Annotated in this window: 29 protein-coding genes (1 of these 29 running past the window's edge); 23 read left to right on the top strand and 6 right to left on the bottom strand. The window is 69.5% G+C overall.

The genetic code is table 11. The features are described 5' to 3' along the window. From CFN78_RS23190 to CFN78_RS23165, 6 genes are all read left to right on the top strand, one after another. Window positions 1-14,941, top strand: the 3' portion of a protein-coding gene (locus CFN78_RS23190; protein WP_094865005.1) for a hypothetical protein. The gene continues 36,743 nt to the left of window position 1, outside the view; the window shows 14,941 of its 51,684 coding nt (coding positions 36,744-51,684); its start codon lies beyond the left edge, outside the window; it ends in the stop codon at window positions 14,939-14,941. A gap of 40 nt (window positions 14,942-14,981) precedes the next feature. After that, window positions 14,982-15,596, top strand: coding sequence for a type VII secretion system-associated protein (locus CFN78_RS23185; RefSeq protein ID WP_165777679.1), 615 nt, complete (start codon window positions 14,982-14,984; stop codon window positions 15,594-15,596). A gap of 135 nt (window positions 15,597-15,731) precedes the next feature. Then, window positions 15,732-17,075, top strand: coding sequence for a YrhB domain-containing protein (locus CFN78_RS23180; RefSeq protein WP_240519641.1), 1,344 nt, complete (start codon window positions 15,732-15,734; stop codon window positions 17,073-17,075). Window positions 17,076-17,091: 16 nt separating this feature from the next. Next, complete coding sequence (locus CFN78_RS23175) at window positions 17,092-17,739, top strand: type VII secretion system-associated protein (RefSeq protein WP_110495027.1); 648 nt, start codon at window positions 17,092-17,094, stop codon at window positions 17,737-17,739. Window positions 17,740-17,781: 42 nt separating this feature from the next. Next, window positions 17,782-18,429, top strand: a complete 648-nt coding sequence (locus tag CFN78_RS23170; RefSeq protein WP_110495026.1) for a type VII secretion system-associated protein — start codon at window positions 17,782-17,784, stop codon at window positions 18,427-18,429. A gap of 220 nt (window positions 18,430-18,649) precedes the next feature. After that, entirely contained in the window at window positions 18,650-20,137 is a 1,488-nt protein-coding gene (locus CFN78_RS23165) for a class I adenylate-forming enzyme family protein (protein WP_094865001.1), read from the top strand. A 15-nt stretch (window positions 20,138-20,152) separates the two neighbouring features. On the opposite strand, the gene CFN78_RS23160 is transcribed toward CFN78_RS23165, so the two are convergent. Next, window positions 20,153-20,455 (bottom strand): Smr/MutS family protein, encoded by a 303-nt coding sequence (locus CFN78_RS23160; protein ID WP_240519640.1) that lies wholly within the window; start codon window positions 20,453-20,455, stop codon window positions 20,153-20,155. Window positions 20,456-20,646: 191 nt separating this feature from the next. Continuing rightward, window positions 20,647-20,844 (bottom strand): hypothetical protein, encoded by a 198-nt coding sequence (locus CFN78_RS23155; protein ID WP_094865000.1) that lies wholly within the window; start codon window positions 20,842-20,844, stop codon window positions 20,647-20,649. A gap of 617 nt (window positions 20,845-21,461) precedes the next feature. On the opposite strand from CFN78_RS23155, the gene CFN78_RS23150 reads away from it, so the two are divergent. From CFN78_RS23150 to CFN78_RS23140, 3 genes are all read left to right on the top strand, one after another. Further along, complete coding sequence (locus tag CFN78_RS23150; RefSeq protein ID WP_094864999.1) at window positions 21,462-22,688, top strand: cytochrome P450; 1,227 nt, start codon at window positions 21,462-21,464, stop codon at window positions 22,686-22,688. Between the two features lie 241 nt (window positions 22,689-22,929). Further along, a complete protein-coding gene (locus CFN78_RS23145) occupies window positions 22,930-23,175 on the top strand; it encodes a hypothetical protein (RefSeq protein WP_094864998.1) in 246 nt (81 codons plus the stop codon). A gap of 61 nt (window positions 23,176-23,236) precedes the next feature. Next, window positions 23,237-23,461 (top strand): hypothetical protein, encoded by a 225-nt coding sequence (locus CFN78_RS23140; RefSeq protein WP_094864997.1) that lies wholly within the window; start codon window positions 23,237-23,239, stop codon window positions 23,459-23,461. Between the two features lie 245 nt (window positions 23,462-23,706). Here the strand turns inward: CFN78_RS23140 and CFN78_RS23135 are convergent, their stop codons facing one another. Continuing rightward, the gene (locus CFN78_RS23135) at window positions 23,707-24,312 is read right to left on the bottom strand and encodes an AfsR/SARP family transcriptional regulator (RefSeq protein WP_165777678.1); all 606 of its coding nucleotides are present in this window, start codon (window positions 24,310-24,312) and stop codon (window positions 23,707-23,709) included. A gap of 627 nt (window positions 24,313-24,939) precedes the next feature. Here CFN78_RS23135 and CFN78_RS23125 point away from each other — a divergent pair. The 10 genes from CFN78_RS23125 (at window position 24,940) to CFN78_RS23080 (ending at window position 49,733) form a co-directional block, all read left to right on the top strand. Continuing rightward, complete coding sequence (locus tag CFN78_RS23125) at window positions 24,940-25,428, top strand: acyl-CoA thioesterase (protein WP_205660624.1); 489 nt, start codon at window positions 24,940-24,942, stop codon at window positions 25,426-25,428. Continuing rightward, complete coding sequence (locus CFN78_RS23120; protein WP_094864994.1) at window positions 25,425-27,221, top strand: fatty acyl-AMP ligase; 1,797 nt, start codon at window positions 25,425-25,427, stop codon at window positions 27,219-27,221. The genes CFN78_RS23125 and CFN78_RS23120 overlap by 4 nt, the downstream gene beginning before the upstream one ends. Further along, on the top strand, window positions 27,218-30,766 hold the full coding sequence (locus CFN78_RS23115; RefSeq protein ID WP_094864993.1) for an FAD-dependent oxidoreductase: 3,549 nt from the start codon (window positions 27,218-27,220) through the stop codon (window positions 30,764-30,766). Before CFN78_RS23120 ends, CFN78_RS23115 begins: the two co-directional genes overlap by 4 nt. Beyond that, the gene (locus CFN78_RS23110) at window positions 30,763-32,307 is read left to right on the top strand and encodes a PfaD family polyunsaturated fatty acid/polyketide biosynthesis protein (RefSeq protein ID WP_094864992.1); all 1,545 of its coding nucleotides are present in this window, start codon (window positions 30,763-30,765) and stop codon (window positions 32,305-32,307) included. The genes CFN78_RS23115 and CFN78_RS23110 overlap by 4 nt, the downstream gene beginning before the upstream one ends. Before the next feature lie 10 nt (window positions 32,308-32,317). Beyond that, on the top strand, window positions 32,318-38,338 hold the full coding sequence (locus CFN78_RS23105) for a type I polyketide synthase (protein ID WP_094864991.1): 6,021 nt from the start codon (window positions 32,318-32,320) through the stop codon (window positions 38,336-38,338). Between the two features lie 9 nt (window positions 38,339-38,347). Then, complete coding sequence (locus CFN78_RS23100; RefSeq protein WP_094864990.1) at window positions 38,348-45,937, top strand: beta-ketoacyl synthase N-terminal-like domain-containing protein; 7,590 nt, start codon at window positions 38,348-38,350, stop codon at window positions 45,935-45,937. Window positions 45,938-45,941: 4 nt separating this feature from the next. Then, on the top strand, window positions 45,942-47,399 hold the full coding sequence (locus tag CFN78_RS23095) for a flavin-containing monooxygenase (protein ID WP_094864989.1): 1,458 nt from the start codon (window positions 45,942-45,944) through the stop codon (window positions 47,397-47,399). 419 nt (window positions 47,400-47,818) lie between these two features. Further along, complete coding sequence (locus tag CFN78_RS23090) at window positions 47,819-48,319, top strand: TetR/AcrR family transcriptional regulator (RefSeq protein WP_165777677.1); 501 nt, start codon at window positions 47,819-47,821, stop codon at window positions 48,317-48,319. Between the two features lie 13 nt (window positions 48,320-48,332). After that, a complete protein-coding gene (locus tag CFN78_RS23085; RefSeq protein WP_094864987.1) occupies window positions 48,333-48,683 on the top strand; it encodes a hypothetical protein in 351 nt (116 codons plus the stop codon). A gap of 24 nt (window positions 48,684-48,707) precedes the next feature. Then, window positions 48,708-49,733: an alpha/beta hydrolase family protein gene (locus tag CFN78_RS23080; protein ID WP_094864986.1), complete on the top strand. Its 1,026-nt coding sequence runs from the start codon at window positions 48,708-48,710 to the stop codon at window positions 49,731-49,733. 692 nt (window positions 49,734-50,425) lie between these two features. On the opposite strand, the gene CFN78_RS23075 is transcribed toward CFN78_RS23080, so the two are convergent. Then, on the bottom strand, window positions 50,426-51,349 hold the full coding sequence (locus tag CFN78_RS23075) for an alpha/beta hydrolase family protein (protein WP_094864985.1): 924 nt from the start codon (window positions 51,347-51,349) through the stop codon (window positions 50,426-50,428). Window positions 51,350-51,600: 251 nt separating this feature from the next. Here CFN78_RS23075 and CFN78_RS23070 point away from each other — a divergent pair, with 251 nt between their 5' ends. Then, window positions 51,601-52,191 carry a TetR/AcrR family transcriptional regulator gene (locus CFN78_RS23070; protein ID WP_094864984.1) on the top strand — a complete coding sequence of 197 codons (591 nt, stop codon included), beginning with the start codon at window positions 51,601-51,603 and terminating at the stop codon, window positions 52,189-52,191. 56 nt (window positions 52,192-52,247) lie between these two features. On the opposite strand, the gene CFN78_RS23065 is transcribed toward CFN78_RS23070, so the two are convergent. Next, window positions 52,248-53,168: an aminoglycoside phosphotransferase/kinase family protein gene (locus tag CFN78_RS23065; protein ID WP_094864983.1), complete on the bottom strand. Its 921-nt coding sequence runs from the start codon at window positions 53,166-53,168 to the stop codon at window positions 52,248-52,250. Between the two features lie 241 nt (window positions 53,169-53,409). Between CFN78_RS23065 and CFN78_RS23060 the strand changes: the two genes are divergently transcribed. After that, the gene (locus tag CFN78_RS23060) at window positions 53,410-54,534 is read left to right on the top strand and encodes a CapA family protein (protein ID WP_094865057.1); all 1,125 of its coding nucleotides are present in this window, start codon (window positions 53,410-53,412) and stop codon (window positions 54,532-54,534) included. Between the two features lie 278 nt (window positions 54,535-54,812). Continuing rightward, complete coding sequence (locus CFN78_RS23055; RefSeq protein ID WP_094864982.1) at window positions 54,813-55,499, top strand: hypothetical protein; 687 nt, start codon at window positions 54,813-54,815, stop codon at window positions 55,497-55,499. Between the two features lie 72 nt (window positions 55,500-55,571). On the opposite strand, the gene CFN78_RS23050 is transcribed toward CFN78_RS23055, so the two are convergent. Continuing rightward, complete coding sequence (locus tag CFN78_RS23050; RefSeq protein ID WP_094864981.1) at window positions 55,572-56,174, bottom strand: response regulator transcription factor; 603 nt, start codon at window positions 56,172-56,174, stop codon at window positions 55,572-55,574. A gap of 428 nt (window positions 56,175-56,602) precedes the next feature. On the opposite strand from CFN78_RS23050, the gene CFN78_RS23045 reads away from it, so the two are divergent. Then, the gene (locus tag CFN78_RS23045) at window positions 56,603-57,487 is read left to right on the top strand and encodes an ABC transporter ATP-binding protein (protein WP_094865056.1); all 885 of its coding nucleotides are present in this window, start codon (window positions 56,603-56,605) and stop codon (window positions 57,485-57,487) included. The last annotated feature ends 184 nt before the right edge of the window (window positions 57,488-57,671 follow it).

Here is a 57,671-nt window from a genome sequence, read left to right as displayed (position 1 = left end):
CGTGGTCGCCGCCCAGACCGTGCTCGAGGCATGGGGGCTCGCCGAGCCAGGAATCGCCGCCGAGGCGGCGAGGACGTGGCAGCGGGACGTTGAGCAGCGGGGTGCCATAGATGACCCTGTGAGCTTCGGGAACATCCGACGAGTCCGCGTCGCACGGGAGCAGATGGACGTACTGGCGGGCATGACGGAACTGGTCGCCGCCCGAGCCGCGGACGAAGCCCGGGGGCTTCGTCCCACGGGCGCGGCACAGCGTATGGCGGACGAACTCCGTGCCGAGTTCTCGCGCCTGTTCGTGGAGCAGGACCGGCTGGCGGAGCTTGAGGCCTTCAGGAACCGGTACCTCGACGAGTTCGCCAGGGCACGCGACCAGTTGGGCATGTGGCGAGCCGAGGCTGACTGGATGCTGGCCCATCCTGAACTGGGCCGGACCAGGACGGCGCAGCTGGTTCGCCGTAGGTTGGTGGACTTGATCGCGTTCCGGCTGCACCTGTGGCACCCGGCGCGTGTGCGTGGCGAGCAGCGGGCCACATGGCTCGGTGCGCACCTCGTCACGGCCTTCCGGACGGTCGATCAGAGCGTCGGCCCGGTACTGGAACACCTGGAACACGACCTTCGGGAACTGACCGCAGGCGGAAACGAGATTCCGCCGGACCTGGAACAGAAGCTGCGGAGCAAACTGACCGAGTATCGCAAGCATCCGGACAGCGACCAGCTCCCGCAGGGTTTCGACGCCGACAAGTACGCGAAGGCCCTGAACTGGTTCGCCGATGGTGCGAAGGAGTTGGGCGATGCTCTGCGGAGCGACCAGATCGGGTCGGTGGCTGGCCTGGCGATCGCCCTGGGGCAGGCGAAGGCGAGCGCTCTGCACGGTGGCGGCCGGCTCGAGACGATAGCCGGCGACGTGAAATCTGCTCTCGCCGCGAAGGCCGAGGCCAGCTACACCGCGGTCCGGGACTGGCAGCGACGCGGGCACTGGTACCTCGCCGTCCCGTTCCTCGAATCGACGGCGCTGTCGCCCCGGGCACGGCAACGGCTGGACCAGCTCGCGATTGTCGTGGGCCACGTGTCGATCGACCAGCTGCAGCAGCGGGCCATGCGGGAGTTCGCGGCGAAGATGCGTACCGAGTTCGAGGCGCTGCAGCGACGGTTCGATCAGCCGGAGTACGTCGTCGCGGCCCGATGGGCAGCCATGCGACAGCTCACGGGACCGGCCGGCGACCATGCCGCGGACCCTCCCGGCGATGACGGCGACCACGCGATGTCCATCGACGACGGTGACGGCGCCGTATCCTTCGACGAGGACAGCGACGACGCCATGTCCGTCGACGAGGGCAGTGACGAGGCGGACGGCGACAGCGACGACGCTGGTGCTCCACTCGTGAACCCGGAGCGCAGGCGCCGGGACGCGGAACTGATGCTGGGCGAGCTGCTGGAACTGACCGACACCGCACCGGAAACCGCGCAGGCCGCGGCCAACGAGCGCTTGCATGGCTACCAGAGGCTGGTCATGACACTGGCCGGCAAACTGGCGTCGCAGCCGGAACCCGAGTTCCTCGCCGACACCTACGGCGAGGAGGAGGCCTGGCGAGAGACCGCCGAGGCGCGCCGGGAATTCCAGCGCACGGCCAACTCCGACGGCATCGCGCGTGTGCACACCGACGTGCCGTTCCAGGACGCGCTCGACCGTTTGCTGTCCGGGCGATGGGGTGGCCTGAGCGGTGAGATCTCCAGCATCCGTGACGACATAGAGAACGAACTGAACGCTCTGCGGCCCAAGATGCCTCCGGAACACACGCCGGACGAACTGGCGCGGGCGGAACGTGAAGCGATCCGCAGGATGGGACCGCTTCCGGAGTCCACGCCGGGCGCAGGCCCGGCACCACTGGTGCAGCGGTCCTTGTGGCGGCGGATGCGCAGACTGTTCACCGACGCCTACCTGGTCCAGTTCGCCGCACAGGCGGATGGCCAGCGCGCGCGGCAGACAATCGACGCGCTTGGCCCCAACGCGTGGCCGAGCCTGAACGACGGCGCCCGGATCAACCGTGCCACCGAGGCCGTCGCAGACACCGAGCGACTGATCGCCGACATGCTCCCGCGGTTCGACCGGCTGCGCCAGTACCGAGAACTCGACACGAGGCTCGCCACCTTCTACCGCACTCACGGAGACTTGATCGCGCAAAGTCGGGCGAAGCTGGAAGCGCGCGACCCGCGCACAGCACGCGAGACGCGTGAACTCGCCGCGGTCATGCTCGGTCTGCCCGCGCCGCACCCTGGGCTCCCCGAAGGCCAGACGCTCTCCGCTGCCGACCGCGCCCGCATACACCGGGATCTGGTGTCGGTGCTGGCCGCCGGGATCATCGACGAAGCCGATCCGTCCGGTCTGGTTCCGGGGACGCTCCACCCGGGCGCCATGCTCAATCCCTGGGCGGACTCGACCCGGATCCGCACCGAGGCGGACCTGCTGTTCCACTGGACCCCGCACGGGCAGTTGCCGATCCTGCCGGAAACCGGCTTCGGCGCGGCCGAGGATGACGCATATGCCCGATACGTGAACGTCACCGACCCGGAGCGGGTCGTACCCGCGGTACGGCGCTTCCATGAGCACTGGGAGCCGCAGTTCCGTGTGGCCCGCCGAGGCCTTCCGGAAGCACTGGTGCACCAGCAGGGCAGGACCGCGGCACTCAGTAGGGCAAACGCAAACGCTCAGCGGGATCAGGCATGGGTGAACCGGGGGGCGCTCGATCAACTCCTCGGCGAAGAGAATCGTGACGCGGCCGCCGACGCTCTCGGTATAGCGCTTGGTCCACCCGGGCACTACAAGAACGTGGACGATCTTGTTCAGTTGATCGGTGCGGCATGGCGGCTCCGGCTGGCTCGCACGCCATGGACCGGCCAGCCGCGGAATCTGCCGTTGGGCCAGTACCTGCAGCGAATGTGGCAGGACTTGACGAGTTCGCCGGAGCCGATCGAGGTGCAGGCAGGCAAGGCGCACGCGGAACTGGAGGACCACCTGGCGCGAATGGGAGAGGACCCCGGCCTGCTTGACGCCGTCCGCGACGCTCTCGCCTGGCGGCAGCACTACTGGCGGCGCTCTGGAACGGCCAACCGTGCAGCCGCGGAAGAGATCCTGGGTGTGTCGTTCGGGCCGGACGAGCTGGGGCCGCGTTCGGCGGATCTCGTCGAACTGATCGGCATCACCTGGAGGCTCTGGTCAGCCCGTGCACCATGGACGGGGGAACCGCACGACCTCTTGCTGAGCCGGAACCTGCGTGGGCTGTGGCAGGCGGTGACGAACTCCCCACACGCGACGGAGGCGCAGGCGGGCCAGGCGCTGCGGGGTCTCCAGGGCCATATCGCATCGAACATGGGGGATCCCGATCTGGCGCGTGCTATCCAGGATGCGTGGCTCGAGGCGCGGCCCACCGTCGAGCCGACTCAGCGCGACGGTCTGGTGGATCTCGCGCAGCTGATCGGAGCGGCATGGCGTTACCAGATATCTCAGGGTGACCAGGAGGAGACGCGAGCGTGGGCGAGGCGGCTGCGTCAGGACTGGAACGATGCGGTGCGCCCACGCGAGCGAAGCGAATTGCGAGTCGCGCGGTCGTACGAGCGGGTGGAGACGCGGCTTTCCGCCGAAAACAGGCTCGACTCGGTCCGCGCCGACGTGCCCTGGCTTCCGCTGGAGTACCGGGCGAGCCGTTTCCTGGGTGTGCAGGAGCCTTCTTCGCAGCAGAGGGAGCCTGGGAGCGCGGACGCGGACACGAGCTGGCGCACGAGCGGGCTCGCGCGCAGGCTGTACGACGAGGCTCGTGCGTTGACCGCGTACAAGCTCAGATACGACCCGGTCGGTGCGGACCACGAGGGTGAGATGCTGAGAGAGGGCATCCAGCGGTCTTTCGGGGAGGACCAGACCGTGCCCGGCCTGCGGGACCTGCTCGACTGGCACAGTCAAGAGCGCAATGTGGACCGGATCGGCGACGGCGACCCTGCCCTCGACCGCGGAGAGATCCCGCCCGTGTATTCCGGGCGCGAGGCACCCGTCGACGGGACGGGCTCCGCGACCGAGCTGTGGCGGGGTGAGCCAGATGCGAGCAAGGTGCTCTCACACGCCGCGCTGCTGGCGGGGCTTCGACCGTCGGAGGCCGAGGAATTCCGGCTGCGGGTACTCCAGTGGCTGGTGCCGACGCTCGGGCTCTCTCCGCAAGCGTTGTCGGAACGGCTGTCCGGAGCGCAGGTGCTGCTTGACGCGCTCGCGTATCAAGCCTACGTGGATCGGGATCTTGCTGAGCCGTACGCGAACGTAGACCGATTCGCCCGGACGGCAAGGACCGCCGAGCTGGATCTCAGGTTGTCCGCCGTTGCCGGGGACCGGATCGGTGAGCGGCACGATCGGGCACAGGCAGCGCTGAAGCGCCAGTTCACGACCGCCGCCTACCGCGCCACTCCCCGCTCCGAGCTGACCAGTGCCGAGATGCTCGCCGCACGGGGTAGAGAGGCGACTCAGGAACTGGACGCGCTGGTGCGCCCAGACGTGGCCGCGCGACTGCGAGCCCTTGCCGACCAGCTACTGGCCGAAGGGCTCGGCAACACCTCGCGGCGTCGTCTGGGTACGAATGTTCCGCACGCGAGGGACGTGGTGGCGCATGCCCTGATGAATTCCGGAATGCGGCAGCGGGAGATCGATTCGAGTAGTCGGCAAATTCCCGAGAGAGCTGCTCGCGCGGTCGTCCAGCGGATCGCCGACCTGGTCCAGGGGCGGGCGGAATCGCCCGGGACCGGGGTCGGCACGGTAGAAACGGGCGAGCCGTCCGCCCGGTCCGGTCGCGGGGGAATGGCCCTCTCGTCCTACGCGGGGGGCGAGTGGCGGTCGTCGCGGTTCCACCAGGGACCGACGCCGTGGGTGGTGTCCGGCGCCGGGTTCCAGACCGAACAGGGTGCGCGCGACTTCCTGGGGGTGCACTTCCCGGACCTGGCGAACCATTCGATGGACTCCGCCGACCGCCACGCGTTCTGGATGAGTTGCCCGGAGGCGGTGCTGGCGACGTTCAACACCGTCGAGTTCGGTGTGCCGTTCGACCTGGGGCCGGACGATGTGGGCCGGGAGATGATTGATCTCGAGCGGGCGTTCGGCTCCCGGTTCCGTTCGATCGCCGGCTTCGACTCGGTCGCCGAGCTGATGCTGGATCCGTCGACCCTGTCGCACGGAGTTGTGGCGTTCCAGGCGCGCGAATCGGAGGGTTTCGGGCACCACTACGTCAACGTGAAGCGCCTTCCCAATGGCAGCGTCGTCTTCCTCGACATGCACCCGCAGGAGCGCAGTGTCGCGAGCCTGCCCGCGGATCCGCTGTGGGTCGAGCTGCTGCTGGTCCCGCCGGGCACGGAGCCGTTGTCCTTCCCGGACGGCGCGGAGGCCGAGGCGGAGGTGAACGCCGCGGCAGAGCGGGCGGAGAGCGTCTACTCGGTCGAGGACGAGGACTCGACCGAGGATGCGCCACGGTCGACCGTGCGGCCACCGCGCAGCGGCCACGTCGTGCCGCCGCCGGCGGGCATGAGTGACGGTTTCGGCGGTGCGGTGCCGGTAGGCAATGGGCACACGACGGCGGTGCAGGCGGAAACCGGCGGGACCGAAGCCATCGAACTCACGGAGTTGCCGGCCAGGGAAACCCCTGCGCCGCAAGAGACCGCGATCGACGGGCACGCCGACCTGCCGGACTCCCTGCTGCGCAACGCCGGCATGGGGCTGGCCCTGCAACAGGGTGTCGCGGCGAACGCCGACGTACTCGACACGGCGCTGACGGAGCTGCTGCCGAACGGCGAGCGCACCGGTGTGGACGAGTTCGCCGCCGCCATGCGGAACCGCACCGGAACCTTCCTCGGCAGCGGGAAGACCGCCGACATCGAGATCGACGGAAAGCGCTACGAACTGCACGGCCGGGCGTTCTACGACTGGGACGCGGCCGAGTTCGCCACCGGACCCGCCGCCAGGTACCCCACCGACCTCGCGGGGGCACAGGGCAGCGGCACGATCGCCACGGCGGTACAGGCGAACCAGGGAAACAAGGGCCAGGCGCTGATCCCGATCCCGGCCGCTCCCGGATTCACCATCATCACCAGCGGCCAGGCCTCGACCGACGCGAGCAACGCGGTCAGCGCCAGCACCAGCACCACGGCCGGCAGCAAGCAGTACGCGACCGTTCCGCTGCCGATGCGGGCCGCCTCGGTGCCCGTCCGTTTCGAACTGAGCCTGCGCGACGCGCGGCAGCGGCCGGTCGGCGAACCGGTGGTGGTGGGGCGTTCCACCGATCCGCGACGGCCGATCGTCGACCTGCTGATCCCCACCGGGCTCGGCGCCGAGCAGACCGGTGACCTCGCGCCGCGCACCGGCCGGCGCTTCCTCGAATCCGTCGAGGTCGGCGGACGATCTCCGGGCACCTACCGCGGCAAACCGCTCGCGCCGAGCCGGGACGGTGAGCATCGGCTGCTCGACAAGGTCGCCGCTGCCCTGCCGTCGTCACTGGTCAAGCTCGGCCGGGAGGGTCGCAAGGAGCTGCGGAAGTTCCTCGACGGCCCGACGTTCACCAAGCAGTACCTCACGATGGCCGTGACGGCCGAGGACGCCGCACGGGGCCGCGGGTGGGTCCGGTCGGAGAGCCTGATCGCGGGCAAGAACCCGTTCAGCTCCTGGATCAACACGCCGAGCGCGGTCGAGATGCGGCTGGTCGAGCGCACCGACCCGCGCCCGCTGCGCACCGTCGACGAGGTGACTTTCGGCGAGACCGACACGTTCACCACCGGCCGTTCCGATGCCGGTGACGCGAGCCGGGGGGCGAGCGCCAAGGTCGTCGGCGGCCCCGGGATCGACGTGGCCGGGATCGGCATCGTGGCCGGGCCGGTGGTCAGTGGCGGTGCGGAGCGCGGGCGGAAACAGGAGCTCAGCCAGAGCGGGGACGTCGAGCAGACGACGACGCGGCGGGGGACCGCGCAGCGGGTCGAGCGCCGGTTCGACCTGGAGGTACGGGTTCCGGGCAAACCGGCGATGGTCTTCGCCGACGAGGTGCGCGCCGTCGAGTGGCAGGAGGTGAAGCCACCCCGCGGGAACGAGACGCAACCGGCTACCGAGCCGGAGACCGCGCCGGTGCGACGGCTGTACGGCCCGGAGGCCCTGGAGTCCGGCCGGGCACTCGCCGGTGCCACGCTCGAGGTGTCGAAGGTCGCCGATCAGGTCCTCGACATGATCGAGAACTCGGTCAGCAAGGTGCCAGGGCACAAGCGCTGGTACCTCAGCAGCGACCGGTTCCTCGACCAGTTCGACGACAAGGCGGCGGGGCGCAGGATCGGCCGGAAGATCCGGGACGGGCTGCGGCGCCGGGACGCACTGCGCGAGCTGCTGACCGACCGGGAACTGGGTCTGCTCGCCGACCGGGCGCTGTCCGACGACGGGCTGCGTATCCCCTTGATGCCCAAGAACGGCTGGGGGCACGACTACCACGTCTCGTTCACCCTCAAGGCGACATTGTCCGAACTGCAGGACACCGGTGAGGTGACCGAGCTCGCCGCCGCGGAGACCGGCTCGGCATCGGACGCCGCGGGCACGCGGCACACCACGACCAAGGTCGCCTCCGCGGGCACCGGAGCCGGGGTGCGGATCACCGCGTCGCTGGCCGAGCGGGCCGCGATCTTCGTCGGCACCATCCACAGCGCGTTCACCTGGACCAAGACCGGTCTCTCCGGAACCACCGTGCGCCGCAAGGATGTACGCGAGACCGGCGGCGCCCTCGACGAGAACGGCGGGCTCGCGGCCGAACCCAGGCACGGCTTCACGGCCACCGTGGACTGGACACTCACCGGCCAGACCTACCGGCGGCACAACGCACTGGTGCGTGGCTTCAGTTTCGGCAAGCGCGGCCTGCACACGCCGGAGACGAAGCCGGTCGGCATCGTCGATCCGAACACCGGGGACACCGCGGACGAGGCGGTCATCCGAGTGGCCTCCGACATCCAGGTGCCGGCCGCGTACGTCACCCCGAACCGGCCCGAACCGATCGCCGTCGACCGCACGGAGGGACGCGAGGTGCCCGGCCTGACGCTGCGGCCGGACCCGGACGCCCCGGCCGCAGCCGACCCGTTGCGCCGTGGCCTGTCCCGGGAATTCGACGGCATGCGGATCGTGAGCTTCGACGGGCTCGGTCACGTCCGGGCCGCGTTGCGTTCCGTGCTGACCCGCGCGTCCGGAGATCCGGTCTTCTCCTTCCCGGAGTCCGACAACAGCACCCTCATCGACAACGTGCTCGCACCGGACGCGGTACGGACTGATCGCCGTTTGTTCAGCCGTACCACCGGTTTCCGCGGTCTCACCTGGCCGAGGCGGCGGCTCAAGCAGTACGCGGCCGCCGAGGTCTCGTTCCAGCCGCGTGATGTCGAGGTGCTGCCCGGCCGTCGTTGGCACCGGCCGAGGGCCACCGACACCACCGAGTCGACCACCGGTAGCGGGAAGGAGAACAAGTGGGAGACCGCCCCGGCCGCCGACATGACCAGCTTCGCGTTCTACAAGGATGTGACGCCGGACGGGGAGAGCAGCTCGGACAACACCGTCAAGCCCGGGGCGCTCGCCGTGTTCGAGGTCGACCCGATGATGCTGGAGGCCAGCACGTCGAAGGACACCTCGGCCGAGGTGACGACCGGAACGTCGATCGGCAAGCCGCCCGAGCCGTTGCACCTCGTACGGTTCGGCGTGCGGGCCACCGTCGCGGCCGAGGTGCGCTCTCGCAGGTGGCGTAACTTCTGGGGCTTCGTCCGGCCGGGTGAGCCCGGAGCCGCGAACGAGCAGTTCGACATCCCGGAGGCGGTCACCGCCTGGGTCACCACCGCACAGCTCGATGCCATTCGGGCCAAGCAGGCCGAGGAGGACGCCCGGGAGCGCCACCTGCCCGAGGCGGTGACCGAAAACCCGGCGCCCGAACAGCAGGCGCGCGAACAGCAGGCGCCCGAACAGCAGGCCGCCGAACAGCAGGACGAGAGCCGTATCGTCCCCGCTCCCGACTTCCTGCGCCCCGGCGAACCGCTGTCGCTCGGCATCGGCGCGGTCGACGGTGTGGTCGACCTCAGGGCCGTGCTGCCGGCACTGCGTCAGGACCTCGCCCGCGCGCTCGGCGCCAAGCGTGCCCGCCGGCTCATCCCGACCTCGCCGCTGCGCACCGGGCACGACAACTACGCGGCCATCTCGTCCTGGCTCGCCGATGCGCAGAGCTGGCTGGAGGATTCCGCACGCAGCGGCACGCCGCGTCCGTTGCGGCTGGAGGACCGGCGCAGCGGTGAGACCTACGAAGTGGTGATCGGCAACGAACTGCTCGCCACCCCGGAGTTCACCGGTCTCACCCACGCCGCGCTGCGCAAGACCGCGGCGATCACCTCACTCGGGACGAAGGCCCGTTCCTGGATGCGGACCGTGTTGCGCCTCGAACCGGTCGTGGTGCCCGCGATCCACGCGGGTGGGCCATCACCGGACGAGAACGCGTCCCGCGCCGAGCCGTACGGGCTGGTCGGTGGCGGTGTGGTCGGTGAGGTCGTCGTCGGGCGCAAGCGGCGGACGAAGAAGGAGACGCGGCGGTCGGTCCGCGAACGTGCCGCCGAGGTATCCGGTGCGCTGGCGCGGTACCGCGCCTCGGTCGGGTTCACCGTCGCGATCGAACGGCACGGCGAGCGGATCGCGGAGGCCGGGATGGAGCAGCCGGTCGACATCCTGCACCTGCCGGAGGATTCGGTCGCCGAAGGACTGGCCACTGTGCCCGCTACGGCGGCTCCGCCCCAGTCACGAAGCGAAGCCGAGACGTCCGAGGAGGCACTCGCCGGATGGCGGGAGGCCGCACCGTTGCCCGACGGCTGGGTCAGCCACCTGAAGTTCGACGTGGACGACATGGTCGACGCGGGGGCGCAGACATACCAGGAGAGCACCGGAGCCACGGTCGTACCGGCCGAGGTCAGGCGAGCCCTGCGGACCGCGCTCACCGGCCGGCGGTTCTCGACGATGCTCACCCGCTACGGCACCACCGGCGTGATCCTGGACCTTCCGGTCGGCTCCGGGATCACCCTCGAACTGCACGCACGCACGCCGGGAGTGCCCACCCTCACCGGCGTGTCGGCTCGGACCACGGTGTCCGGCGATGGCAACGACGGCGCGGTGGAGAAGTCGGTGGGGGAGGTGTCGATCAACGAGGTGGCTGCCATGGCGGCCCCGGCCGCCGGTCTCGGCGGCAGCCAGCCCGCGGGCAGCGAGCAGGTCGGTGACCGGCAGATGTTCGGCGGCGGCCTCGGCGCGGCGCTGCCGCTGATCCCCACCGGGGCGGTCGCGTCCGAGGCCGAGCACGAGGTGGAACACCACGAGAGCGGGCAGCCCGAGCAGTCCCTCGCGTCGGACGGCCTGACCGGGTTCTGGCTGACCGGCGTCGAGTTGCGATTCGTCGCCCGGCCGACCTCCAGGGTCACGCGCAAGCGCACCGCCGTGGTCGACCTGGCCATCGACAACGGACTCGTGCTGGCGAACGGCTCCCGCCAGGACGCGATCCCCGCGCCACTCGCCGAGGCCGCACGCTCGTTCGCCGCGGCGGACGACGCCTGGTCGGCCGTCGTGCCCCGGCTGGCCGGAGCGCGTGCGGCGGTCGAACGCGGGCAGGATCGGGCCGCCGAGGCGTTGACCGCGATCGAAGCCGAACACGAGAGCGCGGCCGCCGCGTGGTGGGACGCCTGGCACACCTACCGGGCCCGGCTGGAGGCGACCACCGGCAACTTCGACCTCAACGAACCGGCCACCAGCCATTCCCTGCCACCGCTGCTTGCCGAGCCAGAAGGCGAATGGGCGACTTCGCTGATGGACCGGCTCGGCGAGGCGGTGGAACTGGCCGTGCCTGCCGATTCGACGACGCTGCCGCCCGCCGATCGCCTGCGGCTGGACCGTTTCGTCAGGGGCCTGTCCGATACCGAGAGCGACAGCTCGGCCGAGGTGACCGTGCGGGCCACCGGCGACCTGACCGGCGACGGCCCCAGGCAGGCGGTCACCCTGGTGCAGGCCGAGCTCGCGCGGTCCGGCAGGCGGCACAGCCGGTCGGTGTCGCCGCGGTCCGGCGTCGAGATGCGGCACGTCGAGGGCGAGTCCGCCGTGCAGGTGGAGGTGTCGGCCTCGGCCGGCACGCGGCCATCCGAGTCCACAGAGGACGGTCTCCCGCTGGTGCGTCGGCACGGGCTCGTGCACATCTCCCGCGACCACGAGGACGCGGACGTGCTCGCGCGTCTCGGGTTGCTCGATGACGCGCTGGAAACGTACGTGAGCTTCTCGGAAGCGGAGCAGGTCTCCTCCGAGCCGCGCCCAGTGCCGCATCACTCGCCGGACGCGACTGTTCTCCTGGTGGACGACGCGGACACCGACCGCGTGCGCGACACGATCGGCTCCACACTGCTGCGCGGGCTGGTGGGCCGCGACCCACAGGCGCCGGTGGTCCTGGTCGGGCTGGCGGCCGACGAGTCCACCGCCGGGCTGGTGTCCGACCTGCTCCGGAACGCGGGCCACCCACGCACGATCGTCTACGCCGATGGCGAGTCCGGCGTGCTCGCCGACGAGGGAATGTACTGGCTGGGCGCCGGTACCTCGTTCGCGACCTTGCCCGCTCCCGCTTCCGCCCCGGCAGCGCTGCCCGACCAGGATGACGCCGGGGCCGGCCACACGATCGCCCTGGACGACCCTGGCGTGTGGTATCCGCCTGCCGGGAACGCAGCAGGCGGCCTGGCACTGGTTTCGGACAGCTCGCAGGCCGACGGCTGGGCCCGGCGGAACTACCTCGCGCACTCCCGGCAGGCGACGTCGTCCAACGAGGAACCGGTGTACCTGTACCTCGAAGCCGGCGAGGACGGATTCCTCACCGGTGACGGCCGGAACGTGGGGGCGCGTGAGGTGGCCGAGAGGATTTGGCGCGACGCACCCGAGCTGGCTGCTGACCCGTGGACCCCGATTCGTCTCGTCGTGCTGGTAGGCGAGGTGGCCGTGGACGAGGCGCGGCGCCGGTCCGGCGAGCTCGCCGAGGCGTTGCGCGAGGGCGGTCCGTACCGCGCGACGCACGCGGCCGTGCTCACCGCCGGAAACCAGAACCCGCCGAGCGAAGCCGATTTTCACCTCGTGTCCGAGCCCGGGAGCCAGAACCTGGAGGCGCGGCCGCTGACCACCACCGAGCACCCGCCCGCGGACTCGTCGATCGCCAGGTCCTCCGCCGATCCGGAAACAATCGAGTCGTCGGCGCCGGCAGGACAAGGCGCACGGTCCGGGGGTACCGGCAGGCCAGGCAACGGCAGCGCCGCACCGGCAGCGAACCCGGCACCCGCCGCGCCCGCACCCGCCGTGTTCGTGCCCGCGCACCAGGTCACCGCTCGGGACATCTCGTGGTTGCCCTTGACGGACGCACAGGGCCGGCAGAACGTGCTGAACCTGCGTGTCAGCGACCAGTACGCGACCCAGGTAGCCGAACAGATCGCCGACTACAGCGACCTCAGCGTGCGGTCGTACGCGCTTCGGTACACCGACGCCAACGGAGTACCCCGTCGCCGCGAGGTCCAGGGCGACTGGGCAACTGACAGCAGAATCGTGCGGTTCACCGGCACCGCCGCCAACGATGCGTTCACGGTCCCGGTGAACGGAAATCGCATCACCGCGATGACCCCGGAGGAGATGGCCGAGCGGTTCGCCGCGAGCGACGAACTCCGGCAGATGGCTGCCGGGCCGGTCCGCCCCACCCTGCTCATGGTCACCGATGACCCCACTGCCGACAAGGACGACCAGTCGCTCAACGAGCGGTTCCTGACGCGGCTGTTCGAGATCACCGGCTGGTGGAACTCCCACCACCACGCCGGGCCGATCGTCGACGGCAACTACGGCTACCTCCACGTGAAATGGGAATTCGCGCCCGGTCCCAAGCCGTCTCTCGCCACGGTCCGGCATGACATGTTGTCCGGGGCCATCCTGTTCACCAACAGGATTCCGGCCATTGTCGACGGGTGGAACCCCCTGGTCGTCGGCCTGCGCGGCACCGGTAGCGCCGCCCTGATCGAGCTGTCCAACGGCGTACCGGTCGAAATGGGCGGTGCCCTCGTCGGCGGACTGGTACTCAGTGATCCCGGCCTGCGCGCACTGCTCAGCGAGGACCCGAACCGGCCGGTCGTACTTGACACGGACGCAACCGAAGTATTGGTCAACTACGGCGGCCTGGGCTTCGACTTCGCCGGTGCGTTGCGGGCACAGCAGCTCTTCAACGACGTATACCTCCGCACCGCGGACGGCGCGCTGACACTCGTTTCGGTTCCACGAGCCGGGGACCTGGCCACGACGATGATCACCGGCCCCGCCGGCGAGCCGATCGGCCCGTTCGTGCGCTACCCCGGCGACCAGGCGACGCTGACCAAGATCCGAACCTGGGCCACCGGCGGCGCGATCGACCTGCCGAACGTCAACTCGACCGACGGCCGGTTGGTCCCGATCCCGTGGCGGCGCAGGCCGGGGATCGTCTTCGCCCGGCGCAGTGCCACCGGATACCAGGTCACGCGAGCCGACGGCAAGGAGCTCGACCTGTCGGCGAGCGAGCTCAGCCGGTATCTGCGCGACGACCCGGACCTCCGCACGATCCTGGGCGACAAGGGCTCGGACAGTGGTGTGGAGAACGACGAGCCGCCGGTGCTGTTGTGGACCATCGGGGGCCCGATCGTCGGCCTCGACACCTTCGCCGAGGGGTTCGCCGCGGCCGGCTATTCACGGACCTTCTACGGCCCGTTGGGCCTGCTGTCCGTCGTCCCGAACGGGCTCCCCCTGTTGAACGGGCACGGTTTCGGCCGGGTCGGTCCGATCGTGCCGGGACCGCAACGCCTGGTCAGCTATGTCAGAGCGAACGAGAAGCTCGGTATACGCGGTCAATTCTTCCCCGCGCACGCTTTCGACCGTGGCAACATGGCTTTGGCCGCGCTACGGGAGCATCCGCTGACCGATCGGATCTACTACTCCGGCGAGCGCTCGTCGAACGGCGATCCGGTGACGGGCTTCGGTCCCGTAACCGCGTACCTCGCCCCCACCAGGGCGAACCGTCACCGCAAGTGGATCGCGGACGGACACGGCACTGCGGACCAGGGCTTCCACCACCGGATGACCACCAACCGCCCGCATCACCTCGGGGACAAGATCTACCTGACCGGCTCTTCGAGTTCTGCCGCGATCTCCGGCAGTCAGGCCTTCAGGCGCGCCTCGCTCGGCGGCGATGTCGAGGTCTTCCTGGTGTCCTGCGAGGCCGATGGTTTCGCAAGGGCGGCGGGGGCCAGCTCGGCGTACCGGCTTCTGGAAGGCTGGGACCAGAGGCGTCCGTTGGGCAAGCTCGTCGCCGCCACCGACAACGTTTACGTCGTGCAGAGCAGATACCACTTCGTCGACCGGAACGGGCACTTCCGGGAAGTGCGCGCGCCGGGCGAGCCGACGCCCGAACCGATTCCGTTGACGGACCTCGCCACCAACCAAATCCGGCCGGTGTGGTTCGACGGTACCGACGAGGCGGATATCCGTAGAGCTGCCCGGCAGTCCGCGCGGGCGGCCGCGTGGCGCCTGCGTCGCGGGGCGGCCGCACCGACGGTGGAGATCACCGGTTACGACACCGGCCAGGCAGGCGCTGATAGCCGGGCGCTGCGCGCGAGTGCCGTCTTCGACGACGAGTACGCCAACGAACTTGTCCGGTTGGCCGACCTGGACCTGCCGGGGCCTGCGAGCGTGACGACCTGGGTGGCCGGCAGAGCCGACCCGCTGTCGCACGGGCATGCGACCGTGCGGATTCACCTGGCCGTGTACGAGCTGGGGATGACGGCGCTGCAAGCATCTGACCTAGACGCGATCGACCAGGCGTTCGCCGCGCTCGCGGTCACCCCCTGACCCGAGCGCGCGGAACCAGTGAGGGGCCATCATGGTGGCGATGACTGACGCGACCGGCAGTACGGACAGCTCGCAGGAGTGGTTCCTGCTGATGGACCCGGGGTGGCGCCCCGCGTCGGCGGACGAGGCTCCGCCGATCGAGGCGGTCGTCGGGCTCTGGCCGGTCGAGGAGGGCAGGCCGGGGAAGTTCCGGGCCAACCCGGAGTACGTTCCCGCTGACCAGAACTCGCCGACGGATCCGCTGGACGCCGTGCTGCACCTGGTGCTGCGCGGCAGCGCCGAGGCCGAGCACATTCAGTTGGTGCTACGGGACTCGATGTTCGACATCGCGGAGAACGGCGACGGCTACCCCCTGATGATGAGCTCGCCGGACGACATCTCCTGCGTCGTCGTGGCGACCGGAGAATCGCATCGGCGGCGAATCAGCTCGCCGCAGTGGCGGCGGATCGACCTGGACGAACTGGTCATGCTGCTGGCCGACGGCGTGGACGTGTTGTTCAACCCGGCCGGCTCCGCCTCGGTTCGGCTCACCGGCGACTTCATGCGCGAGACACTGCTGATGAGCGAGGATGAGGCGGCCGAGCTCTACGCGAACCACCAGGACACGAGTGGACTACGGGTGACCAGGTGGGAGGGCGAAAGAGGCGAGGGCTGACGGCCGTCACGGGCCGTTCGCCCCGGCGCGACACCCCATCGGGCGTGCGGACGGTCAGAACTGATGCACGGTCGGGCAGCATCCGCCCGCGGGCGTACTCCGCCGGCGGATACTCGCCGACATGAGGAGCGAGGGGTGAATGTGTTCGCCGAGCGGGCCCGTGCCTGGCTGACCGGGACGTACGGCGATCTCGTCGTGCTCGCCGATCGCAAGCCGATCCGGGTCTCCGCACACGCGGAGTACTTCGGCTGCCGGCACGCCGACGCTCGCGAGCCGATGCTGGCGTCCACGATCTGCGTGCCGAAGGACGGCCGCGATCCTTTCCCGGTGGCCAACGCCGAACCGCTGGACGAAGCCACCAACCTCGACTTCAGCCCCGGTGAGCCGGGGCCGTGGCGGTGGCGCACCAACGCTCGCAACTGTGTCGTCGCCATGGACGCGGTGGTCGATGGCCGCCCCGCCTCCGCTGCCCGGTGGCAGCCCGCGGACGAGGCGCCCGGTTGGTGGGACCGGTTGTTGTCCGGCCACTTCAGCACCGCCGAAGTCTCCTCGTGCTCGTCCTGGGCACAGGTCAGGCAGGCTGTCGCCGACGGTGGCCCGGGTACCCGCGGTGTGGTGTGGTTGCGCCGCGCACTCGATGGCCGGGAGCTGACCGGCCACCTGCTCTACGCCTGGCACGACGAGGAGACCGGGCAGGCCCTCGTCTTCGACCCACAGCTCGGTGCCGAGGCCACGACGAACGACCGTGAGGTGGACAGCCTGCTGCTCGCGCGGTTCCACCGGCCGACGGACACCTCGGGCGCGGAGCAGGGAAAGCCCTGGGAAGCGGCGGCGGAGGACTTTCCGGCCGCCGTGGCGAAAGCTCGTGGCTGGCTGGACCTCGTCCACGGTGGCCGGACGGTGCTGGTCGCACCGGAACCGGACGACGAGACCCGGCGCGGCTGGCTGTTCGCCTGCACCACGAAGCGGTACCTGGAGACCGGTGACTGGCGCGAGCAGATGCTCGACGCCGCGCTGCTGGTGCCCAAGGCCGTCGGCGAAATCCCGTTCGGGCTACCGAACCGCGACCCGTGGACGTGGCTCCAGGACTGGGACCACGGCGTTGTCGGCCTGCCCTCGCCGCCGGAGACAGAGCCCGGCCCACCTGCCTGGTTCGCCGCGCTGACCGACCGGATCGGCACACCGGAGGGTGCGCGCGCACATCCGCACTGGACCGGCGTGCTGGCCGAGCTCAACGACCTGGCCGTCGACTCCATGGCGCTGATCTGGTTGCGGCGCAGGGATCTTCGGGAACGGGAAACGGTCGGCCGCCTGTTGTGGGCGACCAAGACCGAAACGGGGGTACGGGTTTTCGACCCGACCGCGGCGGAGGGCGCGCCCCCGGTCGACGACGACCCGTTCGAACTGCGAGTGTTCCGGGTGAAGACACCCTCCGGTTCGGCCGCTCGCGTCAACCCGGTCATGACACCGAACCGGTAGGAGAGGAGGAGCTTCGATGGAACAAGGAGCCGGAGCTTTGGACACGACCGAGGGCCCGCTGGAGGACTGGTTCCTGCTGATGGACCCGGAATGGCGTCCCTCCTCGGCGGACGAGGAACCGCCCGCGGAGTCGGTCGTCGGACTGTGGCCGGTGACCGAGGGCGCGATCGGGAAGTTCCGGCCCAACCCGGACTACGTGCCCTTCGACGCCAACTCGCCGTCCGACCCGCTCGACGCCGTCCTGCGGCTGGCCCGGCTCGGCCGCGCCGAGACCTGGCACCTGCAGCTCATGTTGCGGGACACCCTCTGCGACGTCGCCATGCGCGACGAGGACAACGCGCTGGTGGCGAGTTCACCGGACGAGGTGCCCTGCGCCGTCGTCGCCACCGCGCACCAGCACCGGGCCCGTATCAAGGCCCCCGGGTGGCGGCGTGTCGACCTGATCGGCCTTGCCGAACTGCTCTCCGACGGTGTGGACGTGCTCTTCAACCCCGGGGCCGCCACATCCGTCCGGCTGACAGGGGATTTCGTCCGGGAGACCACCCTGCTCGAGGACGGTGACTTCGGCGCACCCGACGACATCGAGGGCATCGAGGAACTGCGGATCCTGCGCTGGGAGCCGGGTGTGCCGGCGACCCCGGACCTCGGTGGCCGGGCCGAATAGGCCGGCACAGCGATCAGGTAATCGGTGGAGGGACCAGAGACCATGGCTGACCGGGGCGACAACCGCCTGCTGTTCGTCGATCCGGCGGCGGCACCGCCGGCGAAGGGTGAGCAGCCGCCCACCGAATCCATTGTCGGCGAATGGCCGGTGGAAGACGGGAAGGCCGGGCGGTTCCGCGCGAATCCCGGCTACGTTCCCGCCGGGGCCGACTCGCCCTCGGACCCGATCGACGCGATACTGCGGTTGCTGGCCCGCGAAGAGGCGGAGCCGGACCAGGTCCGGCTGCTGATCCGGGACTGCACCTTTCAGATCGCGATGAACGGTGACGGCCGTCCGCTGATCGTGCGGTCGCAGGACGGCATTTTGTGCGCGGTGGTCGCCACCGCCGAGACGCAGCGTCGCCGGATCGCGTCTCCGGAATGGATACACGGCGACGTCGAGGAACTGGTCGACCTGCTTTCCGACGACGTGGACGTGCTGTTCAACCCGGGCGGCCCGGCCGCTGCCCGGCTCGCCGGGTCGTTCGTCCGTTCGGCTCGGACACTCGAGGACGGGGACGTGGACGCGGCCTACGCGGGTTTCCTCGAACGGGGGGTCGAGGTGCCACCGGGTGAGAACGACAGTACCGAGGCCGTGTTCGCGAGCGCCCTCGTGGTGGAAAGCCCGTCGCCGCGCGATATTTCCGGGTAGCCCGCCGAATGGTGCCGTCCGCATTCTCGGCCCATTCGGAACTCGTCATTCGGGCTCATTCCCGGCCGTTACGTCACGGTTCACCCGATTTGCCGGTGACATCCAGTCCGTTCTCACTCGGCAATCTGTCTCTTCGTCCCGATCTCGGCCGCCGGGCAGTTTCGGCTGGCATTCTACGCCGGACACGATTGTTGGCTTCTGGATTGGAGTCGTGGCGGGAATGCCCGAGAACCTGACGCAGTACTTCGCCGAGCTCGTCCGTGCCGAAGGCTGGAGCGACCGGGCGGCGTTCCTGACCGAGGATCGCGTCTGGACGTTCGCGGAGGTGTTCGACGGTGCCGCGCGGGTCGCGAACGGGTACCGGGCCGCGGGACTGTCCCGTGGTGATCGGGTACTGCTCGCCCTGCCCGACAGCATGGAGATGATCTGGTGCCTGCTGGGTGCGTGGCAGGCCGGAATCGTCGCCGTACCGGTCAATGTCCAGATGAGCCAGCAGGACCTGACCCGCGACGTGGAGACGGCAGAGCCGACGCTCATCGTCGTCGACCCGGAGACCGCGTGCTGGCTCGACACCGCCGGACTGGCCCCGACCGCCGGGGTGGAACCCCTGGCCGCTGCGGAACCGGACAGCAAGTTCGCCGACGGCGGGGACGCGCCGGCGCTGGCCGTGTTCACCTCCGGCACCACCGGTGTGCCGAAGCTGTGCTTCTTCCTTCACCGCAACTTCCTCGATCAGCGCGTCGGCACCGGCGCGGCCGGACCGGACACCGTCGGGCTCTCCGTGTCGCGGATGTACTTCTTCGGCGGCCTGAGCGCCTCGGTGCTCACCACGCTCTCGACCGGGCAGACCGCCGTGCTCTCGCGCCCGCGTGCCACGCCGGCCGCCGCGATCGAGCTGATGCGCCGCCACCAGGTCACCAACCTGTTCGCGCAGCCCAGTTTCCTGGCCCGGCTACTGCTCGAACCCGGCCACGCCGAGGTGCTCGGACGGCTCCGGCTGGTGACCTGTGCGGGCGAGGTGCTCTCGGCGCGGATGCGTGAGCACCTGGTACCGATCATCGGTGACCGGCTGATCAACGGCTACGGCGCGACCGAGATCGGCGGAATCGCCGTCGGGCAGCCCGCCGCCTACGAGGTCGCCTCGGCGGTCGGGCCGGCCTTCGACGGGCGACCAGTGCGGATCGTCGACGCCGAAGGGGATGCCCTGCCCACCGGCCAGCGGGGTGAACTGCGCATCCGGGTCCCCTTCGCGACTCGCGGAGTGGCCAGGGGCAGTCTCGGCCCCGACCAACTGACCGACACCTGGTGGCGAACCGGGGACCTCGCGTCGATCGACGAGAACGATGTGGTGCACGTCCACGGACGACTCGACGATGTCGAGGTGATCGGTGGGCAGAACGTGGTGCCCGGCGAAGTCGAACGGCTGCTGGAGAGTCACCCGCGCGTGCTCGAGGCCGCGGTCAGCGCGGTGCGGCGTCCGGCGGGGGACACCAGCCTGCGCGCGTACACGGTGGTCACACCCGGAAGCGGTGGCGACACGGACGACGGAAACGGTGCCCTGGGCGCGGAACTGGTCGATCTCGCCCGCGCACACCTGTCCTGGTACAAGGTCCCGCAGGATGTCGTGTGGCTGGATGCCCTGCCCCGCAACGGAAACGGCAAAATTCTGCGAAGGAAGCTGCGCTCGGACGGCGATCAGTTCGTGTAGGGCGAGGTTGTTCGCCTACTTCAGGTGCACCAGCACCATTCCCTCGTTGCCGGGGGCCACCTCCACACGCCGGTACAGCTTCTTGAGGTGGGGCTGGTTCAGCATGGCGAGGACGCGGCTCCTGAGTTTCCCGGAACCCTTGCCTGGAATGATCTCGACGAGTGGCACTTTCTCGCCCGCAGCACGAAAGATCGTGTTGCGTATGGCCTTGTCGATGTCCCTGTCGCTGCGGAAGAGCGGGTGAAGATCCACCGTCAGCTTATCCGGCATCGCATTCTCCCGGTGCGCGTCGATCCTGGTCTCGCCATGTTCGAGCACAGTGCGAGCTGTAGGACGAAGGCTATCGCGGATCTGAGGTGAACCCATCCGCTGCGGACCGGTCGGCCGATGTTTCTGAACCCGATGGTGCCGAGCGGCGCTTTCCCGGGACCGACAAGGTGGAAAAGAACATGCGGCCGGAGTCCCGCGAGTAGATCTCGCGGGACTCCGGCCGCATGGGACCGCGTGACTCAGACGGACGGGGTCAGGGCCCAGGCGTCCTGGGGTGTGCCGTAAGTGATCACGTTTCCGCCCTTGGAAGCCCGGAAGTTTCCGGTCGTCACCAGGAACTTGGCCGCACCGTCGTGACCGAAAACGTTGATCTGCTCCACGTTCCCGCTGCCACCGAAACTACCGGCGTTGAGGCACTTGCCACTCGGCACGATCACCGTCGACAGTCCTCCTCGCGCGGGGAACTCGACGGAAGAATCGTAGGAACCGTCAGAGCAGACCCGAAAATCGGCGCCGGCAGCGGAAGCGGGCACAGCCGTGGCGATCGCGGCCCCGGAGGCCACGGCCCCCACCGCGAGTACCGCACACGCCGAACGCTTGACACCATTCACAATACGCATAGTCTTCTCCCTTTGATTGCGACCGGTTGCCCGATCAACCTGTAGCGAGAGCGACGTTATGGCAGCCATCGCCGGAAGAAAAGTTTCAACGAAATGGCGGCACTGTCCGACAATGAATACTGCTCGAATGTACCGTGCATGACGATTTGGTCCGAATCGCGAGGTTCGTCGATGCCAGTCGATATGCAGGTGCGGCTCGGGTAACAGGCCAGATGCTCACCGGTGCCAGGTCCTCCCGGTGAGTCCGGCGCGTACGGGGAGCGTCGATAGCCGACCGGGCACGATCCGGCCGGCCGTCTGGCCAGACGCGCACCGGTACCGGACACTGTGCTCGCGGCGCGGCACCGGTCCTCAGCGGCGGGCGTTCGCCGATCCGCGGCCGGAGTCGATCCGTTGCGCGGGCAGGAGCATCCGGACGAGGAGGCACATTGTCGTTGGAGAGCAAGGCCATTCCGCTGCCGTTGCCGCGCGAACAGGTGTGCCCGTTCGGGCCACCGCCGGAGATCGAGGAGATCCGGCAGAGCTCCTCGCTGACGCGAGTGCTCTGCCCGACCGGCATCGAAGCGTGGCTGGTCACCCGCTACGCCGACGTCCACGAGGTACTCGGGGACTCGCGGCGATTCAGTTCGCGGGTGGGGATGGCCGGGCACCTGCTCGCCAATCAGCCGCCGGACGCTCCGGTGGAGGAAGGCGACTTCAACCGGATGGACGGCGAGGACTACCTGCGATTCCGCCGGGTGATGGCCCCGGCGATCAGCACCGTCAAACGCACCGAACTGTTCCGGCCGCTGGTGCGGAGCACCGTTGACGAGTTGCTGGACGGCCTTGCCGCCGAGCAGGGGCCGGTCGACCTGCACCAGAAGTTCTCGAATCCGCTCACCTCCTCGATCATCGCCGAACTGCTCGACGTACCGCACGGTGATCGCGAGCTGTTCCGCGATCTCGCCAAGGCTCTCTTCGACAGCACCATTGATGTCGAGGCCCTCGACGCTGCCCGGCTACCGCTGTTCGGATACCTGCACACTCTGGTGGTCGAGCGCATGCGGACGCCGGGCGAGGACGTGATCAGTGTGATGGCGGCGAAGGGCAAGGCCGCTGAACGTCCGTTCACCGAGCTCGAACTGACCAAGGTTGCCGCCGGCTTCCTCGCGGCCGGTTTCGACACGACGGCGGCGGCCATCAGCTACGGCATTCTGGCACTGCTGCGCCACCGCGAGCAGTTCTCCTTGTTGTGCGACGATCCCTCGCTGGCGCCGGACGCCGCCGAGGAGATTCTGCGGCTACTGGCTGCCGGGTCGGGAATGCTGCGGGTCGCGACAGTCGACACCGAGGTGCGCGGCACCCGGATCGCGGCCGGTGATTTCGTGGTGGTCTCGGCGCAGGCCGCCAACCACGATCCGGCCCGATTCACCGCCCCGGATCGGCTGGACATCACCAGAACGCGCCGTCAGCACCTCGCCTTCGGCCACGGCCCACACCAGTGCCCTGGCCAGCACGTCGCGCGAATGGAACTGGTTGCCGTACTGGCCGCGCTGCCACGCAGAGTTCCTTCACTGCGGCTTGCCGAGCCGTTCAGCGAGATCGAGTTCAAGAAGGACACCGCGGTGTTCGGTCCGGTTCGGCTGCCGGTCACCTGGGACCACGTTCTGCCCGGATCCTGACGGAATGGTTCCGGTGGCGGAGCCCGCGGCACCAAGACAGCCATCGCCACCAGGTGGAAAGCAGGTATGAACAGTCAGTGGTTTCGGTGTCGGCGGGCACTTCCGGCGAAATTACCTTGATCGTCCCTGCGCGGTGTCAGATCATTTGTTGACACCGATACCTCAAATTCTCGGTGGGTTTCACTTCTCTTGTTTGTTCACCGGTGCTGGACACCGATTGCTTCCCTTTGGAAGGACTATCATGCTGAAGAAGCTCATCGCAACCGCGGCATTCGCGGGTGCATCGTTCGCGATCATGGCACCGACCGCGTCCGCGGCACCGGCCGCGCCGGAGTCGAACGTGTCGGCTGCCGCGGCGCATTTCGCCGGGGTGTACCCCAACGCCAACGCGGCTCGTAAGGCGTGTAACGACGGCATCAACCAGGGTCGCTGGCGCGGCTGCAGCTACGAGTTCAAGCAGGGTCAGACGCTGCTCTGGGTCGTCTGACAAAAAGCGGTTCTTCGTTTTCGGTACTGATTACCGACCATTGTTTTTCGAAAGGATTGACATGCTGAAGAAGCTCGCCACAACCGCTGCGCTCGCGGGCGCATCCCTGGCGATCATGGCACCGGCCGCCTCGGCTACCACGGTGCATTTCGGTGGGGTGTACCCCAATTTCTCGGCTGCCAAGGCGGCGTGCCACGACGGCATCAACCAGGGTCGCTGGTGGGGTTGCAGCTACCGGACGCCGGCGCCCGGCCCCCAGACCGAGCTCTGGGTTCAGGTCGGCTGATCACGAGACCTTCTTCGTGGAGTGTGAAGGTGCGCGCACAGGCGCACCGGAGAGCGTTGATGTGTGCTGGTCGGTCTTGGTGACCGCTGCCATGTGAACGATGATCACGGAATTGGTGAACGCTTTCCGCGGTGTTCGGTACTGACGGCACGCCGAACACCGCGGAAAGTTCGCCCTGCGACGTACGCACGCACGGTGCCCGAATCTGACCGGGTCACCGGGTGGATCGAGTACGCATGCGTGAATCAGACCGCTGCGGCGTCGGCGCTGATACGGCCGAGTGCGCGATCGGCGATGTGATCGATCGCGGATTCATGGATGTGACCGCCGAACGTGTCGTCCAGAAGTGCGAACAGACCGTCCGTCACGAACGGTCGCATCTCCTCGGTCACGAGATCTTTCAGGATCTGCTCGGGAAACAGGGAAGCCGCCTCGTCGATCAGGTCCGCCAGGTCCCCGGGATCGCGGTTCAGCCTGCGGTGCTTGAGCATTTTCAGGCGCGCGTGGAGGTCGATGGAGTCCGGGTCGCCCACGGCGCGGTAGCCGGCCCCTACCGTCTCGATGTCGATGGTGGTGACGCCGGCCGCCGAGATTATCGACCTGAGCCGGTAGATGGCCGTCGCGACTCGGCGCGGGCCAGGCGACGCGGGCAGCGTGTGTGGCCATACCAGCCTGGCCAGGTCCGCCGAGGAAACGGTGCGGTTGACGTTCATCAGGAGCAGGCCTAGTAGACGGGCGCGCTTCGGGGACCGCCGCCAGATCGTGCCGTCGACACCGTTGACACGGAATTCTCCGAGAATGCACACGTCCGGCCCACCGAACGCGACCGACGTTGCGGACTCCTGGGGCAACCGTCCTCCTCTGCTTGCGCCCTCCTTGTTCGCCAGGACAGGGCATGGCGCCATCCTGAACCAGGCTCGGCGGGCGGCCCAAGTGAAAGCGGCAGGTCAGGGCCGAACGTACAGAAACCTTGGTAATCGGGTCAGGCCGCAGCGGTCAGGGAGCGGCTTCGGTCCGCGTCAGACCGCCTTGGATGCGTTCGTCCCGACCGGTCTGGACATGATGCGCCAGGTGCGCTCGTTCCGGCCGATCGAGCGGCCGTTCGGGTCTGGCACGGTGATGGAAGCGCCCGCTCCGGGCGAGGTCCCGCATGACGGTCACCATGCCGCGAAGCGTGACAGCCTGATCCACCTCACGCTCGGCCTCGACGGAGTCGCCCGCCCGCATGGTGCGCAGCCCGGTTGTGTGCGACGTGCGGGAGCCAGCTCAGCAGAATCACTGAGCAGAACGGGCAGACATCTGGTTCGGGCCGGATCCGCGAGTTGTCGGCCGGTAGTTTAGGTCCAGGTCGTCGTCGCCTGGTTGCGGGCTCTGGACGGTTCGGACGCAGGCAGCCATCGCACGTCGTCCTCGGCGGAAGCATCCGTTTCCGCCGATGAGGCCCGGGCCCCGTAGCCGATTTCCGAGGGAGCGCACGCTTGTCCGTTGGTATCCAGAGCGAACCCGCCGAGTACGGCCTCGTCCGCTCCGTCTTCGTGAGCCTCGACGATCTCGATCCGTCCGGAGCGGTGCACAGCGCGCGCTATCCACTGATGCTGGAACGCGTCATCATCGCCTACTGGCTAGGCCGCGGATGGAACTTCGACGCCCGTACGTCCCGAATCCCGGACGTGCTCCAGGTCGCGCGGGAGATCAAGGTCTCGTACCACGCGCCGATCGTCGGCATCGGCGAAGTGCGACTGCACCTGTGGATCGAAGCCGCGGGCCGAACCAGCTTCACCTACGGGTTCGCCTTCCGCTCAGCGGACGGCACCACCCTGCACGCGACCGGCCATCGTGTGCAGGTCCGCCTGGACCCGGCCACTTTCCAGCCCACTCCGCTAAGTGCCGAAGGCGTGGCGGAGCTGGCCCTTTTCGCCAAGCCGGGCGTACTGGCCGGGACGAACGACCGTGAGGCCGCACGATGACCGCGCAGCAGAGCACCGGACAGGAACGGACGGTCACCGGGGAGCGAACGGTCGCGGCGGCTTTCGCCGAGTTGCACGCCAGGGACCCGCAGCGTGAGTTGTTCGTCTTCGTCGACGACCACGGTCGCGACGCGGAACGCCTCACCGTCGACGCGCTCGCCGGGCAGGCAGACGAGGTCCGCGCGCTCCTGCACGATGCCGGGATCAACGCCGGTGACCGGGTTCTCCTGATCCACCTTCCCTCGCTGGATTTCATCGCGGCCTTCCTCGGTTGCCTGGCCGCCGGGGTCATCCCGGTGCCGCTGGCGCCACCCAACCCGTTCAAGCTCGCGCACGACGTGCGGGCGGTATCCGCGATCGCCGCCAGTTCCGGCGCCCGGGCGTTGCTCACCCACACCGCGTACCGGGACCTTGTGGCCGCGGCCGCGCCACTGCCCTTGGACGGACCGCAGTGGCCCGAGCTTCCGTGGCTGCACCCCGGTGCTGCCATCGGCGTGGACGCGCCCGTCTCCCAGCCGTCGCTCTGGCCCGCGCCCGCGGATCTGGACGATCCGGCTTTTCTGCAGTACACCTCGGGATCCACCGGCTTCCCCAAGGGGGTGGTGGTCAGTCACCGCAACATTCACCACGAACTCGACGCCCTCGCCGCCGATCTTGTCCTCGGCGACGACACGGTCGCCGTTTCGTGGGTGCCGCACTTCCACGATCTCGGACTGATCAGTTTTCTGCTCAACACGCTCGCCGGGAACGCAGGCCGCACGTACGTGATCTCACCGCTGAGTTTCCTGCAGCGTCCCGCCGTGTGGTTCGACGTACTCTCCCGGGTGCGCGGCACGCACACCTCCGCACCGAACTTCGCTTACGACCTCATGGTGCGCAAGACGACCGCCGAGCAGCGTGCCGCCTGGGATCTGAGTTCGCTTCGGGTGCTGGGGTCGTCGGGCGAGATCGTGCAGCCCTCGACCGTCGAGAAGTTCTTCTCGGTGTTCAAGAGCACCGGCATCACCCGGGAGATGTTCTGCCCGGGATACGGCCTCGCCGAGCACACGCTCAGTGTCAGCATGGGCACCGGCGGACCGCTGGCTCTCGACCGGGATCAGCTCGAACAGGGCCGCGCGGTGCCGGCTGCCGAAGGATCGAGCCGGGTTCCGGCGGTGTTCTACGGCAGTGGCTGGGTGACGAAGACCGGGGCCGGCGTGCGAATCGTCGCCCCAGAGACAGAAAGGCCGTGTGCGCCCGACGAGATCGGCGAGATCTGGATCGACTCGGCCACAAAGGCGCGCGGGTACTGGGGCCTCGTGGAGGAGAGCCGCGAGACGTTCCGGGCTGTGGTCGCCGACGGTGATCCGCGGGGTTATCTCCGAACCGGAGATCTCGGTTTCCTGCGGGACGGCGAACTCTATGTGACCGGTCGGTTGAAGGACCTGATCATCGTTCACGGCCACAACTACTCGCCGCAGGACGTCGAAGACAGCGTCCGAGGATGCCACGCGAGGATTCGCGGCGGCGGAGTGGCCGCGTTCTCGGTGCCCTCGCTCGACGGCAAGACTTCGGGGGAGCGCCTGATCATCCTTGCCGAGACCAGCGGTGCCGATCCCGGCGACGCGCTCGTCGCGGAGATCCGTGCCGCGATTCGGCGCAGCGTCCGCGATGACCACGGTCTCGCCTGTCACGAAGTGCTGGTCGGCACCGAGCTGGTGCTGAAGACGACCAGCGGCAAGGTTCGCCGTACCGCCTGCCGGGAAGAGTTCCTGCGCCAGGAGGTTGGCGGAGCCGTCGAGGCGAGGTCGTGAGCGACGACTTCGACTTCCCTGGCCTGCGCGTCTCGACCGGCCCGGGGGACCCGCGGTTGCACGATATCGACGCGGATTTCCGGGCGTTGCTCGACGAATTCGGCACGGCGGCCGCGACGGGAAGGCTCACCCGCAAGCGGGTCTTTCACACTCGGGCCGCGGTGCTGCGGGGAGTCATCCGGTTCTTCGACGTCCCCGGTGTCCCGGTGCATCCGTTCTACGCCGGTGGCCGGCGGTATCCCGTGCTCGCCCGATACAGCAGTGGTGTGTCCTCCGACGATCTGGCGCCAGGCATTCGTGGGCTGTCCTTGCGGTGGCTGGATCCGGGCAACCTGACGGACAACGGGGGATCGCCGTTCTCCCTGACCTTCAACACCGGTGCCCGGCTGTTCGCCCCGGACGCGTCCACCTTCGTCCGTTTCGTGCTGGGTGACGACGCCGAGCGCGCGGACATCGTGCGTTCGACGCCGGACGCCTCGGCACTGCTGTGGGACCAGATCCGCGATCCCGTTTCGCTGAGCCGGTACCACTACCACTCGCAGGTGCCCCGGATACAGATCGACGCGACCGGCCGGCCGTGGCTCGCGCGTTACCGGCTCGTGCCCGTCGAGGACCTGCCCGATCCGGGACGCCACGCCCCGCACGGACGACTGTTCCCGCCCACGACGCTCCTCCGCGATTCCGCGGAAACGCGCTCGTCGACGTTTTTGCGGGACGAAGTGCGGCGGCTGGCGGACGAGGACTCCGTGCGCGCCCTGTTCCAGATCCAGCTTTTCCCGGTCGGTGGCGACGCCGAGGCCAATCTGGTCGCACTGACGCCTTCTTCGTCGTGGTCGATGGAAACCTACCCCTTCCGATCCATCGGTGAAATCCGATTCGACGAGGCACTGGACGAACCCACCGCCGAGGGTGTCCTGTTCGACCCGGCGGTGGCTCCGGAGGGGCTCGGCATCGCGCTGGCCCGCTCGCCTCATGAACCGGCGTCGGTCAATCACGCCCGCACCCTCGTCTACCGCGCGGCACACGCCTCCCGGAGAGGGGCCCGGCCGCCGCGATCGCCGGCACCGGAAGTGCCCGCGCCCGGTGGTGATATGTCCGGCACGGAGCGGACGATCTGTGTGGTCGGTGCCGGTCCCGGCGGTCTCTCCGCGGCGTACGAACTGGAGCGCTTGGGCCATACCGTCGTCGTCCTCGAACAGGCCGAGGAGGTGGGTGGGAAGTCGGTGTCGGTGGACGTCGACGGCCGCGCCTACGATCTCGGCGCGCACCTCTGCACCACGCGCTACCAGGAACTCGCGAGGCTGGCCGGTGAGTTCGGGCTCGACACCGAAGACACCACGCTGACCCAGATCTACGACACGGCCACCTTCTCGACGCGGCTGCCCAGCGCGGCGTTCTTCACTCGGGACGGCTTCGGGCGCTACGCGCGGACGCGGACGAACTCCTTTGACGAGATCGCCCGGCCCGGCCTCGCGCACTCCGCGCGCGCATTGGCGCAGCCGGTGCGGGAATGGCTGCGGGACAACGACTTCGGCGCAATGGCCACCTCGTTCGAAGCCGGGTACACCTCCTCGGGTTACGGCTATCTCAGCGAGGATCTGCCCGCGCTGTACTTCGTCAAGCACGCCGAGATGACCGGTCTCCTTTCGCCGGACAGCGCGCGCACACGCCACGATGGCACTTTCACCGTGGCCGGCGGATTCGGCAAGCTGTGGCGCCGCGTCGCCGACGAGCTCGCCGATGTGCGCACCGGCGTGGAGATCACCGCCATCGATCGCGGTGGTGACGGCGTGCGGGTGCGTACGGCCTCCGGGGTCGTGCGGGCCGACGACCTGGTCCTCGCCGTGCCGCTCGACCGGCTGGCCGGGGTCCTGGACACGACCCCGGCCGAGGATGCCGTCGCGTCGAAGGTCCGGGTGATCGACTACTACACCGTGCTCTGCCGGATATCCGGGCTGCCGCGCGACGGGCTGTACCTCACCGACGACGGGGCCGGCGCCCCGCCACGCGGGCACTGCGTCGCCTACCACAACCGGTATTGCGACACCGACGTCTACACCTGCTACTCCTATGGTGCCGAGGGGACCGGGGCCGAGGAGATCACGGCGAACCTGCGCGAAGACGTGGCGCGGCTCGGTGGCGAGGTGACCGAGGTGCTGGTCGTCCGGCGCTGGCCGTTCTTTCCGCACTTCGCGAGCGAGGATGTCGCCGACGGTATCTACGACCGTCTCGAAGCACTGCAGGGACGCCGCCGGACCTACCACGTGGGGGGCTTGCCCGCCTACGAACTGATCGAGACGACGGTCGCCTACTCCCGCGAGCTGGTCGTGAAGTTCCTCGGTGGCAAGGAGAATGCCGCGGAAACCGACTCCGCGGACATCGCCGGGGACGCCGTCGAGACGTCAGGTCCGAGCCGGAGTGCGGCCGATATCCGCACCTGGCTGGTGCACCGTCTCGCCGGCGAACTGGAACTCGTCGAGGAGGAGATCGACGCGGGCGCCCCGCTCGAGAACTATCCGCTCGACTCCCTGGCCATCGCCGGGCTCCAGGCGGAACTTTCGGACTGGCTCGGTTTTCGCGTCCCGCCGACACTGCTACTGGAGTATCCGACCCTGGAGGTCACCGCGCGGCGTCTCGCGGAATCGTTGCCGGATAAGAAAGAACCGGAGGAGCGGAGCGAATCGGGCACCGCGACACCGTTCCTCGCAGTGCCTCTCACCCCACCCCGGCCGTTCTTCTGCGTGGGTGGCAGCTCCGGCGCCGCCTACCAACTGCTGCCGCTGGCCCGTGCTCTCGGTCCGTGGCAACCGTTCTCGGGCCTGCAGTCGCCCGGTTACGACGGCGCGGAACCCGTGCTGGACACCGTCGAAGCGATCGCCGAGCGCTATGTCGAGGACATCCGTGCGGTCCAGCCACGCGGTCCGTATCTGGTGGGCGGCTACTCCTTCGGTGGCCTCGTGGCCTACGAGATCGGCCGACGACTGCGGGAGGCGGGCGAAGAGGTCGCGGAGATCGTGCTGATCGACAGCTACCTGCCAACCTCGGGCCAGGATCTGCCGGTGTGGGACGAGAACGCGGCGCTGGGCGAGTTGGTCGCCGTGCACCGGGCGATGGCCGGGATCCAGGGCGAAGGACTTTTCCTCGATCCCGGACTGTCCCTCGACGAGCGGCGTGACGCGGTATACGAGGAACTGGAGATCAGCGGGGTGCTCGGCGCCCGCCGTCAGCTCGACCGGCTTTTGCCGGTGTACCAGGCGAATCTCGAAGCGAACGTGCGCTATCGCCCGCCGGACTCTGATCTGCCGGTAACCCTGTTGCGCGCGGGCGACCCGTTCCCGCCGGTCTTCGGCCGGGCCCGGCGCCCCGCGATGCCACTCGGCGATCCGGCCCACGGCTGGGCGGGCGTACGGACAGGCGGTTTCCGGGTGGTGGACGTGCCCGGCGGGCACTTCACCATCTTCACCAGGGACAGAGTGGATGGACTGGCCGCGGCGCTGCGCCAGGTGCTCTCCGGCGACCGGGTGCTCACCGAGGTGACCTCATGACAGTTTCCTCCGCTCCCGCTTCGCTCACGGACGTGGTGCGCCGGGTCCGCGAGCCGGTGCACGTCGTCGCGCGCGACGACGGCGGGATCGACACTGTACTCGGCGATCCGACCGGTTCGCGCGCACTCGCGACCCTGCCCCCGCTCTACCCGGAGTGGCTCGGCGACCGCTCGTTCACCGAACTCCACGGCACCCGGTTTCCCTACGTGACAGGCGAAATGGCCAACGGTATAGCCACGACGGACATGGTGGTGGCGATGGGCCGGGCCGACATGCTCGGCTTTTTCGGTGCGGCGGGGCTTTCGCTGCCGAGGGTGGAACGAGCCGTGACGACGATGCGGGAAGCGCTGCCGGGCCGGCGCAACTGGGGCGTCAATCTCATCCACGCGCCCCAGCACCCCGACTGGGAGCAGGGGATGGTGGACCTTCTGGTCCGCGAGGCGATCCCCGCGGTCTCGGTGTCGGCGTTCATGGATCTGACCCCGAACGTCGTCCAGCTCGCCACCTGCGGCCTCCGGCGGGACGGGAACGGGGGGATCTCCCGTCGCACCCAGGTGTTCGCGAAGATCTCCCGACCCGAAGTCGCCGAGAAATTCATCTCCCCGGCACCTCGTGCGATGCTGGAAGCCCTCCGGGCTCAGGGTCGTATCACCGCCGAGGAAGCCGAACTCGCCGCGTTGATCCCGGTGGCCGAGGACATCACCGTGGAGGCGGACAGTGGCGGGCACACCGACAACCGCCCGCTGGTATCCCTGCTGCCGCGCATGCTGACCCTCGCCGCGCGGGTCGCCGAGCGCGACGGCCATGGCCGCTCCGTGCGTGTCGGCGTGGCCGGCGGCCTCGGTACTCCGCACGGGATCGCCGCGGCCTTCGCCGCCGGGGCGGCCTACGTGGTCACCGGTTCGGTGAACCAGACCTGTGTCGAAGCGGGGATTTCTGCCGACGCCAAGGAAATGCTGGCCCAGGCCGATGTCGCGGACGTGATCATGGCACCGGCCTCGGACATGTTCGAACTCGGCGTGAAGGTCCAGGTACTGCGGCGCGGCACGATGTTCGGCCCCCGTGCCAACCAGCTCTATCAGATCTACCGTGACTACCCCTCACTCGAAACGATTCCGTTTCCGGAGCGGGAAAAGCTGGAGCGATCGGTTTTCCGCGCGGGTATCGAGGACATCTGGGCGGAGACCCGTGAATACTGGCTGCGCCGGGATCCGGCCGAGGTCGACCGCGCCGTCTCCGAGCCGAAACACCGTATGGCGCTGGTTTTTCGCTGGTACCTCGGCAAGGCGAGCTGGTGGGCGATCGAGGGCGAGAGCGCTCGCCGTGCCGATTACCAGCTCTGGTGCGGCCCGGCGACCGGCGCGTTCAACGACTGGGTGCGGGGGAGCTTCCTGGCCGAACCCGCGCACCGCGGCGTCGTCCAGGTGGCCCGCAACCTGCTCGAAGGTGCCGCGGTGATCACCAGGGCCCACCAACTGCGTACCTACGGCGTCCCTGTGCCTTCGACGGCCTTCGGGTTCGTTCCCCGCCGGCTCACCTGAGGAGTCCACCGTGACCGAGAACCAGCCGAGAACCGTACCGCCGATCGCCATCGTCGGGGTCAGCGCGCTGCTGCCGGGCGAGCCGGGTGCCGAGGGATTCTGGCGGACGGTCGCGTCCGGCGAGGATCAGGTCACCGACGTCCCCGCGACGCACTGGCTCGTCGAGGACCACTACGACCCCGACCCCACAGCCCCGGACAAGAGCTACGCGCGCCGCGGCGCCTTCCTCGCGCCGGTTCCGTTCGACCCACTGGCCTTCGGTATTCCTCCCAAGGCCCTCGAAGCCACCGACACCAGTCAGCTACTGGCCATGGTCGCCGCCGACCAGCTCCTGTCGTCACTGGGCCCGGACGGTCTATCTACAGTGGATCGTGAGCGCACGAGTGTCATCCTCGGCACCTCCTCGCTGGAGCTGCTCACCACGATGGGTGCCCGGATCCAGCGGCCGGTGTGGCACAAGGCCATGCGCGAGAGCGGGATCTCCGAAGACGATGCGCGGGCCGCGTGCGACCGTATCGCCGCGCACTACGTGCCCTGGCAGGAGGCCACGCTGCCGGGACTGCTGAGCAACGTGGTCGCCGGGCGGGTGGCGAACAGGTTCGATCTGCACGGCAGCAACTACACCACCGATGCCGCCTGCGCCAGCTCACTCGCTGCCGTGTCCAGCGCGATCAACGAACTGGCCCTCGGACAGGCCGATCTCGTCGTCACCGGTGGCGTGGACACGCTCAACGACCCGGTGATGTACACCTGCTTCAGCAAGACGCCCGCGCTCTCGCGGACGGGAGACTGCCGGCCGTTCGCCGAGGACGCCGACGGCATGATCCTCGGCGAAGGCATCGTGATGTTCGCTCTGCGGCGGCTCGCCGACGCGGAGCGCGACGGCGACCGGATCTTCTCGGTCATTCGCGGGGTCGGCACGGCGTCCGACGGCCAGGGCGGGGCGATCTACGCACCGCAGTCGGGCGGCCAGGCCCGGGCACTGCGGCGGGCGTACGAGACAGCGGGTTACGGTCCGGACACCGTCGGCCTCCTCGAAGCACACGGCACCGGCACCGCTGCCGGCGACGCCGCCGAGGTCGCCGCCCTGCGCACCGTGTTCGGCGAATCCGGCCGTACCGACACCGCGTGGTGTGCGCTGGGGTCGGTGAAATCCCAGATCGGGCACACGAAGAACGCCGCGGGCGCGGCCGGCCTGCTCAAGGCGACCCTGGCGCTGCACCACAAGGTGCTGCCGCCGACGATCAAGGTCGACCGGCCCAACCCGGCCCTCGGGCTGGACGGCGGTCCGTTCTACCTCAACACCCAGGCCCGGCCGTGGATCAGCGACGGTAGACACCCCCGGCGCGCAAGCGTGTCCAGCTTCGGCTTCGGTGGCACCGACTTCCACGTGACGCTCGAAGAACACTGCCCTCCGGACCAGGCCCCGCCGACGTACCGGATGCGCGCCGCGTCGAGTGAACTGGTGCCGCTGTCCGCGGAATCCCCGGCCGCACTCGCCACCGCTGCCCGCGAGCTCGCCGCCGATGGCCGTGAAATCACTGCTGTGGCAAGGAAAAGCCAGGATGCTTTCGATCCCGCCGCACCGGCCCGCCTGGCGGTGGTGGCGAGCTCCCTCGCCGACCTGGCGGCGAAGCTGCGCTCCGCCGCGGACCGGATCGATGCCGACCCCGTCATCTCGTTCGCCGGTCCCGGTGGCACGCACTACGGCGCCCAGGTAGCCGAACCCGGACGGATCGCGTTCCTGTTCTCCGGCCAGGGCAGCCAGTACGTCGGTATGGGCGCGGAGCTCGCGATGCTGGTACCCGGCGCCCGGGAGAGCTGGGACGCCGTCACCGCGTCCGGTACGGGTGGCACGAAGGACGAGCCGCTGCACCGGGTCGTCTTTCCGCCCCCCGTGTTCTCCGACGACGAACGCGCCGAGCAGCGCGACCGGCTGACCCGCACCGAGTGGGCACAGCCCGCGCTCGCGGCGCAGAGCCTGGCCGTACTGTCGGTGCTCGATCTGCTGGGAGTCCGCCCGGATGCTCTGGGAGGCCACAGCTTCGGCGAACTCGTCGCGCTGCACGCCGCGGGCTGCTTCGACAATGAGACCTTGATGGCGCTGTCCCGGCGGCGCGGTGAACTGATGCGTGACGCGGCGAGCGTACCGGGCGCGATGACCGCCGTGATCGGCGATTTCGGCGAGGTCGGCGAATTGGTCGAGGCCGCCACCACCGGCGAACTGTGGATCGCGAACCACAACGCACGCCGGCAAGTCGTCGTATCCGGCGCCGAATCGGCCGTGGCCGCCTTCGAACGCCGGACCGTTGACGCCGGATACACCGTCCGGCGGCTCGAAGCGTCCGCGGCGTTCCACAGTCCGCTTGTCGCGGATGCGGCCGCGCCGTTCCGTCGCGCGCTCGACAGCGAGACCATCGCCGCCCCCCGGATCCCGGTCTACGCCAACGCGGACGCGACGACCTACCCGGCGTCGCCGGACGCCGTGCGTGCTGGTCTCGCCCGTCAGTTGGAGGTCCCGGTCCGGTTCGTCGACCAGATCGAGGCCATGTACGCCGACGGCGTCCGGACCTTCGTGGAGGTCGGTGCCAACGCGACCCTTACCCGGTTCACCGGGGACATCCTGGCCGATCGCGAACACCGCGCTGTCAGCCTCGACCGGGCGAAGTTCCGGGGTGCCGACGTGCTGCACGAGGCATTGGGCCGGCTCGCGGTCGGTGGTCTCCGCCTCGACTTCGCGGCGCTGTGGAATTCGTACGGACCCGTCGAGGAGGAACCGGCAGTGGACACGAGGCCGTCGATGACCGTCGATCTGCTCGGCGCCAACTACGCCAAGCCGTACCCGCCCGCCGGTGGCGACGTGCGGTTGCCGCCGCCCGCGCCACCTCGTCCCGCACCGGCCGTCGCTGCGGTCCCCGGTGCCTCCGCGCCCGCCGAATCGCCGACTCCGGCGCCCGCCACCCCACCGCTGGCGAGCCCGGCACCGGCCGGTTTCGCCAACGCGATCGCGCCCGCGAACGAAACCGGTCCGGCGCCGGAGGCCGCTCCCGGCCGGTCCTCCTCCGCGACTGAGCACCCGGCGGCGCGAACGACCGGTGACACCGAGTGGCTGCACGCGCTGCGTGAAACCCAGCGGCAGGCCGGTGAGGCGCACGCCGCCTACCAGCGTGCGATGGCCGATTCACACCTGGCCTTCCTCCGGCTTTCCGAGGTCGCACTGACCGGGCTTTCCGGGGCAACGCCGGCGCCGCCGCCCGCTGCGGATCCACTGTGGACTCCCGCGCCCGAACCGATACCCGCCCCGGTATCGCAGGCCGAGCCCGTTGCCTTCGCGGCGGAGCCGCCCGTTGCCGAACGTGCTGTGAGCGAAGTGCCCGCTTCGCAAGCGATTCCGGAGCCGGCGACGCGCTCGCCCCAGCGGTCCGCCACCGAGCCCGTTCACCCGTCCGCCGGTGGTGTGTCGGTGGATGTTGCCGGGTTGCTGGGGGTGGTGGCGGAGAAGACGGGGTATCCGGTGGATGTGCTGGATGTGGGGATGGAGTTGGAGTCGGATCTGGGGATCGATTCGATCAAGCGGGTGGAGATTCTGTCGGCGGTGCGTGAGCGTTTCGGTGTGGTGGCGGAGGTGGACGGGTCGGTGCTGGGTGCCGCCCGGACGTTGGGTGAGGTCGCGGGTCTGCTGGGCGCGGATACCGCAGGCGCGGATACCGCATCGGAAGCTCCGGTGGCGACGGAAACCACCGTCGCCGGGAGCACCGCGACCCCCGTGGACGCCGTAACCCCGGCCGCTCCGTTGCGGCTGGCTTTTCGACCTGTCTCGGCTCCCGCGATCGGTCTCGCCCTCCCGGGTCTGCTCGGCAGCCGGGTCGCGATCACCGGCGGCACCACAGAGATCGCCGCCGGACTCGCGAAGGAGCTCGCCGGGCACGGCATCGAAGCGAGTGCCGAAGCCACGGTGCCGCCGGGAATCGGGGGCGTGATCCACCTCGGCGAATTGCCAATGGGGTCCACAGCGGACAGTGGGATCGATTCGGCCCGGTCGGCCTTCTCCCTGGCACGGGAATTTTCGGCCACCCGGGCGGACGGCCCCGGGGTGTTCGTCACCGTGCAGGACACCGGGGGCGACTTCGGCCTCGCCGGCGTCACCTCCGGCCAAGGCGTCGCCGGTGGTGCCGCCGCGCTGGCCCGCACGGCCGCACGGGAATGGCCCGGCATCAGCGTCAAGGCGCTCGACCTCGACACTCGAGGGCACAGTGAAGCCGACTTGGCCCGGCTCATCGCCGGGGAACTGCTCACCGGAGGCACCGCCACCGACGTAGGTCTCGGCACGACCGGCCGCACCGTGCTCGAAACCACGGAGCTCGGCACCGTCGAATCCGCGGCGGTTTCGCCGCGACGGGAAGGCCGGATCGGTCCACAGTCGGTGATCGTCGCCAGCGGTGGCGCGCGCGGGGTCACCGCGGCGGCGCTGTGCGCGCTGGCGGAGGCCTGCGCGCCCAGGATCGTCCTCATCGGACGGACACCGCTGACGACCGAACCCGCGTATCTCCGGGAGACACACGGAGAGCAGGCCGTCCGGAACGCCGTCATCGAGCACCTCCGTGCCGGCGGCGCCGCGCCGGAACCCCGGCGCATCAGGAACGAGACCGCGCGCGTGCTCGCCGCCCGGGAGATACGCGACACCCTCGGCGCCATGGAAGCCGCGGGCGCGGTCGTGCGTTACGTGACCGCCGACGTGACCGATACCGAAGCCGTCCGCGCGGCACTGGACGGTGTCCGCGCCGAGTGGGGGCCGATCACCGGGATCGTGCACGGCGCGGGAGTGCTGGCGGACAAGCACATCCGGGACAAGACCGACGAGCAGTTCGACCGGGTCCTCGACACCAAGGTCGGTGGGTTGCGTTCGCTGCTTGCCGCCACCGCCGCGGATCCGCTCGACCTGCTGTGCGTGTTCTCCTCGGTCGCCGCGTGCTACGGCAACGCGGGGCAGAGCGACTACGCGATGGCGAACGAGATCGCCACCCAGCTCGCCGCGGCAGAACAGGCCGCCCGACCGGACTGTCTCGTCCGATCGATCGCCTGGGGTCCTTGGGAAGGCGGCATGGTGGACACCTCGCTCGCCGCGCACTTCCGCGCCGCCGGCACGGCGCTCATCCCACTGGCTTCGGGGGCGCGCGCCTTCGTGGACGAAATCCTCGGGCACGCCGGGCCGCTGCGGGTGGTGCGCGCGGCCGGGCACCCGGAAAGCCCTCTCCCTGTCACCGGGGAGCTGGCACTGTCCGCGCACAGTCACCCGTACCTGACCGACCACACGATCGCCGGCACACCGGTGCTCCCGGTCGCGATGGTGCTGGAGTGGTTCACCGGTGCCGCGCGGGCCGCGTCGGACAGCGCCGTCACGAGCGTCGCCGAGGTGGAAGTGCTCAGCAAGATCGCTCTCGACGACTTCGCCGACCAGGCCCGGGTCCTGCGTCTGGCCGCCGAGCCCGCCGCCGGTGGCTCGATCGCGCTCACCCTGCACGGGCAGCGTCCGCATTTCCGCGGGAAGATCGGCGACGCCGTAGGCGAGATCCCCGAACCGTGGAGCGACCTCACCGGACTGAGCCCGCTGGCCCGGGAGATCTACGACGGGCACGTGCTGTTCCACGGCCCCGCGTTCCAGGCGCTCGTCGCCCTCGACGGGCTCTCCCCGGACGGGGCGAGCGGTACCCTCGCCGGTACCCGGCGGCTCGGGTGGCCCGGTACGGACCGGCACACCGACCCGGCCGCGGTCGACGGTGCGTTGCAACTCGCGACGCTGTGGGCCGAGCGGGTACTGGGTACGGCGGTGCTGCCCATGGGACTGGACGAGTTCCGGCTCCACGTTCCCGGACCACTCCAGGACACGGCGACGGTGCTGGTGCGCGCGGGTCGGTCCGGCGGCAGCGAAGCCCGGTGCGATGTGCGGGCGTCCGGTGTGGACGGCCAGCCGATCTTCGAGCTTCGCGGGGTCCGGCTCGTCGCCCGGCCCGACAGCGCACCGCGGACCTAGGAGGCGGGCGTGTTCGAACCCGTGGCGGTGGTCGGCCGGGGCTGTGTCCTGCCCGACGCGCTCACCCCGGATGCGTACTGGGGCAACGTTTCCCAGGGCAGGCTCAGTGTCTCCGGTGTACCGCCAGGACGGTGGCGGCTACCCGGTGCCGCGCTGGGGGACATCGTGGGCCCCGCACCCGCACCGGTGCGCAGCGCGACCGGCGGTTACGTGCACGGTTTCGACGATCTCTTCGATCCCGGCGGCTTCCTCCTCGGCGCGGACGCGATCGCCACGCTCGATCCGTCGTTCCGGTGGGTGCTGCACGGTGCGCGGGAGGCCCTGCGCGAAGCGGAGGCGGGCGAGCGTCGCGACCGGGCGGGCCTCGTCCTCGGGAACCTCTCGATGCCCACCGACGGGATGGTCCGTTACGCCGAGAACGTGTGGCTCTCCGAGCAGCCGTCGGAGATCCGGGCCGCGCTCGCCGGACTGCGCGGGACCGGCGAGAGCACCGGCAGGCCGGCCACAGGGGATCGTGCCTACGCTCGGGACCGGTTCTCCTCGGCCATGCCCGCGCACCTCGCCGCGTCGGCACTCGGGCTCGGCGGCGGCGCGTTCGCGCTCGATGCGGCCTGCGCCTCCTCGTTGTACGCCATCAAGCTTGCCTGCGACCGGCTGCACGATCGCACCGCCGACCTCATGGTCGCGGGCGCGGTCAACCGGGTCGACGACCTCGCGGTACATCTCGCCTTCAGCGCACTGGGCGCGTTGAGCCCGTCCGGCCGCAGCCGCCCGTTCCACCGGGAAGCGGACGGCCTCGTGCCGGCCGAGGGTGGCGCCTTCGTGGCGCTCATGCGCCTGTCCGACGCGCTGGCCGCGGACGTGCGGATTTTCGGGGTGATCCGCGGGATCGGCCTGTCCAACGACGGCCGGGCCTCGGGGCTACTGGTCCCCTCGGCGAACGGCCAACTCCGGGCGATCCGGCAGGCGTACGCCGAAGCCGGGGTCGCGCCGGAATCGGTGTCCCTGCTGGAATGCCACGCCACCGGTACCTTGCTCGGCGACGCCACCGAGGTACGCGGCGCGGCGGAGGTCTTCGCCGAGGCGCGGGATCTGCCGATCGCTTCGGCGAAGTCGAACACCGGGCACCTGGTGACCGCGGCCGGGGCGGCCGGGGTCCTCAAGATGCTCGGGGCGTTCGAGGCCGGAATCCGGCCACCGACGCTGTCCGCAGAAGACCCGATCGATGCGCTGGCCGGGACGCCGTTGCGGCTGTTGCGGGAAGCCGAGCCGTGGGACGGCGTACGGCGGGCGGGAATCAGCGCCTTCGGTTTCGGTGGCAACAACGCCCATCTCGTGCTCGACGAGGGGCCCGCAGACAGCACTGCGGCCCTCGTCCCGCCATCGCGAGCGGTTCCCGAGCCGGAAGCGATCGCGATCGTCGCGATCGGTGCGCGGGTGGGAACCTGTGCGAATTACGGTAAGTTCCGGGAAAGCCTGCTCGGCGGTGTGGCCCGCACGATGGCGGCGGGGGACTACGAGGTCAGGCTCGGTGGTCTGCGCACCCCGCCATCGGACCTGCGTCAGGCCCTCGGCCAGCAGGTCGCCATCCTCGAAGCCGCGCGGGAGGCCGCGAGCGGCGTGATTCTTCCGCGTGAACGCACCATGGTGCTGGTCGGTATGGGCTGCGACGTCGAAGTCGCCCGTCATCCGACGCGCGTCCGGATGGCGAGCCGGCTGACGGCGACCGGAGCGCAGGCCGTGTCCGCGGAAGTCCAGGACGCCTTCGCCGTTCCGCTCGACGCGGCCGCCGTGCTCGGCACCATGCCGAACATCGTGGCCAACCGGATCAACTCCCAGCTCGACCTGGCAGGCCCGAGCTTCACCGTCTCCGCTGAAGAGGCATCCGGCATCGTCGCGCTGAACCTCGCGGCGCGCTCCCTGCGGGACCGTTCCGCCGACGCGGTCCTCGTCGGCGCCGTGGACCTGTCACACGAGCCGGTCCACCGTCGCGCGGCGGCGGAGGCGGGGCTGGGCGTCGAACCGGGGGACGCCGCGGTGGTTCTCGTGCTCAAGCGCGCCGCCGACGCCCGTCACGATGGAGAGGAAGTGCTCGCCCTTCTCGGCGGGCAGGGAGAACCTGGCGAGGAGCTGGTCGTGGGCGATGCCGCGACTGGGCCGGCCGCGGCACGGTTCGATCCGGCGGCGGTCTTCGGCGTGCCGCACGCCGCCAAAGGGCTCCTCGCTGTGGCGTGCGCGACCGTCGCCCTGCGGCACGGTGCCGTTCCCCGTGCCGGGACCGCCGCGGACCCGTCGCTCGGCCTCCGCCGCGCGCGGATCGCCGTCGACACGCTGGGGGCGGCCCCCGCCGCCGCCGTACTCACCGCCGCGGCCGTCGAACCGTGGATCACCGAGCCCGCGGTCCGGCCGCACGTTTTCTCCGGAGCCGATGCCGAGGGCGTACTCGCCGCCGCGCGGGCGGGGCGGGAAGGGAATCAGGGCCCCGCCCGGCTCGTCGTCCTGGCCTCGGGTCCGGAACAGCTCGCCGGCCGGATCGATGCCGCCGGTCGCTGGCTCGGCGGGCACGGGGTCCGTCCGGAGGGTGTCGCGTTCCGTGCCCGCTCGATTGGCGGCGAGCTCGGTTTCGTCTACACCAATGGTTCGGCGTGTTACCCGCGAATGGGACGCGAGACCCTGCTTGCCTTCCCGGACACGCTGGCAGTGCTCGAACGCCGATGCGGGTCGCTGCGTGAGGTCGCGGGCTGGGCGTACACCGGGACCGGGGCGGACGCGCCGCACGTGCTCGATCAGATCTGGGGTGCCTCACTGCTCGGGCAGGTGCACACCGAGCTCACTCGCGGCGTGCTTGGCCTCGAGCCCACCGCCGTGCTGGGCTATTCCTCGGGCGAGACGAACTCATTGGTCGCGATGGGTGCCTGGGGCGAAGTCCCTCGGCTGGTCGCCGAAGCACGGCGGTCGCCGCTGTTCGTCCGCGAGGTGGCGGGCGAACTGTCCGTGGTGCGCCAGGCCTGGCGCGATCACGGCATCGAGGACGGGCAGTGGGCCGGCTACCTGGTCAACGCCACCGCGGACGCTGTCCGGGCGGCGATCACCGGCGAGCCGACCGTGCACCTGATGGCCGTCAGCGCCCCGGACATGTGCGTGCTGGGCGGGGAATCCGCCGGGTGTGCCCGCGTCCTCGACCGGCTCTCCGGCGCCCACGCCCTGCCGCTGGGCTACGACATCGCCGTGCACATCCCGGAAGTCGAGCGGGTACGGGATGCCTGGCGCGCGTTGCACGACCGGCCCACCACCGAGCTGCCCGGCATCCGTTTCTATTCCTGTGCCAGTAGGGATTCCTACACCGTCACGCGGGACACCGCCGCCGAGGCCATCACCGAACAGGCCGTCGGGACCATTGATTTCGTTGCCACGGTTGAGAAGGCGTGGCAGGACGGGGTGCGGGTCTTCATCGAACACGGCCCGCGCGCATTGTGCACCGGGTGGATCGGCAAGATACTCGGCGATCGGGAGCACGTGGCCGTCGCCCTCGACTCGGCCGACGGCCGTGGTGTGCGCAGCCTGACGCGGGCGGTGGCCGACCTCCTGGCCGCCGGAGTGGACTTGCGGCACACGGAACTGTTCGATCATCTCGACGTGGTGACCTCCCCGGTCGCTCCGCCGGAGATGACCATCCGCACCGCCGCGCATCCGGCGCCGATCGTCCTGCCGGATCTCACCTCGGCTGCCGAGACGATGGTGCCCGCGCCTGCTTTGCCGCCGGTTTCAGCATGGTGCGTATCCCGGCCGCTCGAACCGGTGACGGCCCGGACCGCCGCTCCGATCGCCGCCCCGCCGCTCCCGCACAGCGTTCCCGCGACGGTGCCGGCACGGCAGGATCCGGGATTGGGCGGAGTGGCGGAGATCCACCGGCGATTCCTCCACAGCCAGGCCGAAACCCACCAGCGCTATCTCGCCGTGGCGAGCCAGGCACAGGAACTGTTGTTACGACGTCGCCCCGGGTCTCCCGACACCCCGGATTCTGCCCCGCGAGTTTCGGCGGACCCCGTCCCGGTACTACCGTCGTTCGACCGCGCGCAGTTGGAAGTTCTCGCCGCCGGAAGGGTTTCGGACGTCTTCGGCCCGTTCTTCCGCGAGCAGGATGGTTTTCACCGTCAGGTGCGGATGCCGATGCCGCCGATGCTGCTCGCCGACCGCGTGACCGGGATCGACGCCGAGCAGGGCCGGTTCGGCACCGGGGTGATCCACACGCAGACCGATGTCACCGCCGATAGCTGGTACCTCGATCCGGCCGGGCGGATGCCCACCGGGCTGGTGATCGAAGCCGGCCAGGCCGACCTGTTGCTGATCAGCTGGATGGGTGTGGACCTGATCAACCGAGGTGAGCGCGTCTACCGGCTGCTCGGCTGCGAGGTCACCTTTCACGGCACGCCGCCGGTTCCCGGCGAGACGCTGACCTTCGACATCCACATCGATGGCCACGGCGAACAGGGCGGCATGCGCCTGTTCTTCTTCCACTACGACTGCCGCGTCGGTGGCGAACTCCGCCTGAGCGTGCGCGGCGGCCAGGCAGGCTTCTTCAGCGACGCCGAACTCGCCGCGAGCGGCGGCGTGCTGTGGGACCCCGCGGCCGACATCCCCGCCGGACAGGCCCCCCTCGACCCGCCGGTACTGGAAAGCATGCGCCACGCCTTCTCGCCCGCGCAGGTCGTCGCGTTCTCCGAGGGCAGGCCGGACGAGTGTTTCGGCCCGGCCTGGCGCGGCACGCGGGCGCACGTGCGCCCGCCTCGTATCGCCGCCGGCGAGATGCTGTTCCTCCACGAAGTCACCGACTTCAGCCCGAACGGTGGGCCGTGGGGACGTGGCCACCTCCGCGCGCGCACCCCGGTATCGCCCGGTGACTGGTACTTCGAAGGGCATTTCAAGAACGACCCCTGCATGCCGGGGACGCTCATGTTCGAAGGTTGCCTGCAGGCGATGGCGTTCTACCTCGCCGCGCTGGGACACACCGCCGACGCCGACGGCTGGCGGTTCGAACCCGTGACCGGGGCGGCGTTGCCGATGCGATGCCGGGGCCAGGTCACGCCCGCCAGCCGGGAGATCGTCTACGAGGTGTTCGTCGCCGAGGTTTCGGCCGGCCCGGTTCCCGTCCTGGTCGCCGACGTGTTGTGCACCGTGGACGGGGTGAAGGCGTTCCACGCCCGTCGCGCCGGGCTCCGGCTGGTCCCGGACTGGCCACTCGGGAGCCCCGCCGACTCGGCGGAGGGCCTTGGCACGAAGGAAAAGCAGGTCGCCGTCACCGGGGGTGTGCGCTTCGACCGCGCGGCGCTGCTGGCCTCCGCGCGGGGACGGCCCAGCGACGCGTTCGGCCCTGGGTACACGACCTTCGACGGCACTCGCCGGGCGGCGCGCCTGCCCGGGCCGCCGTTCCTGCTCGTCTCCCGGATCGTCTCCGTCGACTCGCCCGCCGGTGCGATGCGAGCGGGCACCCAGGCGGTCGCGGAGTACGACGTGGACCCGGAAGCCTGGTACTGGAGAGAAAACGGGTTCCCGGTGCTGCCCGCCTCCGTACTGATGGAGGTGGCTCTGCAGCCGTGCGGCTGGCTCGCCTCCCACAGTGGCTGTGCGCTCTCATCCGAAGTGGATCTCCTGTTCCGCAACCTCGACGGCGCGGCAACGATCCTGGGCGAGGTGACTCCGGCGACCCGTGTGGTCCGCACGACGGCTCTGCTCCGCGACATCTCCAGTCACGACGGCACGATCATCGTTTCCTTCGACGTGCGCTGCGAGGCCGACGGTGTACCACTGCTGACGGCGTCGAGTGTGTTCGGCTTCTTCCCCCGGGATGTGTTCGCGAACCAGACCGGCCTGCCGGCGAGCGAAGAGGAACGGGCGAACCTGGCCGGCACCCCGCCGCCGCAATCCTCGCGTCCGGTACCGCCGCCGGGCGAGCCGAGCCTGCGGATGTGGGATCGCGTGACCGGGTACCAGCCCGGCGGCGGGCCGGCCGGTCTCGGGCGTGCGATCGCGGAGAAGCGGATCACGGCCGGGGAGTGGTACTTCCGCGCGCACTTCTTCCAGGATCCGGTGCAACCGGGTTCGCTCGGGGTCGAGGCGATGATCGAGCTGTTGCGTTTCCTGGTGCTGCAAAAGGGGTACGGAGACCCGATGGGTTCGCCGCGCTTCGAGTCCCTCGCAGTCGACGAGCCCCTCGAGTGGAAGTACCGTGGCCAGGTCACCCCGGACAACGACCTCGTCACGGTCGAACTGAACCTCACCCGGGTCGAGCGGAACGAGCGTGGGGTCCTGGCTGTGGCCGAGGCCTGGCTCTGGGTCGACGGGGTCCGGATCTACGCCGTTCCCGGCCTGGCCGTGCGCCTGGTCGACGCCGCCCCCGGAGCCCGCGTCGACGACAGGGAAGCCGGCCACCGGGTCGAGGAGATCCTCGACCCGGCCACCGACGTCTGGCTGCGCGACCACTGTCCCACATGGACGCTCCCGGCCCTGCCGATGATGTCCACTGTGGACAGGATGTTCGCCGCGGCCCGCTCGGGCGGTGCGACCGGAGTGTGTGCGCTGCGGGATCTCCGGCTCAGGCGCTGGGTCCCGGTGGCGGGGCAGACCACCCTGCGTACCCAAGTGTGGCCCGCCGAGAGCGGCGACCTCGCCGTGACCACCTCGGTCTGGCGCGTCGCGGCCACGCCCGGCCTGTCCCGGTTCGAGGAGACCGCGAGTGCGGTCCTGTCCACGCACTACAACGAGAAACGCCCCGAACCCTGGCCCGAGCCCGCCGACGCGCTGACGATGCCGGACCCGTACACCTCGGGCGCGCTCAGCCACGGCCCGTCGTTCCGGTACCTGGTCTCGGTGAAGGTCGGGGCGGACACGGCCATCGGCGTCGTCGACGCCGGTCGGGGCGGGGTCCCCCGGGGCGAGCTGCACCAGGGGCTGCTCGATGCGTGCACGCACGTCATCCCGCACGCCGAACTGTGGCGCTGGTGCGGCGATATCGACCGTGGCCTGGTCGGCTACCCCCACCGCATCACCACTCTCGACCTGTACGAACCCCTGCCGGAACAAGGGAGACTCGTCGTCCAGGCCCGGTTCACCGGGTTCGAGGACGGGGAGCCCGCGCATCCGGCTTTCGACGTACAGGTCTGCGCGGACGGCCGGGTGCTCGCCGCCTTTCACCTCGTCAACGTGCTCATGGCGGCCGGGCCGCTGGCCGAACTCGGCCACTCGGAGCGGCGGGACTTCCTGCGTGACCGGCGACCGACGCGCGGAGCCGGCCTGTCCCGGACCGAGGACGCGGTGACCCGGCTGAGCCGGGCCGAGGCCGACCGGCTTGAATGGCTTCCCGGGACCGTCGCCGAGGTGTACGCCCTGCCCACCGGACTGTCCACAACGGACAGGTTGGCGCAGGTGGCAATGAAGGACCACCTCGGGCGCAGGCTCGGCCTGCACCCCGCGGAGGTCCACGTCGACGTCGCCACGTCGCTCGCGCGCGCCGGTGGCGTGGACTTTCCTCTCAACGTGCGTGTCGAGGCCGCCTCCGTCGAGGTTCGTGACGCGCTTCCGCCGAACCAGATCGAGGAGTGAGCCCGTGCCCGATGCAAGTGTGGTGATCGTGGGCGCCGGATTCTCCGGCCTCGCCCAGGCGGTGATGCTGGAGAAGGCCGGCATCACCGACTACGTGATTCTCGAGAAGGCCGACGAACTCGGCGGTACCTGGCGGGACAACACCTACCCCGGCTGCGCCTGCGATGTGCAGTCCCACCTGTACTCGTACTCGTTCGCCGACAATCCCGGGTGGACGAAAACCTACGCCGCGCAGGAGGAGATTCTCGCCTACCTTGAGGCGGTCGCCGGCGAGCGAGGACTGTCGCGCGCCTTCCGTTTCGGCGTCGAGGTCACCGGAGCCCGCTGGGACGCGGAATCGGCAACCTGGAACGTACGATCCTCCTCGGGCCAGGAGTTCACCGGCCGATTCCTGGTGTTCGGTGCGGGCGGCCTGCACGGCGCGCGCCTGCCCGTCATTCCCGGGCTGGAGGAGTTCACCGGACAGGTTTGGCACTCGTCGCGATGGAACCACGAGTACGACCTCGCGGGCAAGAAGGTCGCGCTGGTCGGCGTCGGTGCCTCGGGAGTCCAGATCGCACCCGAGGTGGCAGAGGTCGCCGCTGGGCTCGTCGTCTTCCAGCGGACCGCGCCGTGGGTGCTGCCCAAGGAGGACGTCACCGTCCCGCGGTGGAAGAAGCTGGCGTTCCGGTACCTTCCCGGCGTTCAGGCGCTCTACCGGACCGTGCTCTTCTGGAAGCGCGAACTGCGTGGTCTCGGTTTCCATCACAAGCCCGAGCTGATGGAGAAGGCCGAACCAGCCGTCCGCAAGTATCTGGAGGCGGAGATCGCCGATCCGGAGCTGCGCCGCGCGGTCACGCCGGACTACGCGTTCGGCTGCAAGCGGGTGCTGTTCTCCAACGACTACTACCGGGCGCTGACCCGCGAGCACGTCGGCGTCGTCCCCGGCGAACCCGTCGCGGCGCGGAGCCGGAGCCTGGTCGACTCGGAGGGGGTGGAACACGAGGTCGACGCGATCATCCTCGCGACCGGGTTCGACGTGACCTCCTCCCTCGATCGGATCGAGATCGAGGGGGTGGACGGGCGGCTGCTGTCGAAGTACTGGGCGGACGGCCCCACGACGTACCGCGGAGTGGCCGTGCCCGGGTTCCCGAACATGTTCCTTCTGCTGGGGCCCAACGGTTTCGTCGCTTACACCTCGGTGATCGCGATGATCGAGACCCAGGCCGAGTACATCGTGCGGGCGCTGCGGATGGTGCGCTCGAAGTCCGCCCGGTCGCTGCAGGTGCGGCCCGAAGCCGAGGCCGGTTTCCAGGATGAGGTCGGCCGGAAGCTGGCCCGCACGGTGTGGTCCGCCGATCGGTGCCGGAGCTGGTACCAGAGCGCCTCACCGTCGGGAACCGTGCTCTGGCCGGACTCGATCTGGCGCTACAGGCTGGATATGCGCCGCCCCGATATCCGCGACTATCACCTGTCGTCGTGAGATCGGTGGACCTGGGGTATCGGCTTGACCGGGTCGCATGTGGCGCGCGGGAACTACCGTTCGTGCTGGTTTTCTGAGTCAGCCGGGTTGCCGATACGACGGGGCAGGCTTGGTCGAGTTCGTTCCGGTTCGAAGGGGACGTCTCGCAACTGATCCTGTGACTGGTGGGGCTGTGTTGTGGACCGGCCCGAGCGAAGTATGTCGTGCGGACGCGCGATGTCGGCGATCATGTCGTTCAGCGTGTTGATCCCAGCCCCACTCGTTGCGGAAACCACCGTTGTGGACGTGGAGATCGAACGCCGGGATCGCCGGCGGCTGACCGGAAGCGTGCCCTTCGTGTCGCGAAGCTCGCCGAGAGCGCGTCGATTGAGGAACGATCGTTCTTGACTGAACGTTCCTCAACGGTCTACCGTTGTTTCATGGGGAGGCCAAGAGCGTTCGACGAGGACGAGGCGGTGCGTGCCGCCGTGGGACTGTTCGGTGGCCGTGCGTACGACGGGGTGTCCATCGACGACCTCGTCACCCGCCTCGGCGTGCACCGCAACAGCCTGTACAAGACGTTCGGCAGCAAGCGCGGCCTCTACCTGGTCGCCCTGCGCCGGCACCTCGCCGATGACGTCAGCCCCTTGGTCGACGCGCTCGCCGCGGCATCGGATGCCGGGACCGCATTGCGGCTCGTCACCTCGGCCGACCTCGGTCTGCTGTTGCTCGCGGCCGTCGAACGAGCGCCGGCCGACGAGGAGGTGGCCGCCGAGGTGGCCATCGCGTTGACCGCTATCGACCAGGCGATCGCCAATGCGCTCGGCATCTCCACCGCGCTGGCGACCGCACTCACGGCTGCCGCACTGGGCATGCTCCTGCGCGGCGATCCCGACGGCGCCGGCACCGCGCTGACCCAACGCCTCGATCCTCTCGACTGACAAGGAAAACGACATGGCACTGGTCCACATCGACGGCGACGACCTCGTTGTCGTGATCGAGGGTCTCGACAAGCTCTGGGCCTTCAAGAGCAGCCTGACCATCCCGCTGGCCAACGTTCGCGGGGCGACCGCGGATCCCGGTATCGCCGCCGATCCGAAGGGGATCCGCGCGCCCGGTGCCCACGTGCCCGGCGTGATCACGGCGGGCACGTTCCACCTCGATGGGGAGAAGGTCTTCTGGGCCGTCAAGGATCCGTCGAAGGCCGTCGTGATCGAACTCGCCGACCAGCGTTACGCCCGCGTGGTCGTCCAGGTCGTCGACCCCCGCGCGACTGTCGCGCTGGTCGAGAATGCCCTGCGCTGAAAGAGCTGAAAGAGAGGTAAGCCGATGCTCTCCCATCTCGCCGCGGTCGTGATGTCGTTGTCCGTCGTGACCACCACCCCGGCCGGGGTCACGCCCGGCCTCGTGCCGGCCGCCGACCGCGAGGTCGTCTTCACCGTCGACGGAACGACGACCTACGGCACCCTGCACGTGCCCGCCCACCGTGCCGGGCAACGGTTGCGCGCCGCACTGCTGCTGCCCGGCAGCGGACCCAGCGACCGCGACGGCAACCAACCGCCCGCGTCGCCGAACACCCTCTCCCAATCGGCAGACGCGCTCGACACCGAGCGAGTCGCCACGTTGCGGTTCGACAAGTACGGCACCGGTCGCACGGGGCTCGGCGCCTACCGCGACCGTCCGGAGGACCTCGACTACCCGGCGTTCGTCCGCCAGGCACAGGCCGCTTACGACTCGTTGCGCGATCAGCCGGAGACCAACCCGCATGCGCTCATGGTCGTCGGGCACAGCGAGGGCGCGATGACCGCGCTGCTGCTCGGCGGCACCGTCCACCCACGCCCTACTGGCCTGGCACTGCTGCAACCGCAAGCGATCCGCCTGCTGGACCTGGTCGCGCTGCAACTGCACGCCCAGATCGCCGAGGCGGCCCGGCAGGGTCAGTTCACCCCGGAACAGCAGCGCGAGGTCGACGCGGCGATCGACGCCGCCGTCACCGCCCTGCGCGAACACCGACCGGTCGACGCCGCCGGCCTGCCGTCCGCCATAGCCCAGCTCTTCGAGACCTTCCAGGGGACGAGCCGCCGGTTTGTGGAAAGCGACGACGCCGTCTACCCACCGCACACCGTCGCGGCCCTGCGTCCGGGAACCAAGGTGCTGCTGACCTGCGGCACGAACGATGTTCAAGTCCCTTGTGTCACAACGGATGCCCTGACCGCCGCCCTGTGTCGTGCGCATGTCGGCGGACCGGGCCGGGTGCCGCTGCCCGGAGTGGACCACCTGTTGCACGACGCCGACCATCCGACCACGCTCGCCCCGGTCGCGCTCGGTGCTCTGCGTCGGTTCGCCGGGGGCTGAGGCAGGCCGGGCCCTGTTCGCCGGCTCGGCCTTCGAGACCCTCGGATACCTTGCGGCATCTCGTACGGTTGGAGTTTCTGGCCGAGCCGCAGCACAGGTGCCGACCGTGTGCGCACGTTCTCTCCGGTGTGGTGCGGAGTCTCGGATCCGTGACCGCATGGACGATCGCAAGAACACAAGGTCACAGACCAGACGACTGACTCGATCAGGGACTTCGGCGGCGCGGGGCCGACGGGTTCGATGTCGTCCTGGCGACGGCCAGTGCCGGCATCGGGTGGCGGATCGCGGTGTCTCGGGTTGGACTGCGGGCGACTTCCTCGCGTACGTGCTCGATGTCCGGACACGTCACGATCTTGTCGCTGGAGCGGTGGCCGAGGTGCGGAACAGGTGGGTGGCAGGATTTCGCGTCTGGCGGGATGGGATGCCGTCTACCGTGGTCCGGGGGACAGCGGCCGACTCGTGGTCACCGCGTTCGGTGAGTTCAGCCTGCCGGACGAAATCGCGATCTGCGCTACCAATGTCCTCCTCCTTACATGCGCTCTCGGCCGGACGGTGGTGCCGGACGTCGACATCTCGAAGGCGAGCGGGCCATTCCTCGTGCCGATGGCCGACGCACGCCCCGAACTCGTGCAATCGGCTCCTTCTGGCGCTACCGGCGCCGACCCTGCCGGTCCGTTGGGCACCGCGGAGCGTCACCTGGATTCGATCGACCCCAGCGGGTCGGCGCTCTGCGCCAGTTCCTTCCGTGCTCTGGTCCAGCCGGAGCCGTCGATGCCGAGTGCGTGGCGGAGGTAGGCAGTGGTGAGTCGCTGGATCAGCGCGACCCGGCCCGGGTTCTCGTCGGTCGTCTCCCTGGCCTCGTAGCCAGCGATCCCGCCGAGCGAATGCTCCGCGCCGAACAGTGTGAGCAGGCTCTTGCCGCCGGGGCTCAGGTGATACGGATCGGCCATCCAGTCCGGGCCGCGCACGGTCAGCGGTGAGTCGTCCCGGTCGCCCGCGACCACCAGGGCCGGTGTGGTCATGTCGGCGAAGCTGGGATTGAGATACGGGAAGTTCTCGACCGCGAACGGGGTCAGCCCGGCTCCACCCCGTCCGGCGGTGGCAAGCAGCACGCCCGCGGTGATGCGCGAGTCCGACAGATCCTCTCCGCTTCCGGTATCCGGGTCGAGAACCCGGAGGCCGAGGAGATTGCCCGCCGTCTGACCGCCGAAGGAGTGTCCTGCCGCGGCGATACGGCTTCGGTCGAGACGTCCGGCGAGGTGGGGAACGCCGGTTTCCAGTAGTTCGAGCCGGTCGAGGATCCGCTTCATGTCCTCGACCCGGAAACGCCAGAATCGCGGTGTGCGCGGATCGGCAGTGGGAACGCTCAGTGCCCTGGAGTCGAGATGGGTGGGTTGCACCACCACGAAGCCATGTGCGGCCCAGAAGTCGGCCAGTGGGCCGTAACCGTCCATTGAGGAACCGAAGCCGTGCGAGAAGACGATGATCGGCAGGCCCTGTCCGATCGCCGGTGCGGTCACCTTCACGCGCAGGTCCTCGCCGCGCCCTGGTGCCTGTAGCGTCACCGGCTTTATCGAGACGACTGGAGTGGATGTGGCAGTGGCCGACTCGGTCATGGGGTCTCGCTTTCCGGGGTATGTCGTCGATGCGATGGGGGCAGTCGACTGCCCGCCGTGTTGGCTCGACGGTCGCCGTGACGTGAGCCGTCGTCCCGTCCGCGACGGCTAGCGAGACGACGGGCGTTCGCCGCCACGCGAAGTACTGGTCTCCAGGCTCAGGATCTGACATCGTGAACAAGCGGAACGGTGTCCCGTTTGACGATATGGGACGCTGTCCCGTTTAGCAAGCTCGGTGGTGAGGAGGCGCGATGAGTGACGGTGCGCAGGACGTGAGACCCGGGGCCCGGCCCAAGCGGGCGGACGCCAAACGCAACGAGGCGACTCTGCTCGACGCGGCCGCCTCGGTCTTCGTGACCTCGGGCGTGGAAGCGCCGATACGGGAGATCGCGGCCGAGGCCGGCGTCGGGACGGCCACGATCTACCGGCATTTCGCGACCCGGGCCGATCTGATCGTGGCCGTGTACCGGCACCAGGTCGACGTGCTGGCCGAGGCCGGTCCCGCGCTGCTGGCGAGCAGCGACACGCCGTACGCCGCCTTGGATAGGTGGTTCGACCTCTTCGTCGATTTCGTCGTCACGAAACAGGGACTCGCGGCCGTGTTGCAGTCCGAGGACCCCTGCTACGACCCCCTGCACGTCCATTTCCTCGATCGTCTCGTGCCGGTGTGTGCCGAGCTGCTCGACGCCGCGGCCGCGGCCGGCGAGATCCGCTCCGGTCAGGACCCCTACGAACTCATGCGCGGCGTAGGCGGACTCTGCGCCGGGGCCCGAGGTCAGGCCCGCTACGACGCACGCCGGCTCGTCGGACTCCTCGTCGCGGGCCTGCGCCGGTCACGGTGACCCGTCCGGTGCGCACCGCCCCCGCGCGGGCCGGACGGTCGCATCCCGGGCAGGCCCTAAGCGCCGGCTCGGCGGAGGCGTTCCGCCGCCTGGGCGCGGACCGCGTCACAGCACACCGGCGCGGTGCCGTGCAGCGCCTCCCAGCGGGCGTTGTGCGCCGCCGGCCACAGGCTGGCCGCCCAGGCGATCTCCAGTTCCTCCGCGGTGAAGCGGCGACCTCGCCGATCCTGGTAGGTCTCCAGGAACATGGCGGAACTCCCGATCGGGGCCAGGGTCGGTGGTGACACGCTCGCGAACGTCCCGGAGGCAGCGCCCGCCAGTGCCGCTTCCGGTTGCCACGCCAGGCTGTCCCAGTCGTGCACGGCCCACACCCGGCTGCCGTGCCAGCGGAGGTTCTGCGCCTCGAAATCCGCGTGACCCAGTACGCACGGGAGGCCGGTGGCCAGCAGTCTCCGGCGAGCCCGGGTGGCGGTGTCCACAATGTACTCAGGTGCCGTGCCCCGATCCCGCTCGTCGAGAAATCCGATCGCCGGCCACAGGCCGGAATCCCGATGGTCCCACCGTATCCAGCGTGGATTCGGCAGAGGCGGCGGGACGGTCACCTCGGCCAGTTCCGACATGAGCCGGGCGAACACCTCGGCGTGGAGCATGGCGACACGCGGGGAGCCGCCGCGCAAGGGCTCGCCCCCGGGCCGGGACACCTCGGCATGCACGGCGAGCGAACCGACGCGGACCGCCGGGGTGAGCGGCCGGGCGCACGGAAATCCCCAGTCGGCCAGCCGTGTCTGCGCCGCGACGCAGGACGCGGCCCGGCCGTCGTCCTCCCGCGCCTTCACCACCACGTCCCGCCCGTCCGCCAGTCGCAGCCCGAACACCGCCGACATCGAGTGCAGCTCGAACAGCAGGCAGGCCGGTTCGGCTCCCAGGTGGTCCGCGCACCAGGCGGGCAACCAGTCCGGTAGGGCATCCAACGACACGATGCGGACTGTGCCAGGTGGGCCGCACTCGGCGGAAGTCATCCCCGGGCGCGGGACGGAACATGAATCCCTTGTGGACACGCCGGGTGAAACCCCGTTCACGGAAGGAAATACCGGCCGTGCGCATATGCCCGCTCACGGTGCCGTACACACCCGCGTAGGAGAGGTGCGTCGAGCGGTCGCGCGATATGGGAGGGTGGCCGTCGATCGTGACCGGCGGGGCGGGATGGGGAATGACACGATGAATCGGCGATGTGGCGCGGTAGTGCTGGCCGGGGTCCTGATGGTCGCCGGCTGCGGTGCCGGAACCGAGCGAGTCCCCTCCACAACAACACCACCGCCACCGTCCCAGCCCGTCGCGCCGCCGAGCCCTGCCGGCTTCTCCGTGGTGGCTACCGGCGATGTGCTCGTGCACCCGCCGCTGACCGAGCAGGCGGAGTCCGACGGCGGCGGCCGGCTCGATTTCCGGCCGCAGTTCGAGGGCGTGCGCTCCGTGGTGTCCGAGGCGGATCTCGGCCTGTGTCACCTCGAGGTACCGCTGGCCGAGCCGGGAGGACCGTACAGCGGGTACCCGTCCTTCAACGCTCCGCCCGAGGTAGCCGGCGCACTGAAGGACACCGGCTACGACGCCTGCTCGACGGCCTCGAACCACACCCTGGACCAGGGCGAGGAGGGGGTGAAGCGCACCCTGGACGGCCTGGACGCGGGCGGCCTGCGGCACACCGGATCGGCAAGGTCCCCGGAAGAGGCGGCGACTCCGCTGCTGCTGGACGCCGCCGGCACGAAGGTCGGGCACATCTCGTTCACCTTCGGCTTCAACGGGATCGAACTGCCCGAAGGCAAACCGTGGATGGCGAACCAGCTCGATGCGGAAGCCGTGCTCGCCGGTGCGCGGGAAGCGCGGGACGCGGGGGCGGAAGTAGTGATCGCGAGCCTGCACTGGGGTGCCGAATACCGTGCGGAGCCGACCGAGGAGCAGACCGAGCTGGCGAATCGGCTGCTCGCCGACGACGCGGTCGATCTGATCATCGGGCACCACGCGCACGTCGTGCAGCCGTTCGAGAAGATCGGCGAGAAGTGGGTGGCCTACGGGCTCGGCAACCACATCGCGAAGCACTCGGAACCGCGCGGCACCACCGAGGAGGGGGTGGCCGCCCGGTTCCACTTCGCCAAGGAGGGTGACGGCTGGCGGGTCGACCGCGCCGAGTACGTGCCGACGCTGGTCGAACTCGGGCCGCCGATCCGCCTGGTGGACGCCACCTCCGCCGCCTCCGCCAGGCAGCAGGAGGCCCTCGCCGGTACCGACGAGGTCGTGCTGAGCCGGGACGCCGCCGCTGCCGGTCTCACCCGCCCCGGCTCGCGCTGACATCCGGGCTCGGCTGGGATCCGGGCCAAGGCGCCGAGACGCCGCCGGGTCACCACGACTGGGATCGTGGTGCGCTCGCGGGACCGGCCGCAGGTGTCGATCAGCCGCCGACCGCCGTACCGGAAAGACTCCGCGCACGGCGGAACGAAACAGGATGAGCGGTCGTCGTGGCGGGAAACTCTCCATCGACAGCATCACGGGCTTGAGTATGCCGTCGCGTCATGGTGTGTCATCGAGGTGTTCGTGCGACACGGAGCTCGATGTCTTGGGAGGAAGTTGTGACCAGCCCCAGCACACCGCCGGACGACGGTGCTCGGTGGCACGTCCGGCTGCGGGAACTCGCGACCGGGAATCGTGGTCCCGAGCAGGGGGAGTGGCTGATCCCGTTGCGGCGCAGGGAGGTGCTGTACCGCTCGCTGTACACCGCCGAACACACCGGCCCGGACGGCGGCACCTCGACATACACCGTCGAGTTCGACGGCACCAAGGACTGGGCCGCCAAGCTGTACCGCGACGGCCGCTTCCAGGCGAAAGCCGACCTGCCGGCGACCTTCCGGGTCTCCGGAGGCAGGATCGAGGCCAACTCCTCCCTGTACGGAGTCAACCGGATGCACCTCGTGTCCGACTCCGGCGAGGAGCGGCGCTTCGACCCCGCGCCCGGGACTCTCGAAGACCTGCGCGGCAGACTTGCCCGGCGTAAACCCTGGCTGAGCCGGACGATCGCGGCGACGGCGATCCTCGTCCTGGTGGTCAACCTGGTTCTCGCCGTGCCGCAGGTACTCGAGATCCTCATGCGCGTGCCACTGCTGGCCGAGAACTTCGGTACGTTCACCTCGCCGATCCAGTTGCCCGGCTGGCTGAACACCGTGCTGCTGCTGGCCGGCGTCTGCGCCGCGGTGGAAAGGGTGCTCACCCGGCGGCGCAACCGTCTGCTGGACGTGGAGACACTCTGGTCAGGTGTCTAGGCCGCCGCGTTCGGCGCCGCCGACCGGCACTGTCCTATCCGGACGGTTGGTCCGTGGGCGGACGGCGGACGCTCAGAGCCAGTCGTGTTCGCGGGCGTACCGGGCCGCTTCGTGGCGGGTCCGGGTCTGCGTCTTCTGCATGGCGTTGGAGAGGTAGTTGCGCACCGTGCCCTCGGCGAGGTGGAGCTGGGTGGCGATATCGGCGACCGAGTACCCGTGGGTGGTTGCGTTGAGAACGTCGATCTCACGGTCGGTCAACGGGCAGTCGTCCACGACCGCGAGCGCGGAGACGTCCGGGTCGATCCACCGTTTACCGCTGTGCAGCGTGGCGATGACGGAGGTGATGTGGGCGGGTTCGGCCGACTTGCTGACGAATCCCTGGACACCGAGTTTCAGGGCTTTGCGCAGTACTCCCGGTTTCGCGTGGCGGGTCAGCATGAGAATGGTCTGCTGAGGCAGGGTTCGGCGGATCTCGGCCACGGCGCCGAGGCCGTCCATGCCGGGCATCTCCAGGTCGATGACGAGGACGTCCGGCTGGTGCCGGAGGGTCGCGTCCACGGCCGTCCTGCCGTCGTCGGCTTCGGCGAGGATGGTGATGTCGCCTTCGAGCGGCAGGAGGGACGCGAGAGCCTTGCGGAGGAGTGCCTCGTCGTCGGCGAGTACGACGGTGGTCATGGGTGTCGCCCTCTCGTTGGTGTCGTGGCGGATGGGACGCGGGCAGTGTCGTCGCCGGGGGATGGCCCGCCGGCACCGGGCCGGATGCCGGCGCGGATGCCGGCCGCCTCCACGAGGTTCTGCGGGTACTCAGGTTCGTCGGTCCGGTTGCGACACCGCGGCGCGTGGCCGGGCTCCCTGGCCTGGGCGATGGTGCCGTTCACATCGGACACTCGTCGTTTCCGGACCAGTCCGTCGGCAGGAGCTGCGGTTCGGCGTCCATGCTCGGCGGCTCCCGGAATCTGACGACAAAGTCTTCCTCAGTATTTCCGCACACCTGCGACATCACCAGTGACACCGCGTCATACGTTCACCTGAAGGAACGTCATGGCGAAGTGATGACGTGGTTCCACTGGCACAAGGGCGCGCGGACCGATGAAATCTACGGTATGTCCTCTACACCAGTGATCGACGTCGAACGTCTCAATCTCAAGTACGGCGATTTCCACGCCGTGAAGGATCTGTCCTTTCAGGTGCACCCCGGCGAACTCTACGCGCTGCTCGGCACGAACGGGGCCGGCAAGACGTCGACCCTGGAGACCATCGAGGGCCACCGGGTCGCCACCTCGGGCACCGTTCGGGTCTTCGGGCAGAGTCCGCGTGACCGCCGTGCCGTGCGGCCCAGGATGGGCATCATGTTGCAGGAGAGCGGATTCTCGCCGGACCTGACGGTGAAGGAATCGGTCCGGCTGATCGGCACCCTCGCTCAGCGCACCGACACGGTCGAACGTGTGCTCGCGATCATCGATCTCACCCGCAAGGCAGGCACCAAGGTCTCCCAGCTCTCCGGCGGTGAGAAGCGGCGGCTCGACTTCGCCACCGCCGTGTACGGCACACCGGAACTGGTCTTCCTGGACGAGCCGACGACCGGTCTGGACATCCAGTCCCGGGACGCCCTGTGGGACGCCGTGGACAAGTTGCGTGAGGACGGCTCGACGATCGTGCTGACCACGCACTACCTGGAAGAGGCGCAGCAGCGCGCCGACCGGATCGGCCTGATGCACCAGGGCACCTTCCACAAGGAAGGGACCGTCGCCGAGCTGACCCAGACCCTGCCCGCGGTGATCAGTTTCGACCTCCCGGCATCTGCACCGGCGCTGCCGCTGCAGGCTATGCGGGAGACCGACGGGAAGTTCCTCGTCGAGACCCACCACCTGCAGAAGGATCTGTACACCCTGCTCGGCTGGGCGCAGAACAACGCGGTGGAGCTGCGGGGACTCAACGCCGGCCCGACCCGCCTCGACGACGTGTTCCGTTCCATCGGCAGCGAATAAGCCGGCCCCAGACCTTCCCCAGAATAGGACCGTTCCATGCTCCCCATCGCTCTCAGCGAGCTGATCCAGATTTTCCGGAACCGATCGGTACTGATCACGAGTTTCGTGATGCCGGTGGCGATCAGCGCCTTCTTCATCTACCAGCACGAACTGTTCGCCCAGGTCGGCAGCCTCGGCTACATCG

Origin of the sequence: Amycolatopsis antarctica, assembly GCF_002262875.1 — a bacterium.
In the GTDB taxonomy this organism is placed as follows: Bacteria; Actinomycetota; Actinomycetes; order Mycobacteriales; family Pseudonocardiaceae; genus Amycolatopsis; species Amycolatopsis antarctica.
This window is presented reverse-complemented; position numbering and strand designations above follow the sequence as displayed.

What these genes read in the sequence shown, in the direction of transcription:
- CFN78_RS23075 (WP_094864985.1), bottom strand. Translation starts at nt 51,349, where the DNA reads ATGACCGAGTCGGCCACTGCCACATCCACTCCAGTCGTCTCGATAAAG.
- CFN78_RS23045 (WP_094865056.1), top strand. Translation starts at nt 56,603, where the DNA reads ATGTCCTCTACACCAGTGATCGACGTCGAACGTCTCAATCTCAAGTAC.
- CFN78_RS23060 (WP_094865057.1), top strand. Translation starts at nt 53,410, where the DNA reads ATGAATCGGCGATGTGGCGCGGTAGTGCTGGCCGGGGTCCTGATGGTC.
- CFN78_RS23170 (WP_110495026.1), top strand. Translation starts at nt 17,782, where the DNA reads ATGGCTGACCGGGGCGACAACCGCCTGCTGTTCGTCGATCCGGCGGCG.
- CFN78_RS23120 (WP_094864994.1), top strand. Translation starts at nt 25,425, where the DNA reads ATGACCGCGCAGCAGAGCACCGGACAGGAACGGACGGTCACCGGGGAG.
- CFN78_RS23175 (WP_110495027.1), top strand. Translation starts at nt 17,092, where the DNA reads ATGGAACAAGGAGCCGGAGCTTTGGACACGACCGAGGGCCCGCTGGAG.
- CFN78_RS23185 (WP_165777679.1), top strand. Translation starts at nt 14,982, where the DNA reads ATGACTGACGCGACCGGCAGTACGGACAGCTCGCAGGAGTGGTTCCTG.
- CFN78_RS23090 (WP_165777677.1), top strand. Translation starts at nt 47,819, where the DNA reads ATGGGGAGGCCAAGAGCGTTCGACGAGGACGAGGCGGTGCGTGCCGCC.
- CFN78_RS23050 (WP_094864981.1), bottom strand. Translation starts at nt 56,174, where the DNA reads ATGACCACCGTCGTACTCGCCGACGACGAGGCACTCCTCCGCAAGGCT.
- CFN78_RS23110 (WP_094864992.1), top strand. Translation starts at nt 30,763, where the DNA reads ATGACAGTTTCCTCCGCTCCCGCTTCGCTCACGGACGTGGTGCGCCGG.
- CFN78_RS23070 (WP_094864984.1), top strand. Translation starts at nt 51,601, where the DNA reads ATGAGTGACGGTGCGCAGGACGTGAGACCCGGGGCCCGGCCCAAGCGG.
- CFN78_RS23080 (WP_094864986.1), top strand. Translation starts at nt 48,708, where the DNA reads ATGCTCTCCCATCTCGCCGCGGTCGTGATGTCGTTGTCCGTCGTGACC.
- CFN78_RS23140 (WP_094864997.1), top strand. Translation starts at nt 23,237, where the DNA reads ATGCTGAAGAAGCTCGCCACAACCGCTGCGCTCGCGGGCGCATCCCTG.
- CFN78_RS23165 (WP_094865001.1), top strand. Translation starts at nt 18,650, where the DNA reads ATGCCCGAGAACCTGACGCAGTACTTCGCCGAGCTCGTCCGTGCCGAA.
- CFN78_RS23145 (WP_094864998.1), top strand. Translation starts at nt 22,930, where the DNA reads ATGCTGAAGAAGCTCATCGCAACCGCGGCATTCGCGGGTGCATCGTTC.
- CFN78_RS23085 (WP_094864987.1), top strand. Translation starts at nt 48,333, where the DNA reads ATGGCACTGGTCCACATCGACGGCGACGACCTCGTTGTCGTGATCGAG.